Source organism: Brevibacterium sp. S111, assembly GCF_004745075.1.
GTDB lineage: Bacteria > Actinomycetota > Actinomycetes > Actinomycetales > Brevibacteriaceae > Brevibacterium.
Window position 1 is genome coordinate 1 of the sequence record NZ_RHFH01000005.1, and the last position, 57,671, is coordinate 57,671.

Annotated in this window: 46 protein-coding genes and 1 pseudogene (1 of these 47 running past the window's edge); 18 read left to right on the forward strand and 29 right to left on the reverse strand. The window is 62.8% G+C overall.

All coding sequences use genetic code 11. The annotated features are described in order from the left end of the window. The 5 genes and pseudogenes from EB836_RS06900 to EB836_RS06920 form a co-directional block, all read right to left on the reverse strand. Positions 1–589: pseudogene (locus EB836_RS06900) on the reverse strand (IS21 family transposase); the annotation flags it as partial. Positions 590–912: 323 nt separating this feature from the next. Continuing rightward, on the reverse strand, positions 913–1,980 hold the full coding sequence (locus tag EB836_RS06905; protein ID WP_240689690.1) for an NAD-dependent epimerase/dehydratase family protein: 1,068 nt from the start codon (positions 1,978–1,980) through the stop codon (positions 913–915). Continuing rightward, positions 1,973–2,695, reverse strand: a complete 723-nt coding sequence (locus EB836_RS06910; protein ID WP_135538874.1) for an IspD/TarI family cytidylyltransferase — start codon at positions 2,693–2,695, stop codon at positions 1,973–1,975. The genes EB836_RS06905 and EB836_RS06910 overlap by 8 nt, the downstream gene beginning before the upstream one ends. Beyond that, positions 2,677–4,458: a CDP-glycerol glycerophosphotransferase family protein gene (locus EB836_RS06915; protein ID WP_135538876.1), complete on the reverse strand. Its 1,782-nt coding sequence runs from the start codon at positions 4,456–4,458 to the stop codon at positions 2,677–2,679. The genes EB836_RS06910 and EB836_RS06915 overlap by 19 nt, the downstream gene beginning before the upstream one ends. A gap of 274 nt (positions 4,459–4,732) precedes the next feature. After that, positions 4,733–6,427, reverse strand: coding sequence for a glycerophosphodiester phosphodiesterase family protein (locus EB836_RS06920; protein ID WP_135538878.1), 1,695 nt, complete (start codon positions 6,425–6,427; stop codon positions 4,733–4,735). Positions 6,428–6,856: 429 nt separating this feature from the next. Here EB836_RS06920 and EB836_RS06925 point away from each other — a divergent pair, with 429 nt between their 5' ends. After that, the gene (locus EB836_RS06925) at positions 6,857–8,101 is read left to right on the forward strand and encodes a CDP-glycerol glycerophosphotransferase family protein (RefSeq protein ID WP_135539239.1); all 1,245 of its coding nucleotides are present in this window, start codon (positions 6,857–6,859) and stop codon (positions 8,099–8,101) included. A 25-nt stretch (positions 8,102–8,126) separates the two neighbouring features. Here the strand turns inward: EB836_RS06925 and EB836_RS06930 are convergent, their stop codons facing one another. The 7 genes from EB836_RS06930 to EB836_RS06960 all read right to left on the reverse strand — a co-directional run bounded on the left by EB836_RS06930 (position 8,127) and on the right by EB836_RS06960 (position 18,633). Then, complete coding sequence (locus tag EB836_RS06930; protein WP_167854380.1) at positions 8,127–9,467, reverse strand: glycosyltransferase; 1,341 nt, start codon at positions 9,465–9,467, stop codon at positions 8,127–8,129. A 600-nt stretch (positions 9,468–10,067) separates the two neighbouring features. Next, on the reverse strand, positions 10,068–12,623 hold the full coding sequence (locus EB836_RS06935; RefSeq protein ID WP_135538882.1) for a polysaccharide pyruvyl transferase family protein: 2,556 nt from the start codon (positions 12,621–12,623) through the stop codon (positions 10,068–10,070). Positions 12,624–12,830: 207 nt separating this feature from the next. After that, entirely contained in the window at positions 12,831–14,951 is a 2,121-nt protein-coding gene (locus EB836_RS06940; protein ID WP_135538884.1) for an acyltransferase family protein, read from the reverse strand. Between the two features lie 104 nt (positions 14,952–15,055). Next, positions 15,056–15,979, reverse strand: coding sequence for a glycosyltransferase (locus tag EB836_RS06945; protein ID WP_135538886.1), 924 nt, complete (start codon positions 15,977–15,979; stop codon positions 15,056–15,058). Continuing rightward, positions 15,976–16,806 carry a CDP-alcohol phosphatidyltransferase family protein gene (locus EB836_RS06950; protein WP_135538888.1) on the reverse strand — a complete coding sequence of 277 codons (831 nt, stop codon included), beginning with the start codon at positions 16,804–16,806 and terminating at the stop codon, positions 15,976–15,978. Before EB836_RS06950 ends, EB836_RS06945 begins: the two co-directional genes overlap by 4 nt. Positions 16,807–16,871: 65 nt before the next feature. Further along, complete coding sequence (gene tagD / locus EB836_RS06955) at positions 16,872–17,261, reverse strand: glycerol-3-phosphate cytidylyltransferase (RefSeq protein ID WP_135538892.1); 390 nt, start codon at positions 17,259–17,261, stop codon at positions 16,872–16,874. 103 nt (positions 17,262–17,364) lie between these two features. Continuing rightward, positions 17,365–18,633: a CDP-glycerol glycerophosphotransferase family protein gene (locus tag EB836_RS06960; protein ID WP_135538894.1), complete on the reverse strand. Its 1,269-nt coding sequence runs from the start codon at positions 18,631–18,633 to the stop codon at positions 17,365–17,367. Positions 18,634–18,769: 136 nt separating this feature from the next. On the opposite strand from EB836_RS06960, the gene EB836_RS06965 reads away from it, so the two are divergent. Beyond that, the gene (locus tag EB836_RS06965; protein WP_135538897.1) at positions 18,770–21,901 is read left to right on the forward strand and encodes a BTAD domain-containing putative transcriptional regulator; all 3,132 of its coding nucleotides are present in this window, start codon (positions 18,770–18,772) and stop codon (positions 21,899–21,901) included. Here EB836_RS06965 and EB836_RS06970 read toward each other — a convergent pair. Both EB836_RS06970 and EB836_RS06975 read right to left on the reverse strand, forming a co-directional pair. Next, a complete protein-coding gene (locus EB836_RS06970; RefSeq protein ID WP_135538899.1) occupies positions 21,849–22,703 on the reverse strand; it encodes an ABC transporter permease in 855 nt (284 codons plus the stop codon). The two genes, EB836_RS06965 and EB836_RS06970, sit on opposite strands and share 53 nt — an antisense overlap. Next, complete coding sequence (locus tag EB836_RS06975; protein ID WP_135538901.1) at positions 22,700–23,173, reverse strand: DUF4162 domain-containing protein; 474 nt, start codon at positions 23,171–23,173, stop codon at positions 22,700–22,702. The genes EB836_RS06970 and EB836_RS06975 overlap by 4 nt, the downstream gene beginning before the upstream one ends. Positions 23,174–23,253: 80 nt before the next feature. Here EB836_RS06975 and EB836_RS06980 point away from each other — a divergent pair, with 80 nt between their 5' ends. Beyond that, positions 23,254–24,822 carry a recombinase family protein gene (locus EB836_RS06980; protein ID WP_101596633.1) on the forward strand — a complete coding sequence of 523 codons (1,569 nt, stop codon included), beginning with the start codon at positions 23,254–23,256 and terminating at the stop codon, positions 24,820–24,822. Positions 24,823–24,862: 40 nt separating this feature from the next. On the opposite strand, the gene EB836_RS06985 is transcribed toward EB836_RS06980, so the two are convergent. The 6 genes from EB836_RS06985 to EB836_RS07005 form a co-directional block, all read right to left on the reverse strand. Next, positions 24,863–25,063: a hypothetical protein gene (locus tag EB836_RS06985; protein ID WP_009882043.1), complete on the reverse strand. Its 201-nt coding sequence runs from the start codon at positions 25,061–25,063 to the stop codon at positions 24,863–24,865. 641 nt (positions 25,064–25,704) lie between these two features. Further along, entirely contained in the window at positions 25,705–26,460 is a 756-nt protein-coding gene (locus EB836_RS06990; protein WP_167854381.1) for a Fic family protein, read from the reverse strand. A gap of 69 nt (positions 26,461–26,529) precedes the next feature. Beyond that, positions 26,530–26,733 carry an antitoxin VbhA family protein gene (locus EB836_RS06995; RefSeq protein ID WP_009882040.1) on the reverse strand — a complete coding sequence of 68 codons (204 nt, stop codon included), beginning with the start codon at positions 26,731–26,733 and terminating at the stop codon, positions 26,530–26,532. Between the two features lie 168 nt (positions 26,734–26,901). Further along, on the reverse strand, positions 26,902–27,054 hold the full coding sequence (locus EB836_RS18155; RefSeq protein WP_009882039.1) for a hypothetical protein: 153 nt from the start codon (positions 27,052–27,054) through the stop codon (positions 26,902–26,904). A gap of 183 nt (positions 27,055–27,237) precedes the next feature. Next, a complete protein-coding gene (locus EB836_RS07000) occupies positions 27,238–27,900 on the reverse strand; it encodes a response regulator transcription factor (RefSeq protein WP_135538904.1) in 663 nt (220 codons plus the stop codon). Further along, positions 27,897–29,009 (reverse strand): histidine kinase, encoded by a 1,113-nt coding sequence (locus EB836_RS07005; RefSeq protein WP_205683326.1) that lies wholly within the window; start codon positions 29,007–29,009, stop codon positions 27,897–27,899. The genes EB836_RS07000 and EB836_RS07005 overlap by 4 nt, the downstream gene beginning before the upstream one ends. Before the next feature lie 458 nt (positions 29,010–29,467). On the opposite strand from EB836_RS07005, the gene EB836_RS07010 reads away from it, so the two are divergent. The 6 genes from EB836_RS07010 to EB836_RS07035 all read left to right on the forward strand — a co-directional run bounded on the left by EB836_RS07010 (position 29,468) and on the right by EB836_RS07035 (position 34,259). Beyond that, positions 29,468–29,872, forward strand: a complete 405-nt coding sequence (locus tag EB836_RS07010) for a hypothetical protein (RefSeq protein ID WP_009883850.1) — start codon at positions 29,468–29,470, stop codon at positions 29,870–29,872. Positions 29,873–29,877: 5 nt separating this feature from the next. Continuing rightward, a complete protein-coding gene (locus EB836_RS07015) occupies positions 29,878–30,318 on the forward strand; it encodes a hypothetical protein (protein ID WP_050773395.1) in 441 nt (146 codons plus the stop codon). Between the two features lie 67 nt (positions 30,319–30,385). After that, positions 30,386–30,781, forward strand: a complete 396-nt coding sequence (locus EB836_RS07020; protein WP_009883848.1) for a hypothetical protein — start codon at positions 30,386–30,388, stop codon at positions 30,779–30,781. An 88-nt stretch (positions 30,782–30,869) separates the two neighbouring features. Next, complete coding sequence (locus tag EB836_RS07025; RefSeq protein ID WP_009883847.1) at positions 30,870–31,766, forward strand: ABC transporter ATP-binding protein; 897 nt, start codon at positions 30,870–30,872, stop codon at positions 31,764–31,766. Next, entirely contained in the window at positions 31,753–32,550 is a 798-nt protein-coding gene (locus EB836_RS07030; protein WP_081448591.1) for a hypothetical protein, read from the forward strand. The genes EB836_RS07025 and EB836_RS07030 overlap by 14 nt, the downstream gene beginning before the upstream one ends. After that, positions 32,547–34,259 carry an ABC transporter ATP-binding protein gene (locus tag EB836_RS07035; protein WP_101556085.1) on the forward strand — a complete coding sequence of 571 codons (1,713 nt, stop codon included), beginning with the start codon at positions 32,547–32,549 and terminating at the stop codon, positions 34,257–34,259. The genes EB836_RS07030 and EB836_RS07035 overlap by 4 nt, the downstream gene beginning before the upstream one ends. On the opposite strand, the gene EB836_RS07040 is transcribed toward EB836_RS07035, so the two are convergent. Then, on the reverse strand, positions 34,249–34,740 hold the full coding sequence (locus EB836_RS07040; RefSeq protein WP_009883844.1) for a hypothetical protein: 492 nt from the start codon (positions 34,738–34,740) through the stop codon (positions 34,249–34,251). The genes EB836_RS07035 and EB836_RS07040 overlap by 11 nt on opposite strands. A 261-nt stretch (positions 34,741–35,001) precedes the next feature. On the opposite strand from EB836_RS07040, the gene mobF reads away from it, so the two are divergent. From mobF to EB836_RS07085, 8 genes are all read left to right on the forward strand, one after another. Continuing rightward, a complete protein-coding gene (mobF, locus tag EB836_RS07045; RefSeq protein ID WP_240689718.1) occupies positions 35,002–38,451 on the forward strand; it encodes a MobF family relaxase in 3,450 nt (1,149 codons plus the stop codon). 894 nt (positions 38,452–39,345) lie between these two features. Next, on the forward strand, positions 39,346–40,011 hold the full coding sequence (locus EB836_RS07055; RefSeq protein ID WP_167854382.1) for an ABC transporter ATP-binding protein: 666 nt from the start codon (positions 39,346–39,348) through the stop codon (positions 40,009–40,011). Beyond that, entirely contained in the window at positions 40,004–41,389 is a 1,386-nt protein-coding gene (locus EB836_RS07060; RefSeq protein WP_135538913.1) for an FtsX-like permease family protein, read from the forward strand. The genes EB836_RS07055 and EB836_RS07060 overlap by 8 nt, the downstream gene beginning before the upstream one ends. A 224-nt stretch (positions 41,390–41,613) precedes the next feature. Continuing rightward, a complete protein-coding gene (locus EB836_RS07065; RefSeq protein WP_167854383.1) occupies positions 41,614–44,016 on the forward strand; it encodes a lipopolysaccharide kinase InaA family protein in 2,403 nt (800 codons plus the stop codon). A 50-nt stretch (positions 44,017–44,066) separates the two neighbouring features. Beyond that, a complete protein-coding gene (locus EB836_RS07070) occupies positions 44,067–45,353 on the forward strand; it encodes an MFS transporter (RefSeq protein ID WP_167854384.1) in 1,287 nt (428 codons plus the stop codon). 12 nt (positions 45,354–45,365) lie between these two features. Further along, on the forward strand, positions 45,366–46,061 hold the full coding sequence (locus EB836_RS07075; RefSeq protein ID WP_167854385.1) for a response regulator transcription factor: 696 nt from the start codon (positions 45,366–45,368) through the stop codon (positions 46,059–46,061). A 212-nt stretch (positions 46,062–46,273) separates the two neighbouring features. Further along, positions 46,274–47,242 carry a histidine kinase gene (locus EB836_RS07080; RefSeq protein WP_135538922.1) on the forward strand — a complete coding sequence of 323 codons (969 nt, stop codon included), beginning with the start codon at positions 46,274–46,276 and terminating at the stop codon, positions 47,240–47,242. A 206-nt stretch (positions 47,243–47,448) separates the two neighbouring features. Further along, positions 47,449–48,351, forward strand: a complete 903-nt coding sequence (locus EB836_RS07085) for an IS5 family transposase (protein WP_205683327.1) — start codon at positions 47,449–47,451, stop codon at positions 48,349–48,351. Positions 48,352–48,515: 164 nt separating this feature from the next. Here the strand turns inward: EB836_RS07085 and EB836_RS07090 are convergent, their stop codons facing one another. From EB836_RS07090 to EB836_RS07120, 6 genes are all read right to left on the reverse strand, one after another. Next, positions 48,516–49,226: a serine hydrolase domain-containing protein gene (locus EB836_RS07090; protein WP_135538923.1), complete on the reverse strand. Its 711-nt coding sequence runs from the start codon at positions 49,224–49,226 to the stop codon at positions 48,516–48,518. A gap of 84 nt (positions 49,227–49,310) precedes the next feature. Next, a complete protein-coding gene (locus EB836_RS07095; RefSeq protein ID WP_135538924.1) occupies positions 49,311–49,856 on the reverse strand; it encodes an ATP-binding cassette domain-containing protein in 546 nt (181 codons plus the stop codon). Then, the gene (locus EB836_RS07100) at positions 49,853–50,248 is read right to left on the reverse strand and encodes a hypothetical protein (protein ID WP_135538925.1); all 396 of its coding nucleotides are present in this window, start codon (positions 50,246–50,248) and stop codon (positions 49,853–49,855) included. Before EB836_RS07100 ends, EB836_RS07095 begins: the two co-directional genes overlap by 4 nt. A gap of 1,836 nt (positions 50,249–52,084) precedes the next feature. Further along, complete coding sequence (locus EB836_RS07110; RefSeq protein ID WP_135538926.1) at positions 52,085–53,119, reverse strand: IS30 family transposase; 1,035 nt, start codon at positions 53,117–53,119, stop codon at positions 52,085–52,087. Between the two features lie 16 nt (positions 53,120–53,135). Continuing rightward, positions 53,136–53,765 carry an ATP-binding cassette domain-containing protein gene (locus tag EB836_RS07115; protein ID WP_135538928.1) on the reverse strand — a complete coding sequence of 210 codons (630 nt, stop codon included), beginning with the start codon at positions 53,763–53,765 and terminating at the stop codon, positions 53,136–53,138. Between the two features lie 125 nt (positions 53,766–53,890). After that, entirely contained in the window at positions 53,891–55,303 is a 1,413-nt protein-coding gene (locus tag EB836_RS07120; protein WP_135538930.1) for an MDR family MFS transporter, read from the reverse strand. A gap of 69 nt (positions 55,304–55,372) precedes the next feature. On the opposite strand from EB836_RS07120, the gene EB836_RS07125 reads away from it, so the two are divergent. Then, the gene (locus EB836_RS07125; RefSeq protein WP_135538932.1) at positions 55,373–55,978 is read left to right on the forward strand and encodes a TetR/AcrR family transcriptional regulator; all 606 of its coding nucleotides are present in this window, start codon (positions 55,373–55,375) and stop codon (positions 55,976–55,978) included. 12 nt (positions 55,979–55,990) lie between these two features. Here EB836_RS07125 and EB836_RS07130 read toward each other — a convergent pair whose 3' ends face one another. Both EB836_RS07130 and EB836_RS07135 read right to left on the reverse strand, forming a co-directional pair. Continuing rightward, entirely contained in the window at positions 55,991–56,926 is a 936-nt protein-coding gene (locus EB836_RS07130; protein WP_135538934.1) for a CPBP family intramembrane glutamic endopeptidase, read from the reverse strand. 25 nt (positions 56,927–56,951) lie between these two features. After that, positions 56,952–57,671, reverse strand: partial view of an integrase gene (locus EB836_RS07135; protein ID WP_135538936.1) — the 3' portion only. Its footprint extends 528 nt past the window's final position; 720 of the gene's 1,248 nt are visible here — the last part of the coding sequence; its start codon lies beyond the right edge, outside the window; its stop codon occupies positions 56,952–56,954.

Consider the following 57,671-nt stretch of genomic DNA (forward strand, 5'->3'; position numbering starts at 1 on the left):
ACATCGCTATATGCGCCCGCAGCCAGGTGTCCTGCTTCATATCCAGGGCCGGTTCAACAAACGCGTAGCGCGAGAACGGCAGGCAACCGACGAAGAGAAAGACTTTCGTGTGTGTCCCCGCGACCGGGTCGGTAAGCGTCATCGTTTTGCCCGACCAGTCGACTTCGACGCTTTGGCCGGCCTTGTGTCCGACTCGAGAGGCCAGGCCGGAAACGAGCACATGGTGCTGGTAGGTCTTGCAGAAGCGGTCATAGCCCATCGCCGGCGAGTCTGTGGTGGCGCAGGCGTCACGGTACTCGCTATGCAATAGTTTCAGCGTGACCCCGACGCGCGCGAGTTCGCGGTGGACTTCACTCCAATCAGGTTGGGCGTAGACACTCTCATGCTGGCCACGGCCAGGAAACAATCGAGCGTAGACATCGGCATCCGGCATCCCGGCTGCCTCGTCGTAGGACAGCCCCACGGCGTCAGCGGCAGCGATGACGGCGTCGACGGAATGTCTCGACATGCCCTGAGCGGCAATCTGGCGGCGAGAGAGTCCTTCAGATCGGAGGCGAAGCACCAACTTCGCTTTAATTTTGCGTACCATTCGTTTTGCTCCTTCTACCGCGTGAGTGGCCACGCGGTAGAAGGAGCCTAGAAACAGGTGGCGCTGAAGTCGAATATTCGGGGGCGCTCACGACGCCGGTCGACACCCAAGACAGGTGGCGCTCAAAGACGAGCGCAGTGGCGCCCAAGAAGCCGAATATTCAGTCGAGCAACTGAGCTCTGCCGTACGCGGACGGGCACACGTCGGTGGCCGTTGTCGGTGCAACTGCCGGCCAGGTGCCCCTCCGCATGGCTCCGTAATCTCACTGCCGACTCTCTGCGCTCGCCGGAGAGGTGTTGCTGCCAGCGAGCGCAGAGACGCATCTATATCAGTGGTCCATCCTCAAATGATCGAATTGTGCGGGAGACGCCGGTTTTGAGATCGTTGGCTGGCTTCCAGCCGAGAGCTTCAAGTCTGTCCGAGGCCAGACCCAACGAAGCCACTGGAGAAAAAGCTCCACTATCTTCTTGATTGACGAACTCAAGCTTGAGCTCTTTCTCGGGCCTCGCTGTTGCGAAGGTCTCTGCAAGTTCACGAATACTGACGTTACCTGCCGGATCTGCCACGTTGTATACGGGGTCATCACCGCAGAGATGTGCATAGAACAAGCCAGAGACGGCGTCCGCTACGTACGTGTAAGTACGGGTGGCTGCGCCAGCGCTCATCATTTTGATGTCTCGGCTGTTGACGACATCGGCGAGGAAATCGGCTTGAACTCTTCCATCGTCAAGAGCCATACCCGGGCCGTATATGTGTCCGAATCGAGCGCTGAGAGGGCGTATACCGAATTCGGCGGCGTAAGCGGCCAGAGCAGTTTCTGCTATACGCTTGCCTTCCGAATAGCTCGCTCGCGGACTGAAATGTTGGAACGAGCCGACCGAATCTTCTGAGATCAATTGAGCGCCGGAAACACTTCCGTAGACCTCAGATGACGACAGGAGAACAAAGGATCCTCCGCCCTTCTCCTCCTGGGCGTCCAACAGATTCATTGTGCCCAGCGTATTTGCTTTCAACGTGGTCACAGGAGACATTTTGTGCAATGAGGGACGAGCGGGCGAAGCTCCGTGAAAGACTGTATCGAAAGTGCTGTCGAATGATTGAGGTTCGCTAACATCGCCTGCAATCAGTTTGAAGTCAGTTCGATCAAGTGCGCTTCCGAACCGCGACTTCGCTTTCTCCAGATTCCGCACCATACCAGTGAGACGCAGATTGAGACCGTGCAGATCGTTCGCTGCGAGAAGCGTGCCCACAATGTACATCGGGATCATTCCCGAAGCACCCGTGACTAGAATGTTCTGACCACTGTAGGTGTCCCAGGGTAACTGAGCTTTTGCTATCTGCTGGACGTCTTCCTTGAAGACTGGTGAGTCGAATAGGACAACGTCATTCACCGTCGAATGCCTCGCGATCTTCAATAAGCGTAAGGAATGTCCGGCAGACATAATAGTCGGAAGCGGTGGTGATCTTGATGTTGGTGCGTGGACCTTCGACTCGGTGCACGTCATAACCGAAACTGTGCATCAAGGTACAGGTGTCAATAGAGTCATTCTCGCCTCCTGCCACAGCCCGATCGTACCCTTCGAGTGCATCGACGAGGCGGAAAGTCTGGGGGGCCTGGGCGGTCCACAACGGATCACGAGGAATAACGTCTTTGATTCCGTCTCCTTCTTCCACAACGACAGTCTCGGTCATCTTGGTGCAAGTGACGGCCGATCCAAATTCAAGGCCACTCTCGATGTTGCGCGATACCAAGTCGGCGTCGATCAATGGGCGGACGCCATCATGGATAAGGACGAGGCTATCCGGGTCGTTGTTCTCGGCCACGACTTTGAGAGCGTTGTGTCTGGATTCCTGTCCGGTCGAGCCACCATCGACAATCCATTTCACTTTGGTCAGTTCATACCTTTTGACCAACCGTTCGAGGTACTCACGAAATTCGGGGAGAATAGCTACCGCAATGGCATCGATGTCGGGGTGTTGTTGAAAGACATCGAGGGTGTGAACGATGACGGGCCGGCCATGGATCTCCAAAAACTGCTTCGGACGTGAACTGTGAGCCATTCTGGCCCCCACTCCACCAGCGAAGACTACTGCAATGTTTGCCATTCGTTCTCCTCGTTTTCTTCCTCTTCGGCTGTCATGGGACGAGGTTCGTCTTCAGCCGAATTCGCTGCTGCTTCTTCTTCGTATTTGTCGTTTTCCAGAATGTTCTCGTGATCGCGAGCAGCCAGATCATCAAAATTGATCGAAGCTTCTTGTGCAGGTTCAATGATCGGTGTGGACACGACAAGCGTGTCAATCACTCTGTCAGAGTTGTTCGTATCCACGAAGTCGAAGTTCTCACGTACGAACTCCTTGGTCTTTTCCACACTCAGCGCAGGCTGGCGGATGAGGTTGACCAATTCGTCGAACGTAGTCGCGATGCTGCCAGGTGCAGCCTTTTCGTAGTCTCTGTGCATTCCACGCGTTGCTGAGTATGTTTCGAGATCGTACGCAAAAAATATCATCGGGCGTTCTAGCAGCGAGTATTCGTAAATGACCGAGGAGTAGTCCGTGATGAGGACGTCAGAGATCAGCAAGAGGTCGTTGGTGTCGGGACAAGAAGCGACATCGATCAGTCGGTCGCTGAATTCCGAAGGGATCGGAGCCGGCTCCGGGATGAAGTGGTGTTGACGGAAGAGGACAACGGTGTCGTCACCGCATGCATCGTAGAGTGCTTGGAAATCTATGACATCGTAATCGTAGTGTGCGTCGCCAGACCCTCGACCTCGGAATGTGGGGGCCCAGAGGATCTTACGTTTGTCCTTCGCCTCGGGGAAGTCGTTTTCGAATTCCACAAGAACTTCTTCCGCACGCCCTTCTCGGAGGAATCCGTCTATACGCGGTAGACCGGTCGCGAAGACCGATTCTCGTTCGATGCCGAAGGCTTCGCTATATACATCGCGAAGGTGCTGAGACCCACATATGGCATAGGAATACTGCCGGTGAGCATTTCGGAGATTCGGTGAGCCATATTGGCCGAACCGACTGTAACCGACCGATTTGAATCCGCTACCCGCGTGCCACAGCTGAATGATCTTCTGCTCATTCCGATTGCCGAGATCTTTCAGCACGGCGAAGTAGTCATCGATGAGGATGGTATTCGCCTTGCCCATCTGCCAAGCAAGGTGGAAGGCGCTTCGCCGCGAGCTTGTCCGGCCTGTTCTGAACGAATAGGCGAAGTTGTAATCCTTATCGAGACCGCGTTCGATCATCCTGTCGTGGACGGCCTTGAGGTTACCTTGCATGTTTGGTCTCGCCTCGGAAGCGAACAGAATGTTGCTGCCGTCGTCGGGGCGCTTCTTCGATCCGGCCGAGTAGACCTTTCGAAGAGCTTTTCGCTTTGTCTTTGCCCACTTACCGCGGATCTTCGACTTCATTCGCGCCACCCTGGACGACGGTTTGCCCGCGGAGCGACCGAACGAGTATGTACGCATCAGGAAGAATGGTGCGCCCTCGTCATCAGAGACACCAAAGGTCACTGTGTACGCCGAACGATTCTTGTTGTACACGAAAGCACGCGAGTACCCATCCAACTCGCCGACTCTCCCCAGGGGGAAGTTTGCGGGATGGAGCTGGCCGCGCCGCAATGCCACCATATAATACGTGCCGTTGGGCACCTGGGAGCGACGGTTGAATTGCGTGACGTTGATCGTCAGCCGGTAGCGACCCGAAGCGACGGGTTCGAAGGCGACCGGGAGCAGATTCACTCCAGGGTTCGCGTTCGAGGTGAGGTAGAAGCCGTCGACGTCCTCACCTGGGAACTCCACAGTGAAACTGAGGTTCACTCGCTCCCAGTCGAGGTCGACAATTTTCAGTTCTTCGGACACACGCTCCCCTTACCCCTGCGGGCTTCACTTCCAAGAAAGATGATATTCAACGTTTCGTAACGGCAATAGCCTAACAGCCGCGCTTTCGTGGGTCGGCCCAGACGGTCTTCGGCGCGTAGTACGTCGCCACCTTCGACAACTGTCGAATGCTTACACAGTCGATGTCGGCCTGCCCGTCAGACCATACGGTTGAAGAATCACGAGCATGATCCAGACATCAGCCTGAAGACACTTGCTTCATCGTCCGCCGATTCGGCGAAGGTAGTTCTGCCGATCAAGGACGTCGCCGTCCGAACCACTTCGGCCGAAAGCCTTTCGAAGACTCTACGTCGTCCCACACCGCAACCATGACGAACTTGGCACCCTCCTTGGTATTGATGACCGGCAGTGCCTCTTCGTCTGTGAATAGGTATCTCGTCACCGGCGGTCTGGTCCGCATAACCTTTTTCGTCCGGAATGTGCCATCAGTGCAGAACCACTGGTGCTCCCCGTCGAGATTGACACGCAGATGCCATCCCGCGAACCGCTTATCGGGCAGGGCGAACCTCTGTATCGCAAGAGTCTCGGAACCGTTGTTCGCCCAGCGCTTGGAGTCCCGAAATTCAGTCGCTCCGCTGGGAACCTTTACCACGTCTCCTTGGATTGCAGCGTTCCTGACTGCCTTTGAATACGTTTCCGATGCATCCGGCGATCCACTGTGGTAATACACTAGGAAGGGCTTCTGTCCGAAACGCCCTCTCGACTTCTCCAGCTTTTCGGGCGTCACATGGTCCGTGCACACGGTATCGACTCCGGCGTTGAGTACCCCGTCAGCGAGAACACTGTCATTGGAGATCGTGTATGCAAGGACTCTCAGGCCAGCGTTCCTAATCTTGCTCACCACATCTGCGGTGGCAAGACCCCACCGTAGCGCGACAGCACAGATTCCGGTGTCCACGCAATAGGTCGTGATTTCGTCGAGTCGCCCCATACTCATCCCCACCAAGAACTGATAATGCGAGAAATGGTGCACAGAGTCGATGTCGCGATGCATCTGCTCCGAATAGGCCTGGATCAGCAGCCGATCAAGAGCGCTCTCGTCATATTGGAAATCCTCAAGCAGAGAGCGCACACGGTTCTTGACATCATTTCCCTCGACTTTGTGAAAGTCGATCTCGAACGTGCATTCAGGGTGTTTCCTGACGATCTCGTACAGTTCCCTCGCGTCCATCATCGATTCGCCATACGGCTTCAAACGCATTGCGCGTTCGTAGGTCATCTCAACAAAATCATCGCTGTATTCGATCCCGCTGCGATCACACACAGATTTCGTCCATCGGCCGGCAACGAGCCTCCGGTCGGTGGTGTACGACAAATCCACTTCAAAATACGTGTACCCATTTTCAACAGCGTGTTCGAATGCCGCCTTCGTATTGTGGTTCGAGGTCCCTCCATATCCCCCCAACGCATGAGCCATGAGTTCATTCGAGAACATCCGTGAACCGCAGTTCGCAGTCTTTCCAGATTGGTCAACCCACTGCGCGTCCAACACGAGGTTGTGGTGGTCTAGGTGGCAAAGTTCAGCAACATCGTCGCCTGGCAGGATGAGTTGCTTAGGCGACATTTCCGCTGATGCAGCTTCCCATACTCTCTTCTCGCTGTACCACTGCCACTTGTCTGCGATTCTGCGGCGAGCGTGGAACCCACGAAACACAGCCTCGGTGTGGCCAAACCCGTCAACAACCTTCCATGAGGAGGGATCATTATCAGTAGCCGGTTGTGCCGCCAGGTGCCTGAGTGCCCCCGAACCTCTACTTGTCTGCATCCCGCGAATGCCCAGTTTCTGGAATTCCTCTTTGTAATGCTGCGAGGTAGCGCCGTTGCCTACGTACACAATGTGCCCGCAGTTTGGCATAGGAACGGTGGAACCATCGGGGCCAATGAGCTTAGTGGGGCCCGTTAGCAGGTTTTCGTTCTTCTCGGTGTCCAATTGGTCAGATCCTCAGTTTGTGCGACAGCCTTCGCCTCGGGGTTCAAATGCACGGCCTTGTGTGCTGATGAATGTTTGCCCCACACACTAACTTAGATGTAGTCGCGGCGGACGCCAGACGCCGGATCGCCAGGCATTCACTTCCATAGTGGCCAATCACATACCGGCCCTCGGAATGCGCGACCCACTGTCAGCGCTGGGTCTTCCCGCCCGGCTTCGCACCGCGCCTAAACACTCTCCAGCAAGCTCGGCGGCATAACACCAGGAGAGACTGGGTGCCCCCGTAGGGACGTGACTAGTCTTCAATTTTGGCCCGTACCATTGTGGGTGACATCGTCGACGAGGGCGACCCAGCCGTCGAACGAGCATTCTTTGAGATTCGAAAGGGACACTGTGAAGAGCCTGCTACGTAAGACAGCCCTATGGGCGGTGCGGTCGCCTGCTTGGAACACGACGAGCAAGTGGATCAGAGGCACAGAGCGCTGGAACCGGTTCGAAGACGAATACGATGGCAGCTATGCCAAGGGTGACGTGGTCGTCTACTTCGGTGATCGCAGTTCCAAGTTCTATCAGCTCGAACAGTGGCTTCCCGTGCTCGAAGAACTGCACAAGAAGCACCGAGTCGTTCTCGTCCTGCGCAAAGGTTCTTCACTGCTGCAAGCGCTGGAATCCACACATCTTCCGGTGGTCTTCAAACGACGCTTCGACCCCCTTCACACCTTCTACCACGCCAACGATTTCAAGCTCGCACTCTATGTGAACAACGGTGTGACGAACTTCCAGTCCCTGGCCTTCGCCCCGATAGTCCACGTCCACGTCAATCATGGTGAGTCTGACAAACTCAGCATGGTGTCCAACCAGGCGAAATCCTACGACAAAGTGTTCGTCGCCGGCGATGCTGCGATCGAACGCCACCGCAGAGCACTCATCGATTTCGACGAATCGGCACTGGTCAAGGTTGGTCGCCCGCAGCTCGACGTCGACCGGCCCTCAGAACTCGAGCCTTCGTCTGCGCGGACGATCATGTACGCGCCGACGTGGGAAGGCGAAAACGATTCGAACAACTACACCTCAGTCGACCTCTATGGACCTCAGATCGTCGAGGCAGCACTGAGGATCCCGAACACCCGACTGATCTATAAGCCTCATCCCCGGGTCGAAGCATCCTGCGACCCCGCTATGACCGAGGCCAACGAGCGTATCCTCACATGCATCGCCCAAGCCAACGAAACTATCGCCGACCCGACTAAGCAGCACCAGGTGCTCATGCAGGGCGACATCCTCGCCATGTTCGGCGCGGTCGACTTGCTTGTCACCGACATCTCGAGTGTCGGACTCGATTTTCTCTACCTCGAGCCGCACAAGCCCTTGGCGCTGACGGATCGCCGCACCGATTCGGCCAAACTCAACGCCGAAGCGCCCGTCAGTCGGGCCACTCCGATCATCGACGCCTCTACGATCGCCAGGGTGGAATCGATGCTGTTGGAGATGCTCTCCGATGACACGGCCGCCGCTGCTCGGCAAGATCTCAGGCGCCACTACTTCGGCGAAGGTGAGAAAGGGACTTCGACGGCACTGTTCACCGCTGCCGTCTCCAAGCTCATTGCCGATCGCACCGTCGAACTGAAGAAGTTCCACTCAGACAGCACGAATGCCGAGTCCAGCGACGAGTAGGTTCTCGGCTCCAAGCCCACCCGACTTATGATCGTGGACGAACCGAAAGATTCCCGTGCTTCGTCGTATACCATTCCCCGTTCCCTGCCTGCACGGCGCGGAACCGCCTCGGCGTTTGAATCCTGCGCTTTGCCGTCCAGAGGTCGTGAGCTCTGCGCAGATACACGTCGAAAGTCTCGTCCGGAGACTCCGAGAAGCCTGCGTAGTCCACGTCGAAGGTGAAAACGATTCTGTGTCCGAATCTGCGCGTTGAGATCTGGGCACTGTTGCTGATGAAGAACGTGCTGAGTTTCCTGCCCGCAACGACCAGTTGTAGGCTCCCGGCGATCACCGGATCAATCTGGTCGAGTTCGATCTCGATGCGGCAGCCCTGAGGTGTCGCCACGCACGTGAGCTTCTTGGCTTCGATCGTTGGTACCGGTTCTGCGCCTAGGTCGTCGGGCAGGTTCACCACGGTCACGTCCTCCAGCACCTCCTTCCAGCGCCGGTACCCGGCCTCGGGAAGGTAGCGTTCGACAGTCTTCCGTGTCTCCCTGCGCATGTCGTCGACGCGGTCTGCGTCCAATGAGAGGAAGTCTTCGATTTGGTCGGCCAGGGCGCCGATGTCGCTCCACGGCGTAATGAAACCATTGCGACCGTGCTCGATGAGATCACGCGGGCCGTAGGTGATGTCGTAGACGATGGGGATACTTCCGGCACCCATGGATTCCATCATCGACAGCGGCAGGCCCTCACTTGTGCTCGTGAGCATGGAGAACGACGCTGACTGCAAGCGATCCGACACGTCGGTGACATAGCCTGGCAGTTCGACGCGATCACCGAGGTCGAGGTCGTCAATAAGTTTCTCGAGTTTGCCCCGCTCGCTGCCTTCACCGAGAACGGTCAAGGAGACGTCGATTCCGCGATCCCGCAGTTCTGCGACCGCGCGGATAGGATGATCCACGCGTTTGAGCGCGATGAGATTGGCGATCATGACAGCCGAGTTCAGCGGACGCCGGCGCGGGGCTTCGGACAGCGCGGCCGACTCTGGGAGCTCTCCCGTCAGTAGTCGGATGTTGGCCTCCGGGAATCCCAGGGCCCTGACCGCCTCTCCCTGCTGTTCGGTCTGCACCCCCACGATGTCGAAACGGTCGAGGTTACGCATCGTGTCCAGTCTGCGCGCCAGGATCTGACCATGGTCTCCGTTCCACGGGTGACGGAGGTGCGACCCGTGGAGGAATAGGATCAGTGGGAACGCTCTGTCCGAGATCTCGTGGATGAACTCGCTGACTTGTTTGTCATCCACAATGACGAAAGCAGGTTCGGCCGTTACGATCGCGGAGATCCAGGCGTTGTAGAAGTCGCGGGGGCGTCGCCATTCCGTCATCGGGAGTCCATCCGGCGAATGCAGAACGAATCGTCTGCCGAGCTTCGGATCCTCGATGTCGGTGAGCAGGAGGCTTCCGTCCGCCCGCCGGTAGTTGCGCCGGATGACCGCCCGGGTCCGCGGGCTGCGGAACACATCGTAGAAGGCAGTGATGTTCTCGACTTCGCCGTCCTCGAACGGCAGCGGAGCCCTCAGCGGTTCGCCTTTGAGCGTTGCAAGGCCCGATTCGGTCCTGGCACGAAGTTCCGGCCAGATGTTCACCAGCTCGACATCGTCGCTGATCTTTCCTTGGGCCATCAGACGTGCTCTGGTCTCGTCGACATCCATATGCGGACTGAATGTGAGAATGGTCTGAGACCGTGGGCGTCCGAACTTCTGGAAGCTGCGAATCCGTCTGAGGGCAGCGGTCGTCATCCCGCCCATGGATTCTGGGATTCCCCACAAGACGTTGTAGACGTGCACTGCGTCGGTGCCGAGAGGACGAGCAGAGTCGACCGAGTCAGAGTGGCTACCATTGGTCTCAGGGAATGGTCGAGCAGTCAGGCTCACTGCTGATGCCTTTCTTCAGTACGTGGGCGATGTGGACGGTGAAGGCGTTCTTCACCGACTCAAAGTCATCTGACCGTAGTGGTGGGCCTGGCCGCGCCAGTTGACGATCTTGGGGTTCTCAGAGGTCTCCCACTGCGCACGGATGTTCCATTCGCTGTCGAGTTCCGCATACCGTCCACGAACTGTTGTCTGCAGTGCGTCAACATATCCGATGGGGACTTCTGACAAGAGTCCGAGAGTCTGCTCGACGATTCCGGCTCCACGCAGTGCACTCGGATTGAGCACAGCGACCTGCGGATCGAATGGTGCGAAGTCTTCGCTCATTCCGAAATGGCTGGCAAAGACGTACTTGAGCGCACCGACGTGGTCATCGCCGAAGGCACTGGCCGTCCGCCGCATCAGAGTGAGTCCGCTGGCGCGGTACTTCCTCACATCATGTTTGGCCGCGATGAATGCCTCGCCGAGATCGACAGCCGCCAGTTCTGAGACGTCAGCCGACACCTCGGCAGCCGCGGGAAGCACGACGAGTCGCTCATGGTCCGCGAACAGTTCCGGCAGGAGAGCCTGCACCACTTCATTGGTGTTCGTGACAGCGGGGAACGTCACCGGTGGGAGGACACGGATCGTGCCGTTGGACAGGTGTGACTCGATGTCTTCGACCTTTGGCGTGTCCACTGCGTCCGCCGGCAGCCACACGCGGTAGCGCGTCGACGCATGCGCGTCAATTGCTTTTACTGCAGAAGCCACCAGGGCCTGTTCACCCTTGTCGACCGTCATGACGATGTCTATGACGTCTTTCTCGGGAACCGGATTTTCGACGGTCTCGACGGCGTTCGCAACCGCGGCGCTGTCAGCCTTGGGTAGCTGGGCAGAGGCGAGGTATTCGTCGGCGACGTCCATATCGTCGGCCGTGATCTCGACCCACTTCTCATAGATCTCGTCTTCCGGTGCGCCCGTGGCGATGAGGGGAAGCAGCACGGAGAGCTTGTCGAGGATTCCGTTGCGGATCGCGTCGAATTCCACTTCGTTGATGCCGATGAGACCACCGAAGCGAGAATCAGATTTGTTCTTAGGTTCGAACTCGACGTCCGCGCCCACCGAGCGTGCGGGAAGGTTCGCGTGCAGGCGAGACGTGAGAACTTGCTTGTATTTGTAGGCGTAGTCGGCGACCCAGTTGCGCGCCAGCTCGAGGTTCTCCGGGAACGACTTGTCACGGATGGCAGTGACCGTCTGCTTCTTCTTCGGCCCCTTGTTGTCCTTCATCCAGTCGACACGCAGGGTTCCGGCACGGTGATCTGCAGGCGGTGCAGGGAAGAGCGTATCGACCGTGGTCGTGAGACATCCGGAGAAGAAAGAGGGAACTCCGACGGCGCGCAGGACTGCCACGGACTGCCAGTCACGGCATCCGACCGGCCCGTACTTCTTCAGATAGGCGATGGCCTCTGGGGTGAGCATCTCGGGATAGCGGACGAAGACCGACAGCAGGATCGGACGTAGGTTCGGATGGAACGGAATGTTGAACGACTTCCCGAAGATGTCATGCATATACCAGCCGAAGGCGATGTACCAGGTGTCTTCGGGGATCTCCTGGTAGACGTTGCCGTCGCGGTAGACCTCGACGAGGTTGAGCTCGGCCTCAGGGCCTGCATATTTCCGCTCGTCTTTGACGGACTTGCGGAACTTCGCAAAGAGTTCAGCCAGTCCTTCGTCACCGGTGAAGTTGAGGTTCTCGTAACGCAGGAGGTGCCCGATCGAGGCGATCGTCTGAATGTAGTCGCCGACGTTGCGTGAGCGGACACCCGGCTGGTCGTAGCTGAGCACACCAAAATTGCGTTTGCCTGCGGTCGTGGGAAACGGTTCGAGGTGTTTGCCGCCGGGCAGCCAGTCGAGCATACGAGTGAGTTCGTAGCGAACCGCCTCGTCGAGGTCATCGTCCTCGCTCAGACGCGGCTCCACCAGGGTACGGACATGATCGAAGGCGTCGATGCAGAAGGCTGATTCCGCGGTGCGCAGCACGGCCTTTGCACTCCACCGCTGTGTCTCCCCCGCCTCGTTGGATCGCTCGAGCAGCGGCAGCGCCTCGCGTCCTTGGGAGTCGAGCGCGGTCGGATAGTATTCTTCGGCGGCCGCGATGATGAGATCGCGATCATCGACCTGCGCGAATTCCGACCAGGCCACGGCCGGTTCCGAGGAACGCTGGTACGCCATCCCCAGCAGTGCTCTGCCGACCTGGACTTGGCTGGGCTGAGTGCACAGATTGAGCCCGATGGACACGAGTTCGGATTGGAATCCCGCGGCAATGAGGGCCCTCGCCGCCTCGACGGCTGACGGACCGAAGGACTCTCCCCTGGCCAGGGACTCGGACAGCTTCGAATGCGCTTTCAGTCGTGCCAGCTGCCGTTCCTTGGACGCGGCCTCCTGTGGCGAGGGTGCGACGTTCCACCCGTCGATGTCTTCGGCTGATCCGCCTCTGAGCCCGACTGCAAGCTTCCGATACGCCCGGGCGGTTGCGGCGGCATTCTTCTGTGCTTCAGTGACCGACTTCTTCCTGCCTTTGCCTCCGGCAGCACGTTCGCGTACGTATTTCGTGCCGGAGGCCCTTTCCACCACGGGAAGTGCCCGTCGAGCAACGCCGTGGACCACAGGTTTGATCAACTCTCGTCCCTTGCTGATGTATCGATCTGCTGAGTTGCGTCCAGTGGTCACTCGTGTCGTCCTTTGCAGAGGTTTCAGTGCACAGTCGGTGGTCGGGACCGATCAGGGTCACATTATCGGATTTCGCTGTCAGTTCGTTGAACCGACGGCTCTGGCTCTTCAGTTGAAGGTGTGCAAACCCGATCGGCGCAGACTCGCATCGAACTGCGGTGCCAGGGTCTGCGCATAGGTGGCTGTTATATGAGCGGTGTCGAAGTAGGTGATGACTCCGCCGATGACGGGTTCACAGGTGCCGTCCGGGCAGAACCAGTCCTGCGGGTACATGACGGATATCCGCTTCGAGTCGATGGTCCTCGCCGAGGCGGCCAAGGGATCCATCCAATGCCAGGACTCTGGTGTTCCCGAGCACGCTTCGAGGTCGTCCTCATGTTTGGCGACGCAGTCGGGCACGGTGATGTCGGCACCTCCAGGGTAGGGCGTATCCCTGACGACGAGAACGTCGAGCTTCGCTTCGACCCAGCTCTGCAGGATCGAGCGATGCCCCTCAGGAGCCTTCTGCTCGGTCTGATCCCAATCCATGCCCTGCAGAGGCGTAGACTGGCGTTCGGACGTAATTACTGCGTCGAACCCGCCCTCCGTGGTGCGCTCGACCACCCAGTCCGCGTAGTCCTGACAGCCCTTAGTTTCGCCCGGAGTCGACAGTTCCTGTGGCAGGGTCGAGATGCTGCAATTCGAGGCCAGGAACGTGGTGATCGTCCAGTCGTTCTTCTCTGCCAGCCTCTCCAGTGTCGGCAGCCAGTGCCCGGCATGAGAGTTGCCGACCAGTGCGATGTGCTTCGAGCCGTCGCCGTAGGTGCATTCGGGTTTGCTGGCATAAGGTGCACTCGCCCAACAGCCGTCGGCATAGGCCTTCGACTTGTCCTTCTTCGCTGCGGCGGGTTCCATCTGCAGAGTGTTCAAGTTCTCGCAGTTTGGATTGTCCTTCGCTTCAGGCAGGAGGATTCCGGCGCCGAGGCAGGACTCCGGATCCGCCAGCTTCGTCTGCAGGCTCTCCTCGTTCTGTTCGACGATCCGATTGGCAATGGTCACCTGACTGATTCCGAGGGTGCTGACTATGACCATGGCGATGACCGCGAAACCGAACGCCTTCGCTGAGCCGCTGAGGACCGCGGCCTTTCGGAACCGGTTCTCCACCCAAGTCGTCGACGCCCATGCGGCGAGGATCGAGACGATGATGATGACGACCTTCGTCGTGAATCCGAGACTCTCCGCCCCGCCCAGTTTCACCGACAGGTAGGGCACGAGGACGATGAGCGGCCAGTGCCAAAGGTAAACGGAGTACGAGATGTCGCCGAGGAAACGCACCGGTCGCAGCGACAGCAGCGGGAGTACGGAAGTGCGTCCGCGCGAATCGGCGAGGATGACCAGCGCAGTCGACACCACCGGCACGAGTCCGACGAAACCGGGGAACGGCATGTCGGATCGGATGACGAACGTGCCGACGACAATCCCTGCCAGCCCGATCCAGCCGAGCAGCGAACTGAACGGCAGGCGCTGCGGTCGGATGTAGGTCACGAAGACCGCAACGAGACCGCCGGAGGCCAGCTCCCACATCCGTGTCGGGGTGATGAAGTACGCCATCGCCGGTTCAGCGAATGTGTACCAGGCAGAGAAGACGAACGATGCAAGGAAGATCCCAAGGACGGTGAACCCGACGATTCGTTTGGACCGGCCGAACTTCGCGCCGAGCATGAACGACAAGCCGATGATCATCGGCCAGACGAAGTAGAACTGCTCTTCGACCGATAATGACCAGAAGTGCTGCACCGGAGACGGTGCGTTGTCTGCCGCCAGATAGTCAACGCTCGAGATCGCGAAGTCCCAGTTGACGACGTACAGCGCAGCAGAGACGATCTGCCGGCCCGTGTCCGCCCAAACCGATTGGGGTGCGACGAGGAAGGTGGCTACACCGACGGCAAAGAGGACGAGCAGCGAAGCGGGCAGCAGCCGCTTGATCCGTCTGGCCCAGAATTTCGCGACGTCACCCCAGCCGCGTGGAGGCTTGTTGACGAGGTGGCTGGTGATGAGGAAGCCGGAGATGACGAAGAAGACATCGACACCGACGAATCCGCCGTCGAATGTGGTCGGCCACAGGTGGTACAGCAGCACGATCCCCACGGCCAGTGCGCGCAGTCCTTGGATGTCGGAGCGGAAGCCGGCGACCCGGGGTGCGGTGTGCGCGTGGGGAGAGTTTTCAGCAACGGCGGCTGACGACGGCATGAAGCGGCTCCACTCGGTTTCTCAGTCGGTGAGGTCGGACCCGACCGCGGTCCCTGTCTGTTCTCTGTACGATCTTTTAGACACTGGGCAGATGATGCCGGACCTCACACGATCGGCGGTCGACCATGCCGGGACATGCGCAGCACGCCGCGTCCGGACAGCTTGCGTCGGTCTTCGTCATCGGCCCAGGGGTCGAGTCGCCAACCGGCACGCCATCCTTCCATCCACGCTTTGAGCTGGTGCGGCTTGTTCGCCCATTTGATGCACTGAATCACCGTCCACGAACAGACATATGCCCAACTGAGTGGCCACGGCAGGTTGCGTCGTGCCAACCAGACGCGGTTCCTCGCGTTCATATAGAAGTACTCGTCGTGGCGTCTGGGGTCGATCACAGGGTGCGCGACGGTAAGGTCGCCCATGTACCAGACAATATAGCCGGCATCCCAGACTCGCCACGCGAGTTCGATGCCCTCATGGGCGTACCAGAACGGTCCCGGCCATCCGCCGCATTCGTCGAAGGCACGTCTCTGCATGCAGACCGCGCCTTCCCAGACTGAGAACACGTTCGACGAATGATCGGCCGCGCCCTTCTTCAGCCGGGGGATCCAGCGTTTCGGTGAGTTCGGTCCGCCGGGCTCTTCGACGCGGGGCTGAACCAGCCCGATTCTCGGTTTGGTGCGCATCAGCTGGGCCATGCGCATCAGCGAAGTGTCATCAGGCAGCCAGGCGTCATCGTCGAGGAAGAACAGGAATTCACCGGAGACGTGGGGAACTCCGGCATTGCGACCCGCCGGTATTCCAAGGTTCTCCGGCAATCCCAGTTTCTTGACCCCTTCGGGGATGCCCTCAGGTTCCCAGCCGTTACCCACACAGACGATGTCGAGGTCCACGCCCTTCTGTGCGAGAAGAGACTCGAACCCACGGTTGAGGTCGTCCAACCGTTTGCCCTGGCTCAATACGACGACGCCGAATGTGTAGCGGCGGTTCTCTTCGGCCCGCTGAGAAAGGATGCGCGAGGAATCGTTCATGACAGTCGCCTCGACGCCATAATCGACAGGAAGTGTCCGATCACGGAGAGCATGCACAATGGAGCCATGATGAGTACGAGCCAGCGTTCTCCGAACAGCGGATCGGCTCCCGCCGACACTGCGAACACGGTGACGATGCTTGAGACGAGTGCCATCAGCGACATCTCGACGGAGTGGAAGATGCGGTGGAACGGCACGAAGCGAGCGATGCGTTTGAGGGTGGAGACCAGGCCGGGGTTGAGCGCGGTGGCTTCTTTGGAATCGGCGAGTTTGCCGAGGCCGTTGAACGCCCTCGACACATGGACCATGTCGTTGAGTGCCTTGTTGAGAAGGACCAGTGCGGCCAGGACCGTTCCGGCCAGCAGAAGCGGGTAGGAGCCTGCGGGATCGTCGACGAGGTTGCTCCACTCCCCCACGGCTCTGAGACCCAGGGCAACCGCGACGAGGCCTTCGGTCGTGTAATGACCGACTTTGTCGAGGAACACACCTTTGGCTCCGCTGGTTCCCCTCCACCGCGCGACCTCACCGTCGCAGCAGTCGATGTACATCTGGACCTGAGAGAAGAACACAGCAAGGACTGCGCCCCAGATCCCCGGGATCAGGAGACTGCCGGCGATGCACCAGCCGGCGAGAATCATCAGACCGGTGACGCCGTTGGCACTGATCTTCGTGCGGACGAGCAGCATCGTGAAATAGATCGAGATGTGACGGAGGTAGAGCTGAGCGGTCCAGTGTTCGGCGTTCTTGCGGCTGCGGACTTCCACCGGCTGCGCCTTGGCCCGAAGCTCCGACAGAGTCGGATGTTTCGCCGGAGACTGTTCGGGCACGTCCGTTCCTCTCTGATCCTTAGATGGTGTCCAGCCACGATAGCGCGAAGACCGCGCCATCTCGGTCAGGACTTACCCAGCTCGCTCTTGATGCGCGTCGTCGAGATCTCAGGCGTGCGCGGCAGATAGACGACCTCGCACTTGTCCTTGAGGAAGTCGAATTCGCCTTCCCAGTCGTCGCCCATCACGAAAGTGTCGATATGGAATTTTTCGACGTCGGTCGACTTCTGTTCCCAGTTGTCCTCGGGAATGACGAGGTCGACGTAGCGGATGGCTTCGAGCATGTGCTTGCGCTCTTCATAGGAGAAGTACGACTTCTTGCCCTTGCCAGCGTTGAATTCGTCGCTCGACAGGGCAACCACCAAGTAGTCGCCCTGCTCCTTGCACCTTTGGAGCAGTCGAATATGCCCGTAATGGAGCAGGTCGAAAGTTCCGTACGTGATGACTCGTTTCATTGCTGAATCCATCCAGTGTTCAAAGCCCAACTCGTGAGCCGCGGAAATGGTCCCGCGCTACTTTACCATTCTGTTACTTCAAGTTAAGAAACTGTAATGCGCTTCACTGACCGACCTTCTGCCGGTGCTCCTCAGTCCTCAGCTCGATCACCCGCTCGCTCGAACGGATGAAGCGCGCGGTCTGTGCACCCGGTGCGGTGTCGCCGAGGTAGAACTCTGCCAGAACGGCGACCGAGCCGTCCCGGGACACGGCCAGATCGATGAGGTCGACGACGTCGTCCTGTCCCCCGGGCTCCACCGTCGGGCAGTGGTCCAAGAGACCGCCGTCGAGGACTTCGGCTTCGGGTTCGTGCGGTTGGACCATGACCAGGGGCTTTCCTGATGACAGCCAGTCGAAGGCCACGGACGTCATTTCGACGACAGCGACGTCAGCTTCCTCGAGTTGCCACGACACGTCTGGGCTCTGGTCCAGGTAGCCTCTCGGATCCGATTCCACGATCTCTTTGACTGTTTCCAGTGCCTTCTCGAAATCGTGTCGCATGACTCCGGTGCGTGGATGCGGTCGGAAGATCACTCGATACCCCGCTTCGAGCAGTGCGGTGACGATGGCCTCTCCGTTGAACGCGATGGTCCCGTACGACATCGAGGGTGAGTCGCCCTCCCACGTGGGAGCGTAGAACACCGTTTTCGCATCGGGTTGGGCGGTCTTGAACTCTTCCCATTCTCGAGGAATGGAGCGCGGCCGATCCAACTGCGGCCGTCCGACGTCATACATACGATCGTCACTGAGCCCATAGAGAGTCTGCTCGATGCGCTGTCGAGCGGCCTGTCCTGCCGTGAAGACGAAATCATAGCCCTTGAGCTGGTTGGAGATCATCGAGATCTTCTCACTCTCACCGTGGCTGAGGTGAATGTGAGCTGGCTCCGGATAGCGAAGCGCCTGGAAGTTGCTCGTCGCCTGATTGACATAGAAAACAGCCCGAAGGCTCGGCGACTGCATGAACTTGTCCAGGCCGGTGGTCAAACGCGAGAACCGCACCGGGAAGTCTGTGACGCCTTGCAGGTACTCGGCGACCGGCGCGTTGCGGACGATGATTCCGAAAGGGCGACTGCTGTGACCGTTGTCTTTGAGACGAGCTTCCAACTGTTCGAAGGGCCACAGCCACTGTTCCAGCTGATATACCGAGCTCAGGTCTCCTGCGAAGTAGGCCGCCGCTACGAATTCGTCGTGATCCTGGGGGTCGAACTCGTCCGAGAGCCGCGATTCGCGAACCCGCTCACGCAGTCTCTGCGCGACGAGTTTCGCCGCTGTCTGCGCGAAGTTGGCACCACGAACCGCGGTATGCGGCAGATCTGCCGGAAGAAGACTCATGGATCCTATTGTGCATGTCTGTCTGTGCTCATCCTGAATTCGTCCTCCACTCGAGCTTGATTACGTCACCCGCAGTCCCATGTCCGCGGGGAGCACGGGCACCCATTTGCGATGCAGCACAACTTAGACTGGACAGGTGAAGAACCCCCGGCTCAGACTCATCGACGACGTCACCTGGGACAGTATCCCCGTCACGGGCGAACGCATCAGGTCCCTGCTGCGTCTTCTCGCCGACGCCGGTCCCCGCGGGCTGGCGAGCTCGAGTCTCATCACCGCGATCTGGCCCGACTCTCCGCCGACGCATCCGACCAAGGCTCTGCAGATCCTCGTCTCCCGTGCCCGCACCCTGGCTTCGGCAGAGGCGATCGCCCGCACCGAATCCGGTTACCGGCTCAACCTGGCCGACGAGGATGTCGACATCTGGGCACTGGCCTCGCTCCTCTCCGGTGCCGAGGAAGCACTGGCGAACGGAGCGACGGACCAAGCACTCGAATCCGCGGAGACGGCCGCGGCTCTCGGCAATGGTGAGCGGGCAAGGAGGATCATCGCCATCGCGCGTTCCCGGCAGGGACGACGCCGTGAAGCTCTGCCCGAACTCGAGGCACTGACCCAGGCCGATCCGCTCGATGAGGAACTCGCCGCCGAGCATCTTCGCACCCTCGCCGCGGTCAAAGGGCCCTCGGCTGCCCTTGAACGATTCGATAGGCTCCGCAGCCTGATGATCGAGGCGATCGGCACGCGTCCAGGACACGTCCTGCGCAGAGTCCACGAGGAGCTGCTGGCCCTCGACCGACCCATGCGTTCCGGTCTCCGTCATTCCGCTGCGAGCCTCCTCGGCCGGCACCGAGACATCGAAGAGCTGTCCGGGCTGCTGTCGACGGCGCGCTTGATCTCGATCGTCGGGCCGGGCGGGCTGGGCAAGACACGTCTGGCGCAGGAGCTCGCTCAGCTCAGCTCACTCCCCCGGGTCCATGTCATCGAGCTCGCTGCCATCAGCCACGCCGATGAGATCCTCAACGCGATCGCCGACGGCCTCCGCGTCCGAGAGACCGTCAACCACCTTGATCGCAATTCCTCGGGCCCGGATCTGCGCCGCCAGGTCATCACAGCGTTGAGCACGGGACCGAACCTGCTCGTCCTCGATAACTGCGAACATCTCATCGACGGGGTTGCCGCCATCGTCAACGACCTCCTCGCCGCGGTGGCCGACCTGCGTGTCCTCACCACCAGTCGCACACCCCTGCGTCTCACGGCCGAACACGTCTACATGCTCGGACAGCTGTCGCCGAGCGAGGCCGAGGAGCTCTTCATCCAACGTGCCCGTGCGGCACGACCGACCGTGACGATCGACAGTGACACGGTCGCCTCCCTCGTCGGCCACCTCGACGGACTGCCGTTGGCCATCGAACTCGCGGCCGCGAAGACTCGCACACTCACTCCCGAAACGATCCTCGACAACCTCACCGATCGGTTCGTCCTTCTGCGCGGAGGTGACAGAACGGCACCTGAGCGGCATCAGACCCTGCAGGCGGTCATCGACTGGTCCTGGCAGCTGCTCGACGACGACGCGAAGACGGCGCTGATGACGATGGCCCTCCTGCCCGATGCCTTCGGTGCCGACTGCGTCGAGGACATTCTCGAGGCCACGGCCATGCGGACGATCGAGGACCTCGTCGACCAGTCCCTGCTCACTGTCATCGAACGTGACGGCAGAGTCCGTTTCCGAATGCTCGAGACCATCCGTGAATACGGCCACCTCCGCCGAGGCGAATCGGCAGAGGCCGAGCAGATCGAGAATGCCGTCGAACAGTGGGCGGTGGATACCTGTCAGAGCCTCATCGATGACATCCTCGGCTCCCGGCAGCTGCAGGCAGTGGGCAGGCTGCGAGCCGAGGAACACAACCTCACCCCTGTGCTCAGGCACCTCCTCGACTGCCGTGACGACAGGTCCATCGTCATGCTCGCAGCGTTGCTGCCCTACTGGATGGTCGGTGGTGAGCATATCCGCATCATCGAGCATTTCCAGCTCCTCGAACGCTTCCTGAGCGACTGGACGATGCCGCGACACCTGGCCGAGCACACCCGCAGGGTGCTCGCCGTTCAGACCACGACCTGGGGGATGCTTCCGCGCTGGCACGAGCTCCCGGCGACCTCGCAGCTGCTCGAAGAACTCGGGCCCGAGTCCGCCGACCCCTTCGTCCGTGCGATGGCTCGGCTCGGGCTCGTCATCGTCAGGGCACCGGATACGAGCCATACCTCGCCTGCCGCTACCGAGCTGCGCGAGCTCACCGAATCCGCTGATCGCCTCACCCGTTTGGTCGCGTCCCCTTACCTGTCGGGAATCCAGGAGAACGCCGGGGAGTTGACCGAAGCCATCGCCCTGCTCGACAGCGCCTTCGCAGATTTCCAGGCCGATGACCCACCGTGGCTGCCCACGCGGTACCACGAGTCCCTGGCCCAGCTGCATCTTCAGCACGGTGACTTCGCCGAAGCCCGCGAGCACGCTATGGCCGCCCTGCCGACGCTTGCGCAGTTCGGCGACAGCATCGAATGCCGCTCCTGGCTGGCCTTCGCCGATCTCGGTCTCGGTGAGCTCGAGCGTGCCGAGGCGGAACTCACGGCCCTCGCCGAGGCCGAGGAACAGAACGAGCCGTTCGGCAACCGCTACATGCTCCTCCTCGGTCGTGCCGAACTCGCACTGCTGCGCGGAGACGTCGCGGCCGGCATCGAACTGCTCGCTGTGGTCCGGCGCACCGGACGTACCCGTCCCGCGCTCCCGGGAGTGCCGGACAGTGACGGGCTCGACCCGTGGACTCTGCTCATCGGCGCGGTCTCAACCGTGGTCACCGCCCGGCATGAGCCCGAGTCCTCGGACGAATTTTTCGACTCGCTGATCGATCGGGCCGAACGCGCAACCGACCCGCACCGGGTGCATTACGATTTCCCGGTGCTGGGCACAGTCGCCTACGCCGTCGCTGTCTGGCTCCGGCAGCGCGGGCAGTGCGTGCACGGCATCGATGGTGAGCAGGTGACCCGATTTGCGGCGCTGGCCGCCCGGTTCACCTTCAATCGGGTCTTTCCCTCACTCGACTGGACGAGGCTGACCAAGGAGCTCACCTCGGCGCAGATCGCTCGGTTGGACGAGATCACGACGGAGATAGATTCGCTCGACTTCGCCGAGGTGATCGCGCGGTATCACACCGACGCTCTCGCGCTCAGGCGCTCCGTTGGTACGACTTCACGGTCAGCGGCGCGAAGATCGCGATGACGACGGCGCAGCCGAGCAGGGCCCAACCTGCCTCGGCGGAGAAGGTCGCCGAGTTCGCCAGGTCCCGCACCCCGGACACGACGTGGGAGATCGGGTTGATGCCCACAAACCACTGCAGCCAGCCGGGCATGGATTCGACGGGGACGAAGGCATTGGACAGAAAGGTCAGTGGGAAGAGGATCATCATCGAAATGCCCTGCACCCCTTGGGCCGAGCGCACGATCGTGCCGATGTAGGCGAACGCCCAGGACAGGGACCACCCGGTGACGATGACGAGCACGATGGCCGAAACGACACCGATGAGGCCGCCTTCGGGTCGATAGCCCATCGCGATGCCGGCGAGGAAGGTCACGGTCGCGGCGATCCCGTAGCGCAGCAGATCCGCGACCATCGGCCCGGCCAACGGCGCGATGCGAGCCACGGGCAGGGTCTTGAACCTGTCGAAGATGCCGGAGTCCATGTCCTCTCGCAGCTGCACTCCGGTGGCCATGCAAGCGGTCAGACAGGTCATCGCGAGGATGCCGGGGACCATGATCGGCAGATAGTTCGCGACGTCGCCGCTGATGGCGCCGCCGAAGATGAAGCCGAACATCGCAGTGAACAGGACCGGTTGGATGAGCACGTCGGAGAACTGCTCGGGCTCACGGCGCATGTGCTTGAGTGCGCGCGAGGCGAAGCCCATGGTCTGGTTCCATGTCTCGGCAAGACCCGGCCGACTGGGCAGGGAAGCGGTGTCTGTGTGGGTTCGGTCGATTGTCGTGGTCGATTCGGAAACGGATCGTTCAGCGGGGGCGGTTCTCATGCTGGGACTCCTTCTGTGGTCTGGGGCTGGGCCGGACGGTCGGTCGATGCCGTGTCTCCTGTGATGGTGAGGAAGACATCGTCGAGGCTGGGTTCGGCGACCTTGATCGAAGCGACGTCGATGGAGGCCTCCCGCAGGGCGACGAGGACGGAGGCGGCCTCCCCGGCCTGCTGCAGGGAGACGGTGATCTCGCCGGCACCTGAGGAATGGACAGCGGCCTCACCGACGACGTCGGCGGTGATCCTCAGCGCGCGGTCGATCTCGTCGGTCGACGATTCCGCGTCAAGGCCCACGTGGAGGCTGGATCCGCCGATCGAGGCTTTGAGCTCGGCTGGCGTGCCCTGAGCGACGATCGTTCCGTGGTCGATGACGGCGATCCGATCGGCCAGTTGGTCGGCCTCCTCGAGGTACTGCGTCGTCAGCAGCACGGTGACTCCGGAGGCGACGAGGCCGCGGATGGTCTCCCACATCTGGTTCCGGGTCCGCGGGTCGAGGCCGGTGGTCGGTTCGTCGAGGAAGCGAAAGGGGGATGGGAAGGCAGACGTACCTCATGTCCATGAACACCACCACGATGAACACCACGACGAACAGGCTGCTGGAGCTGCCGCTGCTCACCCCGGACCTGCGGGCCGCGGTCGAGCGGCTCCGGGAGATGGCCGACGACGAATGGATTCCAGCGATCCTCTACGGGCGTGCCTCGCAGGACCGGCACAAGCTGATGCGCTCGATCGATGACCAGCTCACCGACATGGTCGGCTGGTGCCTGCCGATCCGCTGGTACCCGGAAGCGATCGTCCGCGACGCCGACCGGTCCGCCTCCCAATGGCGCAAGAAAGAACGGGAGGGCTTCGATGAGGCGATGGCGCTGATCGAGTCCGGCAAGTACGGCGGCTTCGCCTCCTGGGAGCCGTCTCGTGCCGGACGCGACATGGAGGTCTACGTGCAGCTGCGCAAGGCCTGCCAGCGTGCCGGAGTCCTCTACCTCACCCACGGACGGGTCTACGACTTCGCCCGCTCCGATGACTCGTTCATGATGGGGTTTGAATTCCTCCGCGCCGAGGCAGATGCGAACACGATGCGCGAACGGCAATTACGCACGGTCAAGCTCAACGCCGACAAGGGCCGCCCCCACGGTCGCCTCCCGTACGGGTACCGGCGGGTCTACGACCAGCACACTGGTGTCCTGCTGCGCCAGGAACCCGACCCTCACACGGGGCAGATCGTTCGTGACGCTGCTCGGGACGTGCTGGCGGGTAAGAGCATGTACTCGGTCGCGATGCGGTTGCAGGATGCCGGGGAGCCGACGCCGAAGAAGCCGTGGGCCGAGAGCCCTCGCGGCTGGGACACCTACACGGTCCGTCAGGTGCTCCAGAACCCCACGATCGCGGGCAAGCGCGTCTACCGGGGCGAGGTCGTCGGTGACGCCCAGTGGGAACCGCTGATCGACTGGGAGGACTTCCAGAAGCTCCAGCGCCTGTTCGCTGACCCGGGCCGGCGGGTCAAGGGCGGGGGCGGGATGGCTGCGAAGACCCTCATGGTCCACATCGCCCGCTGCCACTACTGCGGCAGGCCGCTGAAGCGGGCCACGCTGCGGAAGAAGGAGAGGACTCCCGCGGTGAAGTATCAGTGCCAGTTCCGGGGGTGTTATAAGACGATGATCTCCCAGCCGGGCCTGGACGCCTACGTCGAGCAGGTCGTGTTGGAGTGGTTCCAGAACCCCGCGAACCTGTCCCGCCTCACCGGCCACGATGACAACAGCTGGCTCCAGGTCGCCGGGGCTGCTGAGCAGAAGCGGGCGGCGTTGCAGGCCCGCCTGGACGAGGTGATCGAGCAGTACGCGGCCGGGAGCCTGAACCTCGACACGCTGACCAAGCTGGAAGCAGCGCTGCGCCCCCAGATTGCTGAGGCGGAGCAGGCGCTCATCCCGCCGGTGACCGATGACCGCGTCCGCGCCCTGGTCACCGCTGAGGACGTGCCCGCCGCGTGGGCGGGCCTGCCGTTGGCGGAACGGCGGAAGATCATCAAGGCCACGTTCAACGTCCGCATCCGCCAAACGCAGAATCGGGGGCAGAACAGGTTTGAGCCCGAGCGGGTCCTTATCGAGCCCCGCGCGCTCTAAAGGACGCGGGGCTCGAAGCCAGAGAGGGCAGAGTGCCAGTTCAGTAGGTGGTGTCGCCGCGGAGTTGGTGGCGGATCATCTCAGCCTGCTCAGCGCTCATGGGTGGGAAGCGGGCGGCGGTGGTCTTCGCGGCCTGCCGGATCGCCTCCCGGTCGGGCTCGGTCAGGGCCTCGTCGTCGATCGCCAGACGCGGCCTCGTCGTCGTAGTGGTGTCGGTTGGGGGTGTTGGGATGCTGTTCATAACTGACAGGTACGCTCTTACACCCGTGGCCAGAAAAAAGCAACCACAATATGTAGACATCCGAGTATCCGGGAGCTACTATATGTGGATGGTCAGTGCTGTCGTCCCTGTCAAGGCCCCACGGTCGGGGTCGGGGTCGGGGTCGGGCACGGGGGTGCCGATTCGGCACCTCCGTAGCAGTCACCCGTCAGGCCTGCCGGTGGTGAAAATTTTGCACCACCGCCAGCCCTCGGACCGGCGAGCCTTCAGGGTGCCTGCACGTTGCAGTCACCGTGGCGTCACCTGGGATCTCCACGGTGGTGCCAGCGTGGCACCACCGTTGACCGTTGACGGGGGTGAAAATTTTCCACCCCCGTGGCCGGAGGCACGGTCCTGCAAATTTTGCGGGACCGCGGCGGTCGCGCAACGGTCCCGGAAATTTTCCGGCCCCGTTGACCCGCCTTGGCTGATGGCACGGTGGTGCCGATTCGACACCACCGTACTCGGCGGCACCGTCGCGGGGCGTCATCAACTGTGTGCGAAACTTTCCCGCACCGTACGACCAGGTCTTCTGCCTCCGACTGCCCGTCGCGCGGGTGGTCAACGGGTCCGCACATTTTGCGGATCCGTTCTCCTGACGGGCTCCTCGACTTCGTGCTGGTTCATAGCCCAAGCCCTCGATCCTGAGGGCCGGGCCCGCGCCGGGGCGGAGGCCCGAAGGGTGGATCGGGGTCGAGCTGGTTTGCCCGCCGCTGTAGCGCCGCCCGCAACTCCCGATCCAGCGCCTCAACGTCCCGTCGCGGTCGGGGGCAAGTGAACTCCGCTGCTGCTTGCTCCATCCGCTCCGGGAGATCATCGGCCCTGATGGAAGCGACCGGGATGAGCGCCGGGTGCAGCAGCGCCTCAAGCCCGTCCGGGGCACGGTAGATCGCGACGGTCCGCGCGTGGGCGAACACATTCGGATCGATCTGGTTCCAGTCGATCACCCAACCAGCCTCGACGGCGAGCTGATTGAACAGCGTGAACTGGCTGCGAGTATTGACGTCGCGGAACGGGTGGATCGCCGTGGTCTCACCCCAGGTCCAGGCCAGGCCCGCGGAGAACCCGGCACGATCACGACCCTTGAGATAGTCCATCCCCGCCAGAGCCCCGAAGACACGATCGGCCTCGTCGGAGATGAACTCGGGCAGGCAGTGCGCGATCCCGGTCCCACCCGGACCGGTGTTCGTATCCCGCAACTGACCACCCCAGGTGTAGAAGCCCTCGACCAGCCGGGCATGGATCGCCTGCAAGTGCGCCAGGTCAAAACTGCCGGAGATCGGTGTCCGAGCCAGCTCGCGGACACGCAGACCGATGACCGCGGTCTCGGCTTCCTTCCACGCCGCCGGGTCGGTGTAGCCGGGGATGTTGACGAGCACTTCGGTGCCAGGATACGTGTAATGATCCGGCATCAGTGCCCACCCCTGGCCGCGAGGTCGTGCGCCCGGTTACCGGGTGATGCCGTACTTGGCGTCGATCTGCGCCAGCCGCTGGGCGATGGCCTCGTCGGCGGACAGTTCCCCGGCGAGCACCTTTCGGCCCAGGGCACGGTCGGCGTCGGTCTCCTCTTCGCCGGCCATCCGCTGGCCTGCGGTAACCTGTGCTTCGAGCCGGTCGATCTCGGCCTGCGACAGCGTCTTCGTGGTCGCCATGCTGGTTCCTCCTCCATGCTCACCTGCCACCCCCTAGTCTACCGTTCCGGACCCTCATCCTGCCGGTGCATACACGGTGATTGATCCGAGTAGCGCAGTGCGAGCAGTCCGTCGCGAGATAGGTACGGGCCGCTTCCCGGACATCGCTTTCTCGTCTCTGTGGGGTGCTCAGCTCAGGTCGTGTGCCTGTCGCATCCACGCTTGCTGCTGCGCGATCAGCCCGGTCCGATTGGTCGGGTCGAGCGCTCTGGTCTGCTGCTTGACCAGCCGGCGGCGGGAGGCCCACTGCGCCCGCTCGTCTTCGTCGGTGGCGTCGGACATCCGCGCTAGCAGCAGCGCCGAAAGCAGGGTTCACGCTTCACGAGTGATGCCATGGACGACCACGTCCTCGACCAGCATCCGGTCATACCATCCGTGGATTGATTCTGCGGAAATCGTGGCTCGCGCGCTCGGTCTCATCTTCCGCGCCTGATCATGTGAGGTCCACTTTGAGGCATCTTGTTCTCATGTCGGCGAGTCCGAGAGGCCCGCATCGTGTCCGAGGACAGCCAATCGGACACGATTGGTGATCTGCAACTGGGTGAAGATGCTGGCGAGATGTGCTTTCACTGTCGCGGGCGAACAGTGCAGGCGTTTACCGATCTCAGCGTTCGTGAGTCCTTGGGCCACGTACTGGACGACTTCTCGTTCGCGTTCGGTCAGTTGGGAAAGGGCTTCAATCGCCTGATCTTTTCTGGCATTGTTGCCGTTCACCGAGTATTTGTCGAGGAGTACTCTCGCGTGGCGCGATGAGAGAATTGTGCGGCCCTCGGCCGTTTCACGGACCGCGTCGATGATCTCGGCGGGAGGCGTGTCCTTGAGGAGGTAACCGCTGGCTCCTGCGTCGAGCACTGAGAGGACGTGCGCGTCAGTGTCGAAAGTCGTCAGGGCCAGGACCTTCGGGGGTTCCGGGAGCTTCATCAGTTCGGCGGTGGCCTCACGCCCGTCCATGCCCGGCATCCGCAGATCCATGAGAACAACATCAGGGTGAACCCGTTCGACCTCGACGATGGACTCCTTCCCATCAGTAGCCTCTCCGACGCACTCAACGTCGTCAGCAGAGTCGAAGATGAACCGAAGACCGGCCCGGACCAGCGGGTCGTCGTCAACGATGAGGACGTGAATCATCCGCTCGCCTCCGTCTGGTCGGTATCAGCTGCCGGCCACGGCAGGTCGGCTCGGACGATGAACACGGAGTCGGACTCGGTGACTGTCAGTTCGCCGCCGACCGTGCGCGCGCGTTCCTGGAGGCCGGGTAGCCCTCGCCCTCCGTGGCCGGGGCGTTCTGTCTCGGAGACAGGGTCTGTCACAGCGTTTCTGACCTCGATGACCAGGTGCTGTCCCGGAGATCCCGCAAGCGACACGATCACTGGCGCGCTCGGCGCATGCCTATGCGCATTGGTCAGGCCCTCCTGGACGATCCGGTACGCCGCTCGCGTGGTCTTCTCCGGAAGCATCTCGGGTGTGGTCAGATCGGAGGACACGAGGTCGACGATCGCCCCGCTGGAACGGCTTTCGGTGATGAGCTTCTCGATCCCGAGGATGTCCTGGGGAACGAGTGATCGTTCCGTTGCCTCTGAATCCAGCCAGTCGGGAGTCTCGATCGAGCCGATGATGGACCGGAGATCGTCGAGGGCCGCACGGGCGCTTCGTCTAATGAGCTGTGCTTGTTTCTCCACGACCTCCCCTCCGGCGTGGGCATTGAGTTCGAGTCCTCCGGCTTGCATGGTTAGCAGAGACAGCTTGTGCCCAAGCACATCATGGGCTTCGCGGGCGATGCGGGCACGTTCCAACAGGACAGCCTCAGCCGCTCGCGCTGATCGTTCGGCCTCGGCATGCTCGGCACGAATCCGGTAGCTGTCGGTGAGGTCTCGGCGCGCCGCGACGGCGGTGCCGATGAGGTAGGGGACGAGTACGACGACGATGCTGTTGAGCAACCAACTGCCGACGCTGGTCCAGGCTTCGAGGTCAACGCCATCGACCGATACGAGACGTTCCCCTCGCGCCGCGACAACACCCAAGAGCACGAAGGTCAAGGCGATGGCGAGGAGCCCGCGCCGACCTTTGCGTCGCACTCCGAGATTGAATAGTGCTGGGATGAGCAGTACTTGGGTGGCAAACGCCGTCGTCGCCCACGCCACCACGAGCAGTGCATACGGGTATTTCTCGCGGACGAGGGCGGCAGCGGCCCCCAGGGCGGCCAGCCCGATGAGGATCACCTGAGGCCAGCCGTTCATCCCACTGGCCGCGAGAACAGTTAGTGAGGCGATCACGAGCACGTACGCGGCCGACCGTGCCCAGTCTGTCGAGCGATGCACGGGCTCGGGTCGAGGTGTCGTTGGCATCCGTTCACCGCCTCCCGGGAACTGTCCATCCCCTCGTGTCCGCGTGGCTCGTCCTGCTCCTGATTCTACCTCCCCACCGTCCTTCGCCATTCGGCTAGAGAACCGTCACGAAGCCACCCTGCCCGGCACCGCCGGTCACACCCGCCCACAGAGCGCGCCGACACGCTCATGCCGCGACGCGGTCACAGCGCATTCGCGTCCGAACGGCCTATACAACAGCCTGTTCTCTAGGCCGATCGGGCGAGGAATTGTCTATCCGCTCCGCCGATGCGGGCGACACCATGATCTTGGGAGCGTAGATGGCAACAGGAAATCCTGTTCACGCCAGATTTTCAACGCGGAGGATCGCCATGAATGACCGCACACACAAATACGAGAACCTGACCAGAATCGACTATCCAAAAGTCGAGGAAGACTCGCAGCTCCCGCCGCTGACCCGTGAAGCGGTGCAAAAGGAAGCGCGTGAAGGACTCGAAGAAATCCGTGACTTCATCACCACGGACGAATTCGTCTCCCTGTTGGGCGAACTCTACGACCTCCCTCCGGAGGACCGCGACAGCTACGTCCGCACAGTCCTGCTCGATGCTGACGAGCTCGGCAAGCGGGGAATCCACACACCGGACGGGATCAAGATCCAGCGGTCTCAGTTCGGCGACCACCGGCCGACGATCTTCTGCGTCACCAAGCTCATGTCCGATGGGGTGCGCAAGGTGACGTACACCTTCGACAACGAGTCGATTCCGGCGAGGGCGTGAGGCTGATGCTTTCCACCGACGTGAGAGGCAACGGAACAGCGCTACACGACACCTACCATGCCGCCACCGTCGACGAGTTGCGCAAGAACTCCTCCCTCCGACGGTTGCTAGCCATCGTCAATCAGCAGATGCTCTTCCCTCATCGCGGCCGGATCGACCTGTCAGACGACCGCCTGAGTCTCGGGTCCTGGCGCACGCTGATGCCGAACGAGATCGCCCATGTCTCGATGAGCTTCCTCCCCGAGTACAGCAGAGTCGCTGCCGGCGGCGCACGAGGAGGATTCCCCTCCTTCGGCGCCCTGAAGCGACTCGGCGCGCCTTTGGTCCTGGACCTCAGGACCGGAGAACGCATCGCTTTGCTGATCGGATACACCTGGTGGTCCGGTACGACAAAGGATGCACATTGGTTCCCCGCGCTGAAAGCTTTCGCAGCCCGAGGCGAGTAGAACCAGCAGTAACACCCCCATCTGAATACTCAACCCCACGAGTATTCACCCCACGAAAGGAAATGCCATGTCTGTCATGGAAACCACCGACCACACCGAAGTGGATCGGACGCTCGACGAGATCCGTCATCAGGTCAACAAGGAGACGGTGACGAAGCAGATCAACGAGTTCATCGACATCATCTCCACCGACGGGTTCCTCGACTACGTCAACGGAATCGCCGCGCTGCCGACGTATTCCGAGCGGCGTGAGTACACCGCGAAGACGGCAAACGTGCCCACCCTCAGGGAGCATGGCGTGCCCACGCCCGACGGGCTGCGGCTGACCACCCGCGAGTTCGAGATGCCCGAGGACGGACGCGCGGCCAACACACCCTTGGTCCAGGTCCGGCCGGGCACCGATCCGCGGATGGGCTTCTGCGTCAGTGTCGGCGTCGTCGTCTGCGCCAGCTACGGCGGCTGAACCACACAATCGAAACGGGGTGTTCTTCCGCACGGTCGATATGCGGAGGAGCACCCCGCTTCCTGCACACGAAAGACAGGCGCCCATCATGGACAGCAGCGACACCACCATCTGCATTGCCGAGCAGATTAGCCACAGCTACGGGCCCCGCAGTGCGCTGACAGACATTTCCTTCTCCCTGCCCCAAGGAACGGTCATCGGTCTCGTCGGTGCCAATGGCAGCGGGAAATCGACGCTCTTGCGCATTCTCTCGGGCGTCCAGCGACCCAGCTCCGGAACAACCTTCCTCTTCGGAGAGAACCTTGCCGACTCAGAAGCGGCGGGCAGAGGGCTGGGGGCGGCCGTCGACGGTATGGCCCTCTGGCCTGGCTGGAGCGTACGGCAGAACCTGCGCTACATCGCCGGCCTCTGCGGAGCCACTAACGAACAGATCGATGACGCCGCCGCACTCGTCGACATCGCCGCAGAGATGAAGACCCGGCTCCGGCGTCTCTCCCTTGGCAACCGGCAACGCGTGCTCCTGGCCGCAGCGATCCTCGCTGGCACCAGGATCGTCCTCATGGACGAACCGATGAATGGACTCGACCCCGATACGCGCCAGCGGATCAGGGAAGTCATCATCATGCTTGCTGGCCAGGGCAGGACCGTCCTGCTGTCCAGCCATGACCTGCACGACGTGGAATCCCTATGCAGCCAGCTCATCGTCCTCGACGACGGGCATCTGATGTTCGCAGGCCAGACCGCGGACTTCGTCGGTGCCAGCACGATGACGATCCTCCGAATGGATTCCGACGCCACCAGTCGAGCACAGATGCTGCTCACCGACGCAGGAATCCATTGCCGCCGAGACAGTACCGGAGCACCCGTGGTCTTCACCCACGAGGCAACTGCCGCTACTCGGATTCTCACCACCGCCGGCATCAGCGTCCTCGCCGCCGACGAACGTCACGCCACACTTGAGGAGAAGTTCCATGACCGCCTCTAACGCCCCCCGCATCACGCGGACAGAAACAAGCCGATGGGTGCGAGATCCCGTCGTCCTCATCACGATCGGCGCTCTCATCACCGTCTCCGCGGCACTGACCTATCTCGCCATCTCCGTAGCGACCGGCTCCACGTCATCGGGCGGCAACGGCGTTCAACTCCAAACGGACACCACCCTCACCGCCGAATCCACCAACGACGACCTAGCGTCGATGGCGCGAAGCAGCCTGACAATGCTCGTACCCATCGCCGCGATCATCGTCGGGGTCCGATTCGCCGGAGGCGAGCTCACATCAGGGGCGCTGCTCCAGATGGGCGTGGCTGCCCGCCGCCTCCGGTTCCTCTTCGCGGTACGCCTGGTGCTGCTGGTGGTCATCGCCGGAATCGCCGGTGCCGCCACCGCAGCGGTGACCCTCGCCGCAACCGAAGCTGCACGGGCTCAGTCCGCTGATCTGGCTCACCTCACCGTGTGGGAAGCAGGCGGCTCCCCGGTCTTTGGAGCTGCGATGCAAGCCGTGGTGATCGCTGTGCTCGCGTTCGGCCTCTCCGCCCTGACCCGGAGGTGGATCGTCATCACCATCTGCATGCTCGTCTACATCGTCGGGCTGGAACCAGCACTCTCGGGCCTATTCGCCGACGCCAGCGCCTGGCTGCCGAGAACGGCGACATCCGAGCTGATGCTCCCGCAACCGGAACTCGCACACGTCCTGCCCACCGCGATCTGTGCCCTGCTGCTGGCCATCATTGCCGTCGCCAGCCTCCGCCGCGACCGGGTAGCACGATGAGTGCGCCGACAACCGCTCAGCAGGATCATTTGCTGGTCGTACAAGCGCGCTCACGACGCAGCGTCCGCTGGGCTGGTCAAACAGTCGCTGTCATCGCGGCCATCGTCGAACTCATCGTCCCTGTTGCTATCGCCTCTGGAGTCGCACGAGTCTTAGACGGCGCACCGGTTGGCATGGGGGTGCTCGTGCCAATGCTCGCCGCCATCATCGGCGCCGGAGCATTTGCTGCCGCTCAGGTGGTGCTCCTCACCCGCATCGCCGCCTCAGAGATGCATCGACTGCGCCTGACCGTCGCGGCCAGGCTGGTCGGCCTCAGGCCCCGAACCGTCGAGAAGCTCGGGGTCGGCGAGGCGACCGCGCTCTACAGCCACTACGCCAACGAGCTCGAGCCCCTGCTCACGGCCGACGCGATTCGTCGGCGTACCGCCGTGATCACAGTTGTCGGTTGCCTGGTGCTCATGGTCGGATTCGAATGGAGGCTTACGCTCGCTCTGCTCGTTGCCCTCATCGTCGCAGGCCTCATCATCGGCATCGTCATCAAGCCCGTCAAAGAACGCGCTGCCTTCGGGCTCAATGCGCTGGCCGAGACGGCAGCAGACATCGGCGAGTACCTTCGCTCGATCCGCTCAGCAACCGTGTACGGCCTGGGCGCGAGCTACCGACGTGAGTTCGAGACCCGGCTTGCCGAGGTCGCCGTCACAGAGCGTCGCGTCGGACATGCTCAAGCGCTCGTCGACCTCATTGTCAAGACGACATCAATGCTTCTGCTTGTCGCCCTCGGCGCGCTCGGAATGCTCCTGGTATCGATCGATGCCATGTCCGTGGCCAACCTCTCCGGGTTCCTCGGGGCTCTAGCCATCCTTCTCGCTCCTGCCGCCAAGTACGCCGAACTGATCCAACAGGTACGCACTGCCCAAGCAGCCCAATCCCGGATCGAGCAACTCCCATCCGAAGCGGAACCGTCTTCATCTGCTCCAGTGCCCGCGCCGACTATCAACCGGCTCGAAGTCACCGACGCGATCCTCGAACCCGCCGATGGCGCCGTCGTCGGACCGGTGTCATTCTCCGCACGCGCCGGAGACCTCGTATGCCTCGTCGGACCCAGCGGCGCCGGGAAAACCACACTCCTATCCGCGATTGCAGGATTCGCTCCCGTCACCGCCGGCCAGATGCACATCGGCGGAAAGGATCTTCCGCACTGGTCCCCGCCGGAGCTGTGGCGTTCCATCGCCTATGTCGAACAAGGCACGCCCACTCTCGGAGCAACGGTCCGAACCTTCCTCACCCCAGACGAGGCCAACCCGCCTGACGAAACGACACTGCGGACTCTCCTCACAGCATTCAACCTCGATGACAGGCTCGGCGCTGATGGCATCGAGTCGCCCCTGGAACGGGCAGGAACCAGCCTCTCCGGCGGCGAACGACAGCGTCTTTCCATCGTTCGCGCCCTCGCCAGCGACCGACCGCTGCTTCTCCTCGACGAACCCACAGCCCATCTCGACTCTCACACCGAGACAGCAGTCCTCGAAGCCATTGACCAACTGCGCAAAGACCGCCTCGTCATCGCCGCGACCCACTCCGAACGGCTCATCCAAAGAGCAGATCAAGTGGTGCAACTGGACCCAGGGGTGACTGCCAACCGACCAACATCGGACCTGGACACGAACGTCGCCGAATTGCTTGCTGCCACCCGCCCGGTCACGCCCTGAACAGCGACCGGGCCGTGAGGAAGATCCCGCGCTGGCGGAACGCCCGCGGGCTCTCCCGGTCCGCGTCTGCGCGGAAGATCGCGGGCACCGAGGGATACCAGGCCGTGGTGCGCCGTGCCGGGTCGAGAGCCCACACCGGTGGCGACCAGCCGTCGCGCTCAGCCAGATGATCGGCCAACGCCGCGAACGCGGCATCCGCCTCGCCGGCCCCGGTCAGCTCCGGCTCATCGACGAACACCCCGGCGGCGAGGCCCGGGCCACCGCGGCGCAGCGTGGACGTGTAGTCATCCAGGGTCTGGAGGACACCGAACCGCCAGCACGCGTCCAGGCCCTCGCCCTCAGCCAGGAGATTCCGGCAGGCCTTCGCGTTCCCGGCCGCGGTGTGCCGCACCCCGACATCGGTCGCGAGCACAGGCCCGGGCTCGACCAGGGAGGCTGCGAGCAGCTCACCGACCGAACGGACCTCACCCCGGAACACCATCAACCCATCTCCTGTCCTTCAGTCTCCATCTTCCCAGATCCACCACCAGCAGACCATGGACAACGCCCCGCAGCCACACGGACCTCCGTACCGCCGCTGAACAAGCACCCCAGCCGAGTCCGACCGCACCGGCTCCGCCGCCCCTTACTCCGGTCTCTCTCATGAGCCCCGCACCGGAAGAGACGAATGGACGCATGTTACCTGCGGTAGTGCCCGCACACCTTCCTCGCGAAGCGACTCGTGAGGAAGGCGGTGACCGGCATGAAAGGCGGCGTGACCCTCTTCCGCGGACCCGGAACCGCCGCGCGCCGGTACCTCGAATCCGACCGGTCGACCGCGGATGACTACTACCTCGAAGGCGGCACCGCCCTGGCGGACTTCACCATCACCAACAGTCGCGGTGAGGTCGTCGCGAACACCGGCCTGGACCCGGAGCAGTACGCAGGCTGGGTCGACTGGGTCCATCCGATCACCGGGGAGCAGATGGGCATCCCGCGCGAGGCGGGCGAGGTCCGGAAGGGCTCCCCGCGGTTCGCGGAGATGGTCGTCAACACCCCCAAGTCCCTCTCAATCGCGGCCGCCTTGCACCCGGAAGTCTCCGACGCCCTCGACGCCGCCCAACAGGACGCGGTCTCTGAGATTCGGCGGTGGCTGGCCCAGCACGCCTACACGCGGGTCGGCCCGCGCGGGCAGCAGGAAATCATCCCCGTCGAGTCGGTGCAGACCGTCGCCGTGGTGCACCGCACGAGTCGTGCCGGTGATCCGCACCGGCACGTGCACTTCCAGATCGGCACCCGCGTTCCCGCGGCGGGCAAGTGGCGTGCCCTCGATACTGCGGTCCTGTTCAAGCAGCAAGGCGCGATCCGTGCACTCGGCGCTGCAGTGATCGCGGCGAACCCGCAATTGGCTGCAACCCTGGACGCGCATGGGCTCACCCTCGATCCGGTCACGGGGGAGGTCACGGAGCTGGAGGCGTTCAATCCGGTGATGAGCAAGCGCGCCCATCAGGTCGAACGCAACCTCGCACGTCTCGAAGCCGAATGGGAGCAGGCCCATCCCGGCGAGGAGCCCGGCCCCGTGGTCCGGGCGCGGTTATTGCACAAGGCGTGGGCGTACGAGCGGCCGAACAAGAAGCCCGCCGACCTCGGCGACGAGGAAGCGTGGCGGCAGGAACTTGTCCAGGCCGGCTACGACCCCGAGACCCTCACCCGAGCACCGGCACCGGCACGGGTCTCCATTGATGATCTCAGCGTGCAGGAGGTCGCGAACCGTGCCCTGGACCGGGCTGCGGCGGGTGGGTCGACGTGGACGGTGCACACCATCCGCGAGCACGTCACCCGCATCACCACCGACCACGGCGTGCAAGCGACCGGCGAGGAGTTGCGCGAGTTCGTGCAACTCGCCACCGACCTTGCAATAGGAGATTGCTTCTCCGTGCTGCCACCCGGTGCCGTGCACCCCGAACATGTTGCACACCTCACCAGCCTGCGGGTGGTGGAGGCCGAGACGCAGTTGCGGGACCGGCTCGAAGCGCAGGCATCGAACCGCGAACCTCGCCGCCCCGACCTCAGCACCCTCGCTACTGAGCACGGTCTCGATGCCGGGCAGGCTGAGGCCGCTGCCGCGGTCGCCTCCCGTGACCCGCTCGTGGTCGTCGAGGGGGCGGCCGGGTCCGGGAAGACCACCATGCTCGCCACCGCCATCGAAGCCCTCGAACACGAGAACCGGCGGGCGCGGGTGGTCACCCCCACGAAGAAGGCCGCCCAAGTCGCAGGAGAGACTCTGAAGGTGCCCACCGATTCCGTGGCTGCGCTCGTGTACGCGCACGGGTTCCGGTGGAACGACGACGGCGTCTTCACCCGCCTCAAGCGCGGCGATCCCGACCCCACCACGGGCAAGACCTATATGGGTCCGCCGCAGGCCGCGCGGCTGGCCCGCGGAGAGAGGGTGATCGTGGACGAGGCCGGCATGCTCGACCAGGACACCGCCCTGGCCCTCCTCACCATCATCCGCGAGGCCAGGGCGTCGGTGGCGCTCGTCGGCGACCGCGCCCAACTCCCGGCCGTGGGGCGCGGCGGCGTGCTCGACATGGCTGCCCACATCCGTGGTGCGACCGTGGATATGAGCGAGCTGCACCGCTTCGACGACGACCAGTACGCGGCCCTGACGTTGCGGATGCGCGACGGGAAGAACCCGGCGGCGATCTTCGACCAGTTACACGCCCTGGGCCTGGTCCAGCTGCACGCTGACGATGACGCGCTGCGCGAGCACATCGCCGAGCACACGGCCCCCGAGGATGCGGTGACGGTGGCGACCAACGATGAGGCCACGGCGTTGAATGAGCTCATCCGCACCGTCCGCGTCGAAGCCGGCGAGGTCGATGACACCCGCACCGTGACCGGCTCCGACGGTCTGCCCATCGGTGTCGGGGATCTGGTGCAGGCGCGGCAGAACGATGCCGAGCTGCGGGTGGCGAACCGGCAGACCTTCACCGTCCAACACATCGGCGAGGACGGTACGGTGCATGCCATCGAGACCGGCACCGACCGCAAACACAACGTCACCGTCGCCCTCCCGGCCGAGTATGTGGCTGAGCACGTGCACCTGTCCTACGCTGCCACCGCCTACGGCGTCCAAGGCACCACCGTGAACAGTGCGCACACGGTGCTCTCCGACGCCCTCGACGCCGCAGCCGTCTACGTCGGCCTCACCCGCGGAAGCGGACGCAACGAACTCCACGTGGTCGCTGCGGACCTCGCGGACGCGAAGGCGCAGTTCGTCGAGGCGATGGGCCGCGACCGCTCCGACCGCGGCCTGACCGACGCCACCGCCCGCGCACACGAGGCCATCGCCGGTCTTGTCAAGGACGGCCCCGCCTCGATGGTCATCAGAGAGCTGTCCCGCCTCGACGGACTGGCGGAGAAGGCTGAACAGCGGGCCGCCTGGTGGGAGAACGTTGGTGAGCAGCTTGCCGCGCTCTCGGCGCGGCATCGGGAGGAGACGGACGAGGCCACTACCGCCCTCGCCACGGCCGAGGAGCACGCCGCCACCGTGCGGGCCGACACCCTCGCGCCCCTGGAGGCACGCGCCGAAGCCGAGGGCCGGGAGTACCTTGACGCGGTGGGTGAGGAAGCCCAGGCCGCCGGACGACTGGCGACGGCTGGGTGGTTCGGCAAGCGGCGCGCCCAGCGCGAGCACGACACCGCCCGCGACCACGCCCAGGCCCTGCGCGGTCGCCTGTCCTCGGAGTGGGGCACTCTCCCGCGGCATAGGGGCGACCTCGATGAGTGGGTGGGTCGTGTCGCCGCCCAGCAGGCTGAGGAGGCTCCCGAGGTGGTGGAGGCTGACGAGGCCGTGGTCGAGGCGCGGCAGGCGCGCACCGGGTTGCAAGAGCGGCAACGCCGCGACCGGGTCACCCTTCTGGCGCGCCTCCACGGGGCGGACAACGTCCGCCGTGACCCCGACCGGTACCTGCGCACGAGCCCCCGGAGGCAGGCGGCGAAGTGGAGGGCATCGGCGAAAGAGGCGCGGGGCGAGGCCGCCGAGCTCCGCGGCCTGCCAGCGGATCAGGCGGTGTATCTCATCGAGATCAAGCGCGCCGCCGCCGAAGCCCATGAGACAGCACTCCGGGAACGGCAGCGGCAACTCCCCGACGACCGGGACCATGCCCAGAGCACGCCCCGTCGAGACGGCCCGGCACGCGGCCTCTAGGCGGGAGGAGGCGAGCCCCAGTTACGCCGTTTGGTCAGATGCAATGACCCGCAGGATGGGCACCGGTAGATTCGGAGCGGGCCGGCCGAGCGCGAGCGTCGTAGGGCCACCCTGGCAGCCTCGGCATAGTTGCGGTACTGACGCTTGCCGCTATCTGGGCAGAGGGGGCCGGCAGGTTGATGGCGCTTCGCGCGTCGTCGCGAGCCCATGCTTTCCCTCCCGCCAGTATCACGTGGACCAATGCGACTCACACCTGGCCCGCTTCCCATTGTCCTCGGCCACACGCCGCCAGGGCCCCGTCCGATCGGTCGCGGAACTAAGACTGACTAACCCGACAAGGAAGTCCGCCGAGTTGGCCGGTTGACTCTTCACCCGAGATGTGCATCTCCCATCCGGTCGGACAGCGAGACTCCGACCAGTCGGAGGTGTTCAACGTCACGTCCGCCAAGGAATAGTAGTGATCACAAGGCACATCCGGAATAAAGGAAAACTCAAGTCGGAGCGGATTGAAAAGCACTCGGATTGAGTGGCGGCTCATTCCACGATGCTTAAGCCGGACTACGACGCCGGATGGCACCGCGCCGAGTGAAGGAAGGAGGAAACCCTCGTGAAGAACGTCATGGAGCTTCAGGAACTGGACACCATCGAGACCAGCGGAGTCGAGGCCGCGTGGAGCATCTACAGCCTGTTCGACTGCTGAAGGATGCACCAATTTGCCCGGTGCGGACAAGCGACGTCCGCGCCGGGCAAATCTGCACCCACACCCTGACCCCGCCGACTGTATGAGGAAATATGATGCCCACCTTGACTATCGATCCGACTGCATTCTGTCGTGAGGTGTGGCTCTCTTATCAGTCGGGCAAGGGGGCCGACCCCACACACGCTTTGCGAGGCGTGTCGACTGCTGTCTACCCAGGCGAGTTCGTCTCCGTTGTCGGACCATCCGGCAGCGGAAAATCATCGTTGCTTCATGCCCTCGCCGGCTTCGCTCGGCCCAGCTACGGGCAAGCAGTCCTCCTCGGAGCCGATATCTCCCGGTCTCGTCAGGCCGCGATCGCCAAGGTCCACCGGCGGGGAGTGGGAGTCATCTTCCAATCGTTGAACCTCGTGCCGTCGCTGCCGACTGTCGAGAACGTGCTTCTCCCCAGCCGGTTCGCACACGCACGAGTGGACTTCGGCAGAGCAACCAGCATCCTTGCGAAGCTCGGGCTCGAACACCGCGTCAAGCATCGCACCAGCAGCCTCTCTGGTGGAGAGCAGCAACGAGTGGCACTGGCCCGGGTACTGTACTCACCGCCCACGATCCTCCTCGCAGACGAGCCCACGGGAGCCCTCGACACCACCTCGACCGCGCTCGTGCTCGACCAGCTCCAGCAGCTTGCCCGCAACGGCACCACAGTGATGCTCGTGACCCATGATCTGGCCGCTGGAGCGCTCGCTGACCGCGCCCTGGTGATGCGTGATGGCCAGATCGTGCGAGAGGTCCATCAACCCACGATACAGCAGTTGACCGTATCCGCCCCGGCAGCCGCTTCCGCGCAGCAGGTTAACCATGGCTAGTTCCACTCTGACCGTCGCGCTCCGAGACATCCAGCGCAACAAGTGGGTGTGGAGTTCGGCTGTGCTCGTCGCGATCACCGTGTCGATCTTCATCACCTGGTGCTTGAACTTCCTCGTCGCGGTCACCACAGCACCCGATAGCTTCTTCACAGACCTCGGGAGCAGTAAGGGCGAATACGTCACTCTGGGTTCGAACATGCTGGTGTTCTCCGGAGTGCCCGCGGTGATCGTTCTTGCCATCGTTCTCGCCGGAGTCACGGCACAGACCGCCGTAGCGCAATCGCTGTGGCGGCTCGGCGGCGCGTCACCGCCACAGGTCACGGCCATGATTCTCGTGCAGGCTGTCGCGGTCTGCTGTTCAGGCGTGCTCGCCGGGGTCGTGCTGGCTCTGCCGTTCCAAGGCAGGATCAATGATCTCCTCATCGGCATCGGCCACCCCGACGCACCGTCCCTGCCCGCAGTGCTATCCGTTTGGGCGATGGTCGGGGCAGTCGCTATTCTTGCGGCCCTCGCGGTCATCGCAGCTGTCATCCCCGCATGGAGAGCGGCACAGAAATCACCGGTCGCATTGCGTTCGGCTCCGGACGTCGCCACCCGGCCAGGCCTCAGCTATCTCATCGCGGTCGTGGCCGTCTTCGTCGTTGCCGTGCTGCCCCTTTTCGCCAGCCTCGCCGGAGTGGTCATGGTCGACGAGGTCGCACTGGCCGTGGTCGTCACGTTGCCTCTGATCCAGGCCCTTGCGGTCACGACCGCGCTGGTGGCGCCGTGGCTCCTGCCACTGGTCATCATCGCCTGGACCAAGCCATTCGCGCTCGCCTCCTCACCGTCCTGGCGCGTCGCCCGACATATGGCCATCGCTCGCATCGCCGGTTCCGCCGGTACGGTAGCCCCGTTGACGCTGGGCATCGGACTGTTCGGCACGTTCGGCATGATCAGCGCGACCGCGGCCAACGTCTCGCCTCTAGGCGCATCCCTGAACACTCTCGAAGGAATCCTTCTCCTCCTACCAGTCGGTGTGATTTCCGGTGTCGGAAGTATCGCTGTGGTCGTGATGGCCGCACGGCAGCATACGGAGGACATCGTCACGCTGCGCAGTGCGACCGCTACTCAGGCCGGGACCGATCTCATCATGGTCTTCGAGGCTCTCATCATCACTGTCAGCGCCGTGATCATCGGGATGATCCCGATCGGTATTGAGTACGGGCTTCTCGCTTTCGCTCTCGCCTCGCATGGACACGACCTCGGCCAGATCGGTATCGCCATCGGCCCGACCGCGCTACTCGTGGGCGTCGCTTTTATCGGGATGACTTCGGCGCTGCTCGTCGCGGCACGATCGGCATGGCGCAAACCCCTCGTCGACCTCCTCGCAGACCGGTAAAGGAGCAGGTTCCCATGCACAGCGCCGCGCCCTACCTCTATCCCGGAGACATATTCTTTCGGCCCCGCCGTGCTCCAGAAACGCAGCCATTCCGATGCCAGGTGCCATCAGGATGGAGCACACGGGGAGGACGGGAGTGGACGGAGTATCAGCCACAAGACCATGACACCCCGAGCCAAGGATGGAAGATTCACGTCAGCGCGGAAATCGGCGAGGCCGAAGATGTGCTGAACCGCGTCGCCACCATCGCGATCCGGCACCGTGTTGTCTTCAAGCACCTCAGCGACCGTGCTCGATTCCTCGCGCGCAATAGCAAGCTGTGTGCTCGCGTCCACGCTGGTAAGTTCATCACCCTCTATCCCGCCGATGATGCCCTCGAATCTCTCCTGCCCGCATTGGAAGACGCTCTCATCGGGTTTCGAGGGCCGTATGTGCTCTCCGACCGCCGTTGGGACACCGCGCCCATCTTCCTGCGGTATGGGGCGTTCCGGCCCGTCGACGGTCCGGATGGTCGTTTCGTCGGCTTGATCACCGGCGACGGAACACGCGTCCCCGATAAGCGTTCCCTGCATTTCGCCGTTCCCGACTTCGCATCACGCCCGGCCACTCTTCGCGCCTGGCTACACGAACTCGAACACCCGACCCCAGAGACTCCTCTGCCGTTCACAGCGCATCAGGCGTTGAAGTTCTCCAACTCCGGCGGCACCTACAGCGCCGACTACGACGGCCGGCCGGTCGTGGTCAAAGAGGGCCGTCCCAGTGCCGGCCTCGACCCTTTGGGCCGTGACGCTGTTCATCGCCTCAACCACGAACACGACGTGCTCACCGCCTTCGACGGCTTACCCGGCATCCCTCGGGTCCTCGCCCGTCTGACTTCGTGGGAGAACACCTTCCTCATCGAGGAGCAGGTCCCGGGCAAGCCCCTCCACCACTGGGCCTCCGACCAGTCAGCGTTTCGCGCAACAAGCCAGAGGGACGTTGAAGCCCGGCTGATCGAACAGGCGGCGGTGCTCGACGCACTCGAATCGGCTGTTGAGGCCATGCATCGGCGTGGCTGGGCACATATGGACATCCACGTCAGCAACGTCCTCGTCGATCCCTCGGACTTGAGAGTCCATCTGATCGATTTCGAGAATGCCATCCGCCTGGAGGAGGGGTCGTGTACTCAGCCGATGGCCGCCGCGGGTTACGGGATGTCCGGGTGCCACCAGCCCGAGGCCTTCGATTTCCAGGGGTTGCGCCAGATTGCCCTGTTCCTGCTCTGGCCAGCTGTCGGCGACGCCGTCCTGGATCTGCACCGTGCCGACCATGTGGTCGCCGCGATCCGAGCCCGGTCACAGTACATGGGCGTTCCGACCTCGAATCCTCTGCTGGCGGCCGCGCTTGATCGACTCGATGCTCTCTCCGCACGCGTCCACGCCCTGCTCGATGGAGAGAACCCGCTCACCGAGCAGGATCACTCAAGCCAATGCATTCTCGATAGATCCCCAGTCGTCAACAACAAGGATGAGTGGGAGCGTGCCCTCTCCGACGGAATCACCGCCGCCAGAAAGCGCTATGTCGGCACCGGTTACCCGGTGCATCACCACGCGCTGTCTCGCAACTGGCACGGGCTCGGCTACGGTCGCTCGATCCTGGACCGACTCACCGGCTCCAGTCCACAGCCCCTTGGGCACACGCAAACATCGCTTCCAGGTCTTTTCACCGGCTTCGTCGGCGACCTCGTCGGTCGCGGAGGCCTCACTGGCAGCGACCTGACCTCCTCAATGCTGTCCGAGATACTCAACATCGAGGGTCCTCGCGTCTTTGACGGCCTGCCCGGCGTCCTCCTCGGCCTCGCGTCCCTCCCCGAACTGCACGAGGACTCCGGTATGTGGCAGGCACTGTCTGACCGGGCAGCCGGTCTGGCACGGGCCTACCTCCGCAGGCCTGAAGACTTCGCTCCTGTCGACACCCCTACTCGCACCGATTCCCCGGACGACCATGACTCGGGTCTCCTCTACGGTCATCTCGGAGTCGCTTGGGCGCTGTCACGATTCCTCAACACGGGCCCCGCCATCATAGGTGACGCATGCACACAGGCACTGCGGGCTGAACTCGGACGCTACATCACCGTTGACGAAGGTCGAGCTCTCCTTCTCAACCAGAAATCGCGCACCATTCCCTACCTCGCCATGGGCAGTGCAGGCTTCGGCATTGTGCTTCCCGGCATCCCACGCAACCTGTGGCCGGTGGAAGTCACCGAAAACGTTTCCGCACTCACCGCTGCATGCGACGCGCACGGGTGCGTCTTCCCCGGACTGTTCAACGGCATGGCCGGACTGCAGCTCGGGCGTGCCGGTCTCTTCCACGCCGCAGGGGTAGCCAACCCCTCACAGGAGCCGAGGAGCGTCCTTACGGATGCGCTCGACTTGTTCACGTTCAACCTCGACGGCACCGCTGTCGTTCAGGGAGACGGGGGAGGCCGGATCACAACCGATCTCGCCACCGGCGGCGGCGGAGTCCTCCTGGCTCTGCGCGGCCTGAGTACAGGCATCTTCGACCTCATCGACATCGTCAGCGCTCTTCCTGCTTCCTCGCAGACCCGCGAACATCCCGGACCCACGCCCACGGAGGCGCTTCGATGAGCCAGCACACGGTCCCAATTCGGCCAGGAGTACCACCTCCTGTTCGCCCCTTGCGGCGACAACGCCTCTTCATCGGCTGGTTCGCCTCCGACACGCTCGTCAAAATCGCAGGGTCGTTGACCGCGATGGCACTGCCGCTGCTCCTTGTCAGCGTCCTCGGATCACCCGCTCAGGCCGGGCTTGTCGCCGCAGCGACCAGCATCGGAACTACGCTGGGAATGCTCCCCGGTGGTTTTCTCGCCGACTTCCAGAACCGTCGTGTCACCGTCTTCGTGTGTGCGACCGCCGGTACGTGCCTGCACCTGGCACTCAGCGCCCTCGTGGTGTTCGCACGGCCCGCTCCCGCTGCTCTGTTCCTGCTCCTCGGCACCATCGGCCTGTGCTCGGGGATCATCGCACCAGCCTTCACCGCGACGCTGAAGCGCATCGTTGACCCCCGACAATTCGGGATGGCCGCCAGCGCCGCCGAGGGCCGCAGCGCCGTGATCGAGCTCGCAGTACCTCCTCTCGGCGGATTCCTCTTCGCTATCGCTCCCGTGCTGCCCTTCCTCGTCACCGCCGCCGTGATTCTGGCCGGGGGTCTGCTCTTCCTCACAGCCGATCGCGGACACAATCATGTCGCGCGCCCCTCGATGAGGAACGATGACCACGCACGGCAGCGATCGCTGACCTCTCTCTTGGCCGGCTTCGCCTACCTCTGGCACAACCCGGTGTTACGGACTCTGCTGGTCACTGGCATGATCGCGAACCTCGCGGGATCGGCGGTCCTTGCCGCTGTCGTGTTCGATCTCACCAGCCGCGGAGTCTCACCGGTGACCATCGGGCTCATGGGCACTGCCGTCGCCCTCGGGGCGCTGGTTGGCTCAGGGCTCTCCGCGGTCCTCGTCGACAGGGTCCGTAGCGGACTTCTGATCATCATCGGGCTGCTCTGGATGGGCACGTGCCTTGTGATAGCTGCGATCATCGCCACTCCCATGGCGATCATTGCCCTCTTGGCCATCAGTATGCTTGCCGTGCCTGCGATCAACGCGGTTGTTGGTGGCTATACCGTCGCCGTGGTCCCTGCGCATCTCCAGGGCCGTTCCGATGCCGCGCAGTCGCTGGTGTCCTCCCTGGCATTGCCTCTGGCCCCTGTGATCGCCGGAGTCGGCGTTGAGGTATTCGGGTTCAGCGCGACAGCCGTGGCCTGTGCGGGCCTCGTGGTTCTCAGTGCCATACCCTGCGTGCTCTCCCGCCGCGTACGCTCCATGTCGACCGCAAGCGCCTGGACCGTGCAGAACAGGCCGGAGGGCGCTGACAGGCCTGGGCGTGGTTGCTTGAGTAAGGAGAATCGGTAGATGCTTGATCATATGGATGACACACCCGCGCCAGACGCTGATGACAGTGAACCAGGCAGAATCAGCGTTCTCATCGCCGACGACGAAGCGTTCGTCCGGCAGGCGCTGCGCACGTATCTTGCCACCGACGAGAATCTTGACGTCGTCGGAGAAGCCATCGATGGCGCAACGGTCATTCGACAAGCACGGGAACTCAGCCCCGACGTCGTCCTGATGGACTTGCAGATGCCCGGCACCGACGGCGTGGAGGCCACGCGACAAATCGTCGAGGACGGATTGTCAGCAAAGATCCTCGTCATCACCGGGCATGTCGCTGACACCTTTGTCATCGACAGTCTTCTCGCCGGAGCGTCAGGTTACGTTGTCAAGGACGCAAAGCCGGCTCAGATCATCGGAGCTGTCAAGGATGTCGTGGCCGGTGACCGCCCCATCGACCCGACCGTCACACACCATCTGATCACTCAACTCCAACGCAACGGAACGAGTACCGTTGATGATGCCGATTCTGAATCTCTGCACATCACCGAACGCGAGAAAGAGGTTCTGGACCGACTATGTCAGGGAAAGAGCAATCGCGAGATCGCAGCAGACATGTTCATCTCGGAAACGACCGTGAAATACCATCTGGTGGGACTGATGCGGAAGTTCGAAGTGAGGGGACGCGTGGAACTCGTCGTCGCCGCTTTGCGCCGTGGCGTAGTGACCTAAAGAGTCCGGGCGAGTTCCCCAGACCCCTCCGGTGGGCACTTGCCGTCATCTTCGCCGTCAGCGCCCTCGACGACCTCCGCAACATCGCCGCCTCCGTAGCAGACGCTCCGTCGATCACGCTCCTTGCGGATCTCGGATTCACCTTCGGCTACTTCACCACGATCCTCACACTCGGATGGCGACCGAAATGGACGCTCGCTCCGTTCCTGCTCATGCTCGTCAGCGCCCTCTTCCTCGAAATTGAGTACGGGCCGCTCCTTATGGGCGCGATCATTCTCGCCCTTGCCTCGTATGCGGTAACGATCATCCCGCTCAGCATTATGGTCATCACTGCGCTGGCCTGGGAGATCGGCTGGCGGTTCCTCCATGACGCTGTTGATGACCGACTATTTTGGCCCATTCCTATCGTCATCCTCCTCCTCATCCCCGGCCGGTCCATCCGAATCCTTGTCCAACGCAGCCAGCGAGAACGGGCAGCAGCCATCGCTCAGAAGGAAGCTGCTCGGGAGAGGGAACAGGCTCTCGTGGAGGAGAACAAGCGGCAACGGCTCGTCGTCTCTCGTGAGCTTCATGATGTTGTCGCGCATGAACTCACCCGCATCGCGATGCAGTCCAGTCTCGGCGAGCTCAGTAACGAACCAGACGAGCACCGCCAGGCGCTCAGAGCGATCTCAACGTCAGCTCGCACCGCCATGACCGAGATGAGACGCCTCGTGCGGCTTCTCAATGATGACAACCCTGAGAACACCATCGCGCCACCGGGCGAAGGTATCGGGGCGCTCGAACTGTCGCAGGAACTCGAACGTGCAGCCGGTTATCTCGCGGACCTCGGGTTTCATCCAGACTGGTCGGTCGAGGGTGATCTCAGCCTGATCCCGCCAGGACTCCTTCCAACGAGCGTGACGGTACTGCGGGAAGCAACCACGAACACCGTCAAGCACGGCACGCCTGGCGTCAGATGCCAGCTCTCCATCGTCGTCACCGACGATAAACTCACCATCGAGGTTCGCAACGAACTCTCGCACGGTCTCCTAGACCTTCCCGAGTCCGGAGTAGGGCTGGCGGGTCTACGAGCCCGTGTGACGGACCTCCACGGCACCTTCACATCGGGGCCCCAGAATGGTTGGTGGGAAGTCAGAGCCGTCTTGCCCTTAACCGAGAGCACGACTCCAACTCCCTAGAATCTAGCGCGACAGAGCATTGGGTACCAACCGGGGTAATTGTGTACCCCCGAAGCTCTGGTCGTGCTGGTGGGCGTCACCGTAGGCCTGTGCCAGTTCCCCTACGCCGCGAGCATGAAGGCGGTAGACTGGTGACACCAACAACGGATACCGCCTAGGGCGCGTTGATCAAGTGGTGTCGTGTTCGTGCGGGCGAGTCTTGGGTGGTGGCGCGACGCGAGATCTCGGACGAGGTGTGGGCTGTGATGGAGCCGTTGATGCCGACGGCGTCGGGGCGTTCTCGGCCGTGGTCGGATCACCGGCTCGCGGTCGAGGGGATGGCGTGGAAATACCGCACGGGTGCGCCTTGGCGGGATGTGCCGGAGCGGTTCGGGAAGTGGAACTCGATCTACAAGCGGTTTGCCCGGTGGTCTGAGGATGGCACCTGGGAGAAGCTGCTGGCTGAGGTGCAGAAGCAGGCAGACGCGGCCGGGAAGGTCGACTGGGTTGTGTCGATCGATTCCACGATCGCGCGCGTGCATCAGCACGGCGCGACACTGAAGCGGGACGAGGGGGCTCTCTCGAATCACAAGGATCCGTGGATCGAATCGCCTGACCACGCTATTGGGCGCTCTCGTGGCGGGTTGACCACCAAGCTGCATCTCGTCGCCGATGGGCGCGGCAGGCCGCTGGGGATGGTGATCACGGGAGGGAACGTCAACGACACCACGATGATGACCGCCGTGCTCGAGGACATCTGCGTCCCTCGCGCCGGCAAGGGCAGGCCTCGAACCCGGCCGGAGCGTGTCCTCGCGGACAAGGGCTATCCGTCGAAGGCGAACCGAGCATGGCTGCGCGCCCGGGGCATCGCCGCCACGATCCCCGAACGCGACGACCAGATCGCTCACCGCCGCAGGAAGCCTGGCCGCCCCATCGACTTCGGCCACCAGCAGCAAGAACGCTACAAGGGTCGCAACGTCGTCGAGCGGTGCTTCAATCGCCTCAAGCAGTGGCGCGGGATCGCGATGCGCTCAGACAAGCTGGCCCGCAACTACCGCGCCGGCATCAGCCTCGCTACCACGCTGATCTGGATCAAGACCGAGGTCATTAGCCTGCCAAGCGGGTGGTAGCCGATGCCCTGTGAGAATTTCGCTTGAGGCGTGCAGCGGTCTTGTTGACCCGCCCTGCGTTGTGCCCCAGAGTATGCACAGTAACCGCCTTCAACCCGTCATAGGAAATCCCGACGAACGCGGCATGATCCAAGGTTCCCCCGTCATGCCAGTATTGTTCTCCGTCATCCCCCCCACCCGAATGGTTTTTCCCCAGGCGTTTGCTGTGCGCGGGTAATGGCGTACCGTTCGAGCGCATCGAAGGTGCCGTGGAGGCCTCCCGCGCCGACGAATGGACCAGAAAGCTTCCACTGCCTGCACGCGCGGCCAGTCCAGGTATGGAGGACGGGAACACTATTTGGATCTGGGTCTATCGAGACGTCCGTGACTCCGAGCGGGGTGAAGACGTGTCGCTCCGCGAGCGTCCACCAGTCGTTCCCGGTGGCCACCTCAAGCAGACGCGTGAGGACCGCGTATCCAAGATTCGAGTACTCGAACGAGCCCACAGGGCCGCGCAGTTGCTCTGATATGTCAGGCAAAACGTCGGAGTCGAAACGCTCAGTGGTGTACTTCGCGTAAGGATCGCGAGCATCGGCCGTAGTCTTGATCATTCCCTTGGGCAGCCTCGGTAGCCCCGAGGTGTGTTCCGCAAGACTGCGAACATCCACTTCCCTCGGGAGTCCTGTCTCCGGCAGAAACTCGCTCACGGGCGATGACAAACTGATCGAGCCCTCACGGTCAAGAAGCTCTGCAATCCGGGCAGTGACAGTCTTTGTGACAGATCCCCACTCAAGCATCGGATCCCCCTGGTGCAACGACCCGGTCTGCTCCACCTCGATGCGCGCAGCGTTCCGGAAGCGGTAAGCCTCGCTCTTCGTGCGCACTATCCAGCTCATGACGCCAAGCCTATCTGCGCAGCTCAAAGAGGTCGAAGTAAATGTTCACCGGGCTTTCGCGGAGCGCGGTCAAGGTGCTCCAGCTCACTCAGTAAGATCCGGCGCCAACCCCGAGCAACTGTCCATCGGAACCTGTCGGACTTGTTCAACGCGCCCTAGTTCCTGGCTCGCCTCATCGAGGATGAGATGGGAGGGGTCGCCCAGGAGCGCGGAGGCTATTCCGAGACGCTGATGCATACCGAGGGAGAAGTCTCCGGTACGTTTCTGTGCCACCGCAGTGAGCCCGGTCAGCTCGAGCACTTCAGAGACGCGAGCACGGGGGATTCGAGCAGCGTGCGCTTGCCATGACAAGAAGGTGCGCGCCGGCATTCGCGGCTGACGGCTTCCGGCCTCCAGCATCGCCCCCACCGTCCTTGATGGCATAGGGAGGTCCTGGAATCGTTCTCCGTCGATATCGGCCTTGCCGGCGGTTGGACGGTCGAGCCCCATGATCATTCGCATTGTCGTGGATTTTCCGGCACCATTTGGGCCAAGAAAGCCGGTGATGACACCGCTGGGAACTGTGAAGGAAAGGTCTTCTACGACAACCGTGTCACCGTAGCGTTTGGTGAGGCGGCTGACGGTGATCACGGCAACCACTTCAGTAGCGCTTCTTCCCACTCCGGATTATCCGTCTTTTCGAGGAAGGCCCGGTGGTTGAAAAGGACATAGATAACAACGCCGTCTTTGAGTTCGATAATGATGGGTGCGCCCCACTTCGCCGAGGCGCCGCCGACGAACGCTCCGTAATGCTGGTCGAACTGCCGGGTGACACGACGGACGGATTCCCGGGCGATCGTGATAGATCCCTGCCGTCCCCAGTCAGAAAACTCGAGTTGCTCAGCGGTCAGAGTTGCTTGGCCACGGTGTGGGAACAGAGCTCGTTGATTGATGAGCGCTGCGGCCCGTTTCGTGGCCCTAGCATCAGAGAGTTCCGTGCGAAGTGCGGCGATATACTTGGCAGATTTTACTGAGGAGTTCATAGCTTCGAGTGTAGGAGTGTTGTCCTGTTGTGCGAATCGTCCAAGAGGTTTGAAGCCAGTGACCAAAGTATGAAGTAGTCGGACTCTTCGGAGAACCAGTGGGCAGGGGGACTTGCGGCGGCAGCTGAGGACGGGTCCGGGTCGAGACCCCCGACGATCAGTAGCGACCAAGCAACTGCCCCTCCGAGGACCTCGTCGTTGGCTAACGCTACGGGGTGCAGCGCTGCGCCCACCACTGATCCCTGCGTCCAGTACCACACACGTGAGCATCCCCGTGGTCCAGGTGGAGGCCGTCGAGCGCAGCCATACGCTGGTGACGGTCACCGTCTCCACGCCGTGGCAGTTCGTCTTCTGCCCAACCTGCGGCGTCGTGGCGGCCAGACGCGCACGGCGACGACGCGAGCTGCGTGACGTGCCGGGCCTCGTGCCCGTGCGTTTGATCTGGCGACAGCGCACCTGGCGCATGCCAAACCCTGACGATTCAAAGCCGCGAGATGCCTCGTGTGACGGTTTCGATCAGAGCGATGACTGCCGGTGGCAACCATCGGTACCGCTGAACTCTCCCTTAAGCGGATCGACACTCAACGAGCCACACACCGGGCCGAGGACGACGAGCACACTGCCGTGCTCCGCGAGGCCGAAAAAGGAGCGGTGCGGGTGCGCGCCGAGGTCACCGCGCCGCTGACCGAGCAGGCTGAGCGCGACCGTTCTGCCTATCTCGCCATCGTCGAGGCGGAGGCGACCGCGAGTGCTAGGTTCGGGAAGCGCAAGGCACGCGATGCGTACCGCGGAGCCACTGAGCAGATGCAGGCTGCCCGAACCCACCTCCGCCAGGTTTGGGAGGCCGAGCCGCCACCCACTCCCCAAGCTCTATCCGAATGGGCGGCACAAGTCGTAGCACGACAAGTAGAGAACGACCCCGTGTGCGCGACGTCGACCAGGCCCCCGAAGCTTCCCGCACCGCATCGCCCGCGACGCCCGCGCCCGAGTCGCACTGCTCCGAGCTGAGAGCGAAGAGCTTCACGGCCTCTCGGCGAACGAAGCCGCCAGGCTCATCGAGATCAAACGCGCCGCTGCCGAAGCCCGCGAGACAGCGCTCCGGGAACGGCAACGGCTGCTCCCCGACGAGCAGGACCCCACCCGGAGTGCTCCCCGTCGAGACGGCCCGGCACGCGGCCTCTAGGAGGCAGGCGGCTTGTCCCAGCTGCGCCGCTTGGTCAGGTGCCAGGACCCGCACGACGGGCACTCATAGATCCGCAACGGACCGGCATAGCGTGAGCGGCGCAAAGCGACCCGCGCGGCTCTGAACGGGATGGTGCCTCGTGACAGATCCAGCGGCGCTTACGCCACCGGACCCGCCCAGGGCGCATCGTTCACCTCGACCCCCACACGGCCGTGACCAGTCGCGATCACACCGCAGCCAGGACATCCCTGGACCGGAACGCAGGACTCCATCTCGAGCACCAGACCCGAGGGAGCCTGCGTGACCGCGAGCAGATGAAGGCCAGGGAGGTCGAGAAGAACATCGCATCGGTCGCAGCGATCGAGCGCGGCAGGGCATACGCAACTATGGTTGGGCATCGTCGAGGTCCTCGACGTCTACCTCTAGCTACCTCGCGCCACCGGCGCACCCACACTCAACTCTGAAGAGCCGTTTTTCCGCGATGCTGCGGATGGAGCGACCAGCAGCGATCCCGTGTGATATCTCCTCGCGGTCGGGCAATGTCAGTGATGTAGGTCGAGGACGCGGGACCGGGTAGTAGATACCCCCACGGGGTTTGAGGATGGAGAATACTGATCCCGGGGGTACTCCTACGCTGGGTGAGATGGGTGGTGTCAATGCGTCGAAGCAACATGGGGCTCGTTTGCCAGGAGTCGAGCGAAGGATTCTGTCGGTGTCAGGAAGCCGAGTCGGCGGCGGGGGCGGTTGTTGATCTCCTCCGCGATCGTGGTGAGGTAGGGCTGGTGATCGGGGATCTCGGTGCCCTTGGGGAGGTACTCGCGGTAGAGCCGGTTGGTGTTCTCGTTGCTGGGTCGCTGCCAGGGTGAGTGGGGGTCGGCGAAGTAGACCGGCATCGTCGTGGCCAGCGAGACCTTCGCATGTTGCGCCATCTCGCTGCCCTGGTCCCACGCCAGCGACGCCTTCATCATCTCGGGCAGAGCGTTGAAGTACTCGATGACCGCGTCCGCAGTCCGGCCGGCGTGTTTGGAGGGCAGGGCCAGCAGGCCCGTGAACCCGCTCATCCGCTCTACCAGCGTCGCTGCGCACGAGGTGCCGTTCTTCCCGATGATCAGATCGCCTTCCCAGTGCCCAGGCACTCGGCGCTCAGCGGCGTCCTCGCCCCGGTCCGCGAGCGGGACCATGCCCACGATCGGGCCGCCCCGGGACCAGCCAGTCGTGCGGGGCCGGCGCGTGGTCCGCTTGGACTGCAAGAAGATCCCCCGGCGGGCGAGCTCACCCCGGGGCATCGCATAAATGTACTGGTAGATCGCCTCACCGGAGACGGTCCGGCCGCGTGCATCGGGAGAGTTCGCCATGCGTTCAACGGTCGGGTCTGCGGCTTCGAGGCGCAAGCGGCCAGCGATCTCGTTCGGCGTCCAGGACGCGGCCAGGTCCGCGTCCACCCTGGCCTGCAGCACCGGATCGAGTGCGACCTTCCGCTGCTGCGGACGGGCCCGGCGACGTTGCGCTCTCACGTCCGCGGTCACAGCCTGATAGCCGCGGGTCTTCGTCGAGTTTCGGTGGAGTTCCCTGGAGATCAGCGAGGGGCATCGCCCCAGGTGACGAGCGATCCTCCGCACCGACCAGCCCGCCTTCGACGCTGTGGAGATCTCCGACCTGTCACTGAACGACAACCACACTCGCGCCACCCGTGCACCTCACTGATCAGACCCCCGCCGACCGAGGGTGTTGCTTCGACGCTATGACACCGCCGGTACACTGGAGATACGAAGCACGATACGTATCACCCTTGAGCATGTTCGGCTCGTCGAGGAAGATCAGCGGCGGACGGCTGATCAGGCTCACTGCCAGGTCCAGTCGTCGACGCATCCCACCTGAGAACGTCGACAGCGGTTTGTCGGCGGCCTTCTCCAAGCCGAACTCATCGAGGAGTTCGGCCGCGATCGACTGTGCCGCGCTGCGGGACAGCCCCTGCAGCCGGGCGATGAGTCGGAGATTCTCGCGGCCGGTGAGCTTCTCGTCGACCGAGGCGTACTGGCCGGTGACTCCGATGCGCTGGCGCACTCGATGCGGGTTGCGGGCGACATCGACTCCGAAGATCTCCGCCACTCCCCCGCCGATCGTCAGCAGGGTCGAGAGCATATTGATCGTCGTCGTCTTCCCGGCACCGTTGGGTCCGAGCAGTCCGAAGACCTCCCCGGGGCGGATGTCGAGGTCGATTCCGTCAACGGCGGTGAAGTCTCCGAAGGATTTGCGCAGTCCTCGGATCGACACCGCCGGAATAGTTGATCGGTCCTGTGCGCGTCCGGTGGACGCTGTGCGTGTTTCGTTCATGCCGCCAGTGTTCGCCACTGCGGTTTCATCGTGGTTTCACGGATGGAGCACGGTGGTTTCAACAGTTCGGGCCGGGCTGAAACCGCGGTGAGCTCCGGCGACAGTGACTCGAAGCAGGAGTGGAGTCACTCGGCTTCTTCGGGATTCCTCCGCGGCAGCGACACGGACAGCACCGCGCCGAGCGCGGCGAGCCCCGTTGCCCACCAGAACGCCTGATCAAAGCCGAGCGCGAGCTCGCCGATTGTCGAGGCGCCGTGGGTGGAAGCGGCAAGGACAACCGCGAGCAGTCCAGCCCCGAAGGCTCCGCCGAGCTGACTGGCGATTCTGGTGATGATGCTGGCATCGGGCATCTGGGCGCGGTCGAGTCCGCGGAATCCCAATGCCATGAGCGGAACGGTGACCACGCCGAGACCGGCTCCGCGGACGAGGAGTGAGAGCATGATCAGCCATCGACTCGTGCCGGTGCCGACGAAGGCGAACGGCAGTGTTCCGAGTACGACGATGACGAAGCCGATGACGACGAGCCAGCGCGGACCCATCGCGTCCGAGAGGCGGCCGGCGATCGACCGGCTGGCCAGAGTGCCGATGCCCTGCGGGATGAGCAGCATTCCCGCCTCGAGCACGCTGGAGCCGTGCACCTGCTGAATGAACAGCGGCAGAAGGATCATGGCACCGTAGAGCGCTGTACCCGAAAGGAAGAGCAGCAGCGATGCCGAGGCCAGCGGCCGGCTCTTCAGCAGACGGATATCGACGAGCGGCTGCTCCTTCGTTTTCAGCGTGTGAACGGCGAAGAGGACCACGAGCACCACGCCGGCGATCAGGGGAAGGAGAACATCGACTCTGGCGAAGCCACCGGGCTCGCCGGAATTCGACAGCGCCCACAGGAGCCCGGCGAGCCCTGGAGCCAGCAGAACGAAGCCGAGGCCGTCGAAGGGGACACGTCGGAACGGCTGGTCTCTGGGCAGGATGATGATCGCGAGCGCGATCCCGATGACGCAGAAGGGCACATTCACCCAGAACATCCACGACCAATGCAGGTGCTGGAGAATCGCGCCGCCGACGACGGGCCCGAGGATCGGGCCGAGAACCGCCGGAAGGCTCACCACAGACATGACCTTCCCGATGTTCCTCCCGTGTGCCGCCTGCATGACGATGGTGGCCATGAGCGGCAGCATGATTCCCCCGCCCAAGCCCTGGATCACGCGGAAGGCGATGAGACTGCCGGCACTCCAGGCGAGACTGGACAGAACCGAGCCCACCAGGAACACGGACAGTGCGATGATCCACAGACGTTTGCCGCCGAGGCTCCTCTGCGCCCACCCCGTCACCGGAACGGCGATGCCGAGTGCGAGAAGGTACCCGGTGGTCACCCATTGGATGGTCGCAAATCCGGCATGGAGTTCGCGGGCCAAGGTGCCAAGGCCCACGGCGGCGATCGTCGTGTCGAAGAGCACGGCCAGCGCACCGACGAGCACCGCGCCGGCTGTCCACCAGACGTGTGGGTCGACTCTGGCAGAGGCAGTCTGAGTAGTAGTCATCGCGGAACTCCCGAAGAATTTTAGATACAATCTGTATCTAAATGGTAGAGCGAGATTTTAGGATACGCAATGTCTCTTAATGAGTCACCCGATACGCGACCGCCGCGCCGACGACGCGGCGCCGAGCTCGAGGCAGCCCTTTTGGATGCCGCATGGCAGGAATTTGCCGAGAAGGGGTTCGACGACTTCACCCTCGAGGGATGCGCTGAGCGGGCGCAGACGAGCAGGGCGGTCTTCTACCGCCGCTGGCCGGGCAAGGTCGAGCTGATCAACGCAGCCGCGGTCAGAGCCGGTTCGAGCGAGGAACTGCCGCATCCGGATACGGGTACTCTGCGGGGAGACACACTCGAACTGCTCAGGCACACGAACCGTTCGCGTGCACGCATGGGAATCCAGATGATGATGCGGCTGGGAGGATACTTCGAAGAGACGGGCGGAAGCTTCGCCGACCTGCGCAATTCGTTTCTTTCCCGCCGCTGCAGCGCCATGGACGCGGTCATCGAACGCGCGGCGGAGAGAGACGAGGTCGACCTCGAATCGTTGACGCCGCGCATGATCGCGGTGCCGTTCGACCTCTACCGACAAGAACTGATCATGACGCTCAAGGAGGTGCCCGACGACGTCCTGGAAGCCATCGTTGATGAGGTGTTCCTACCGCTCGTCACACGCAGATGACGGGTGAGCCCGTCAGCGCCGGGCCTCACTTCCAGCGCTTCGATTCCGGTCGGCCCTCCGCCGAGGCACACCGAAGAACAGTGTCCGATCACTGATGACGATCACGGTCGACAGCACCAGCAGCAGACCAGTCTGCAGCACCTTCGAATCAGGGTCGGTCATGAAGAGTTCGGCGGAGACATTGGCTGCGGCATGGAAGACGATGGGGACGATGATGCTGCGCCCGCTGCGGAAATAAAGCCAATTCATCAGCACAACGAAAGCCACCATCGAGGCCGGGAAGTTGAGCGTGTAGAGCAGCCCTGACTTCACGACCTCATTCTGGTAGTAGCCGTCGATGAATGACAGCGGCACATGCCAGAGCGCCCAGATGAGCGTGAACAGCAACGATGCGGAGAAGACTCGCATCTTTCGCACCAGCGTATCGGTCCCGTAGCTGTGCCAGGCGAGCTCCTCGACCACAGCCGCGCCGAGCAAGGTCACCCAGACCGGCATAAGTCCTGATGAGAAGCTGAACCCGGTGCGCAGCTGGAACTGTTCGGTCCCATGCCCGAAGAGCAGAGACAGACCCTGAGCAGCCATGAGGCTGAGAAACGGCAGGGCCACAGCACAGACGACGAAGAACCACCCGCGACCCTTCGGCCGATGCAGGCGATTGACGACATCAGCCACAAGCGCCGGCCGTCGGCGGATGAGAAGGATGACGACGGCGAGCGGAGACAACAGGCCGGCAACGGAGAGGAGCAGAGTTCCGATGAGTACGGGTTCATTCTGGTGCGGCAACCGGCTGAGGAGGGCCGCAAGAGACCAGAAGCCCCACGGAAACGCCGTCGCCAGCACGTAGAACAGGACGGGCCGGTCGTACTCGCTCAGGATCGCCTCGTTCTCCACGACCCCGGTGCGTCCTTGCCCCTGCCCGCTCCACCCCGTCGAAGCCCGCGTCGTCATGGTTCTTGGGAATGGTCAGTCGCTGTCATGTAGCGAGCTCCTCGAGGCGTTTCTGCCAGAACACGATCTCCTCGAAGAGGCGGGCAGGATCGAGTCCGGCCGCGTACTCGATGAGTTCATCCTCTTGGTTCGGTGACATCACCCCAGCGGTGCGAAGACGTTGAAACGGTGTTCTCGGTCCGTCATAGATGCGCCGACGCCAACCGTGCTCATCCTTCTCCCACCCGATCGGCTTGCGCGTGGGGGTGAAGTAGTTGAGCCGGTCGTCGACGGCCCGCCACAGCTCATTGAGCGCATGTCTGGCCGCACCCGAGTCGTACCGACGGATGCCGCCGTACTCGTGCACGAGGTGCTGATGGCGGGACGCTTCGGGAAGCCGGTCCCGTTGGTGATTTTTGAGCACCGGGCTGAAATGGATGTCGAGTTTCCGGGCCCATCGCTCGGTCGCCTCGTGGACCGCTTCGTCGGCATTGTCCAACTCCATCGCGTTGACCCAGAAGGGGATTCCCTGAACCTCGTCGAGCGACCACTCGAGCAGCTCCACGACGGCGGCTGCATCGTTGTTTTCGAGGCTGCGGGTGAATACCCATCCCGTGTGCAGACAGGTGGCGTTGATCGTGAAGATGCAGTTGTGCGGAAGGGTCGGCCCCGCGTGAGCGATAGTGTCGGCGAGGAAGAAGCCGGGCTCGGACGCGTTCGGCCCTGAGGCGAAATCGAGAAACTCCTCGGTGGGGCTGGTGAACCG

Bases quoted from the DNA above. Each gene is read 5' to 3' on its own strand.
- EB836_RS06910 (WP_135538874.1), bottom strand. From the start codon at position 2,695: ATGGCAAACATTGCAGTAGTCTTCGCTGGTGGAGTGGGGGCCAGAATG.
- EB836_RS06930 (WP_167854380.1), bottom strand. From the start codon at position 9,467: ATGACGGAATGGCGACGCCCCCGCGACTTCTACAACGCCTGGATCTCC.
- EB836_RS06940 (WP_135538884.1), bottom strand. From the start codon at position 14,951: ATGCCGTCGTCAGCCGCCGTTGCTGAAAACTCTCCCCACGCGCACACC.
- EB836_RS06945 (WP_135538886.1), bottom strand. From the start codon at position 15,979: ATGAACGATTCCTCGCGCATCCTTTCTCAGCGGGCCGAAGAGAACCGC.
- tagD (WP_135538892.1), bottom strand. From the start codon at position 17,261: ATGAAACGAGTCATCACGTACGGAACTTTCGACCTGCTCCATTACGGG.
- EB836_RS06960 (WP_135538894.1), bottom strand. From the start codon at position 18,633: ATGAGTCTTCTTCCGGCAGATCTGCCGCATACCGCGGTTCGTGGTGCC.
- EB836_RS06970 (WP_135538899.1), bottom strand. From the start codon at position 22,703: ATGAGAACCGCCCCCGCTGAACGATCCGTTTCCGAATCGACCACGACA.
- EB836_RS06975 (WP_135538901.1), bottom strand. From the start codon at position 23,173: ATGTGGGAGACCATCCGCGGCCTCGTCGCCTCCGGAGTCACCGTGCTG.
- EB836_RS06980 (WP_101596633.1), top strand. From the start codon at position 23,254: ATGTCCATGAACACCACCACGATGAACACCACGACGAACAGGCTGCTG.
- EB836_RS06985 (WP_009882043.1), bottom strand. From the start codon at position 25,063: ATGAACAGCATCCCAACACCCCCAACCGACACCACTACGACGACGAGG.
- EB836_RS06995 (WP_009882040.1), bottom strand. From the start codon at position 26,733: ATGGCGACCACGAAGACGCTGTCGCAGGCCGAGATCGACCGGCTCGAA.
- EB836_RS18155 (WP_009882039.1), bottom strand. From the start codon at position 27,054: ATGTCCGACGCCACCGACGAAGACGAGCGGGCGCAGTGGGCCTCCCGC.
- EB836_RS07000 (WP_135538904.1), bottom strand. From the start codon at position 27,900: ATGATTCACGTCCTCATCGTTGACGACGACCCGCTGGTCCGGGCCGGT.
- EB836_RS07005 (WP_205683326.1), bottom strand. From the start codon at position 29,009: ATGAACGGCTGGCCTCAGGTGATCCTCATCGGGCTGGCCGCCCTGGGG.
- EB836_RS07010 (WP_009883850.1), top strand. From the start codon at position 29,468: ATGAATGACCGCACACACAAATACGAGAACCTGACCAGAATCGACTAT.
- EB836_RS07015 (WP_050773395.1), top strand. From the start codon at position 29,878: ATGCTTTCCACCGACGTGAGAGGCAACGGAACAGCGCTACACGACACC.
- EB836_RS07020 (WP_009883848.1), top strand. From the start codon at position 30,386: ATGTCTGTCATGGAAACCACCGACCACACCGAAGTGGATCGGACGCTC.
- EB836_RS07025 (WP_009883847.1), top strand. From the start codon at position 30,870: ATGGACAGCAGCGACACCACCATCTGCATTGCCGAGCAGATTAGCCAC.
- EB836_RS07030 (WP_081448591.1), top strand. From the start codon at position 31,753: ATGACCGCCTCTAACGCCCCCCGCATCACGCGGACAGAAACAAGCCGA.
- EB836_RS07035 (WP_101556085.1), top strand. From the start codon at position 32,547: ATGAGTGCGCCGACAACCGCTCAGCAGGATCATTTGCTGGTCGTACAA.
- EB836_RS07040 (WP_009883844.1), bottom strand. From the start codon at position 34,740: ATGGTGTTCCGGGGTGAGGTCCGTTCGGTCGGTGAGCTGCTCGCAGCC.
- mobF (WP_240689718.1), top strand. From the start codon at position 35,002: ATGAAAGGCGGCGTGACCCTCTTCCGCGGACCCGGAACCGCCGCGCGC.
- EB836_RS07060 (WP_135538913.1), top strand. From the start codon at position 40,004: ATGGCTAGTTCCACTCTGACCGTCGCGCTCCGAGACATCCAGCGCAAC.
- EB836_RS07075 (WP_167854385.1), top strand. From the start codon at position 45,366: ATGGATGACACACCCGCGCCAGACGCTGATGACAGTGAACCAGGCAGA.
- EB836_RS07080 (WP_135538922.1), top strand. From the start codon at position 46,274: ATGCTCGTCAGCGCCCTCTTCCTCGAAATTGAGTACGGGCCGCTCCTT.
- EB836_RS07090 (WP_135538923.1), bottom strand. From the start codon at position 49,226: ATGAGCTGGATAGTGCGCACGAAGAGCGAGGCTTACCGCTTCCGGAAC.
- EB836_RS07100 (WP_135538925.1), bottom strand. From the start codon at position 50,248: ATGAACTCCTCAGTAAAATCTGCCAAGTATATCGCCGCACTTCGCACG.
- EB836_RS07115 (WP_135538928.1), bottom strand. From the start codon at position 53,765: ATGAACGAAACACGCACAGCGTCCACCGGACGCGCACAGGACCGATCA.
- EB836_RS07120 (WP_135538930.1), bottom strand. From the start codon at position 55,303: ATGACTACTACTCAGACTGCCTCTGCCAGAGTCGACCCACACGTCTGG.
- EB836_RS07125 (WP_135538932.1), top strand. From the start codon at position 55,373: ATGTCTCTTAATGAGTCACCCGATACGCGACCGCCGCGCCGACGACGC.
- EB836_RS07130 (WP_135538934.1), bottom strand. From the start codon at position 56,926: ATGACGACGCGGGCTTCGACGGGGTGGAGCGGGCAGGGGCAAGGACGC.